At 69.2% G+C, this 54,850-nt stretch carries 58 protein-coding genes and 1 pseudogene (1 of these 59 cut by a window edge); 28 read left to right on the top strand and 31 right to left on the bottom strand.

Annotated features, from left to right (window positions below):
• The 11 genes from WAE60_RS00295 to WAE60_RS00245 all read left to right on the top strand — a co-directional run.
• A protein-coding gene (locus WAE60_RS00295; RefSeq protein WP_337684281.1) for a TonB-dependent receptor crosses the window boundary here: on the top strand, positions 1-465 show its 3' end. 2,622 nt of this gene lie to the left of the window's left edge; only the last 465 of its 3,087 coding nucleotides appear in the window; its start codon lies off the left edge, out of view; its stop codon occupies positions 463-465.
• Positions 466-536: 71 nt separating this feature from the next.
• Complete coding sequence (locus WAE60_RS00290) at positions 537-1,592, top strand: alginate lyase family protein (RefSeq protein ID WP_337684280.1); 1,056 nt, start codon at positions 537-539, stop codon at positions 1,590-1,592.
• Positions 1,593-1,731: 139 nt separating this feature from the next.
• Positions 1,732-2,310 carry an ANTAR domain-containing protein gene (locus WAE60_RS00285; RefSeq protein ID WP_029914933.1) on the top strand — a complete coding sequence of 193 codons (579 nt, stop codon included), beginning with the start codon at positions 1,732-1,734 and terminating at the stop codon, positions 2,308-2,310.
• Positions 2,307-3,452, top strand: a complete 1,146-nt coding sequence (locus tag WAE60_RS00280) for a CmpA/NrtA family ABC transporter substrate-binding protein (protein ID WP_337684279.1) — start codon at positions 2,307-2,309, stop codon at positions 3,450-3,452. Before WAE60_RS00285 ends, WAE60_RS00280 begins: the two co-directional genes overlap by 4 nt.
• Positions 3,453-3,705: 253 nt before the next feature.
• Positions 3,706-4,929, top strand: a complete 1,224-nt coding sequence (locus WAE60_RS00275; protein WP_337684277.1) for a nitrate/nitrite transporter — start codon at positions 3,706-3,708, stop codon at positions 4,927-4,929.
• Positions 4,930-4,942: 13 nt separating this feature from the next.
• Positions 4,943-7,411 carry a nitrite reductase large subunit NirB gene (gene nirB, locus WAE60_RS00270; protein ID WP_337684275.1) on the top strand — a complete coding sequence of 823 codons (2,469 nt, stop codon included), beginning with the start codon at positions 4,943-4,945 and terminating at the stop codon, positions 7,409-7,411.
• On the top strand, positions 7,408-7,752 hold the full coding sequence (gene nirD / locus WAE60_RS00265; RefSeq protein ID WP_029914925.1) for a nitrite reductase small subunit NirD: 345 nt from the start codon (positions 7,408-7,410) through the stop codon (positions 7,750-7,752). The genes nirB and nirD overlap by 4 nt, the downstream gene beginning before the upstream one ends.
• Positions 7,745-10,423 carry a molybdopterin-dependent oxidoreductase gene (locus WAE60_RS00260; protein WP_337684273.1) on the top strand — a complete coding sequence of 893 codons (2,679 nt, stop codon included), beginning with the start codon at positions 7,745-7,747 and terminating at the stop codon, positions 10,421-10,423. Before nirD ends, WAE60_RS00260 begins: the two co-directional genes overlap by 8 nt.
• Positions 10,416-11,171, top strand: coding sequence for a uroporphyrinogen-III C-methyltransferase (cobA, locus tag WAE60_RS00255; RefSeq protein ID WP_337684272.1), 756 nt, complete (start codon positions 10,416-10,418; stop codon positions 11,169-11,171). The genes WAE60_RS00260 and cobA overlap by 8 nt, the downstream gene beginning before the upstream one ends.
• Positions 11,172-11,312: 141 nt before the next feature.
• The gene (locus WAE60_RS00250; protein ID WP_337684271.1) at positions 11,313-12,602 is read left to right on the top strand and encodes a DUF5690 family protein; all 1,290 of its coding nucleotides are present in this window, start codon (positions 11,313-11,315) and stop codon (positions 12,600-12,602) included.
• A 76-nt stretch (positions 12,603-12,678) separates the two neighbouring features.
• On the top strand, positions 12,679-13,344 hold the full coding sequence (locus WAE60_RS00245; protein WP_337684270.1) for a hypothetical protein: 666 nt from the start codon (positions 12,679-12,681) through the stop codon (positions 13,342-13,344).
• Here WAE60_RS00245 and WAE60_RS00240 read toward each other — a convergent pair.
• From WAE60_RS00240 to WAE60_RS00200, 9 genes are all read right to left on the bottom strand, one after another.
• Positions 13,341-13,883, bottom strand: coding sequence for a DUF1697 domain-containing protein (locus WAE60_RS00240; RefSeq protein ID WP_337684268.1), 543 nt, complete (start codon positions 13,881-13,883; stop codon positions 13,341-13,343). The two genes, WAE60_RS00245 and WAE60_RS00240, sit on opposite strands and share 4 nt — an antisense overlap.
• A 61-nt stretch (positions 13,884-13,944) precedes the next feature.
• Complete coding sequence (gene metC, locus WAE60_RS00235; protein WP_337684547.1) at positions 13,945-15,108, bottom strand: cystathionine beta-lyase; 1,164 nt, start codon at positions 15,106-15,108, stop codon at positions 13,945-13,947.
• Positions 15,109-15,268: 160 nt separating this feature from the next.
• On the bottom strand, positions 15,269-15,445 hold the full coding sequence (locus tag WAE60_RS00230; protein ID WP_081916892.1) for a DUF1843 domain-containing protein: 177 nt from the start codon (positions 15,443-15,445) through the stop codon (positions 15,269-15,271).
• 27 nt (positions 15,446-15,472) lie between these two features.
• Complete coding sequence (sseA, locus tag WAE60_RS00225; RefSeq protein ID WP_337684266.1) at positions 15,473-16,339, bottom strand: 3-mercaptopyruvate sulfurtransferase; 867 nt, start codon at positions 16,337-16,339, stop codon at positions 15,473-15,475.
• 241 nt (positions 16,340-16,580) lie between these two features.
• Positions 16,581-17,153 carry a peptidoglycan recognition family protein gene (locus WAE60_RS00220; RefSeq protein ID WP_337684264.1) on the bottom strand — a complete coding sequence of 191 codons (573 nt, stop codon included), beginning with the start codon at positions 17,151-17,153 and terminating at the stop codon, positions 16,581-16,583.
• Positions 17,154-17,255: 102 nt separating this feature from the next.
• Positions 17,256-18,254: a cysteine synthase A gene (locus tag WAE60_RS00215; RefSeq protein WP_337684262.1), complete on the bottom strand. Its 999-nt coding sequence runs from the start codon at positions 18,252-18,254 to the stop codon at positions 17,256-17,258.
• A gap of 120 nt (positions 18,255-18,374) precedes the next feature.
• Complete coding sequence (locus WAE60_RS00210) at positions 18,375-18,656, bottom strand: hypothetical protein (protein WP_029914906.1); 282 nt, start codon at positions 18,654-18,656, stop codon at positions 18,375-18,377.
• A 68-nt stretch (positions 18,657-18,724) separates the two neighbouring features.
• A complete protein-coding gene (locus WAE60_RS00205) occupies positions 18,725-19,960 on the bottom strand; it encodes a cyclopropane-fatty-acyl-phospholipid synthase family protein (RefSeq protein ID WP_029914904.1) in 1,236 nt (411 codons plus the stop codon).
• Between the two features lie 67 nt (positions 19,961-20,027).
• Positions 20,028-21,485: a deoxyribodipyrimidine photo-lyase gene (locus WAE60_RS00200; protein ID WP_337684259.1), complete on the bottom strand. Its 1,458-nt coding sequence runs from the start codon at positions 21,483-21,485 to the stop codon at positions 20,028-20,030.
• Between the two features lie 62 nt (positions 21,486-21,547).
• Here WAE60_RS00200 and rfaD point away from each other — a divergent pair, with 62 nt between their 5' ends.
• The 4 genes from rfaD to WAE60_RS00180 all read left to right on the top strand — a co-directional run bounded on the left by rfaD (position 21,548) and on the right by WAE60_RS00180 (position 26,538).
• Positions 21,548-22,549, top strand: coding sequence for an ADP-glyceromanno-heptose 6-epimerase (rfaD, locus tag WAE60_RS00195; RefSeq protein ID WP_337684258.1), 1,002 nt, complete (start codon positions 21,548-21,550; stop codon positions 22,547-22,549).
• A gap of 102 nt (positions 22,550-22,651) precedes the next feature.
• Positions 22,652-24,139 (top strand): OB-fold domain-containing protein, encoded by a 1,488-nt coding sequence (locus WAE60_RS00190; protein ID WP_337684256.1) that lies wholly within the window; start codon positions 22,652-22,654, stop codon positions 24,137-24,139.
• A gap of 11 nt (positions 24,140-24,150) precedes the next feature.
• Positions 24,151-25,353, top strand: a complete 1,203-nt coding sequence (locus WAE60_RS00185) for an acetyl-CoA acetyltransferase (protein ID WP_337684254.1) — start codon at positions 24,151-24,153, stop codon at positions 25,351-25,353.
• A gap of 51 nt (positions 25,354-25,404) precedes the next feature.
• A complete protein-coding gene (locus WAE60_RS00180) occupies positions 25,405-26,538 on the top strand; it encodes a DUF3089 domain-containing protein (RefSeq protein ID WP_337684252.1) in 1,134 nt (377 codons plus the stop codon).
• A 151-nt stretch (positions 26,539-26,689) separates the two neighbouring features.
• Here the strand turns inward: WAE60_RS00180 and WAE60_RS00175 are convergent, their stop codons facing one another.
• From WAE60_RS00175 to tcyJ, 7 genes are all read right to left on the bottom strand, one after another.
• Positions 26,690-27,064 (bottom strand): DUF6285 domain-containing protein, encoded by a 375-nt coding sequence (locus tag WAE60_RS00175; protein WP_337684251.1) that lies wholly within the window; start codon positions 27,062-27,064, stop codon positions 26,690-26,692.
• Entirely contained in the window at positions 27,061-28,086 is a 1,026-nt protein-coding gene (locus WAE60_RS00170; protein ID WP_337684250.1) for a phosphotransferase family protein, read from the bottom strand. The genes WAE60_RS00175 and WAE60_RS00170 overlap by 4 nt, the downstream gene beginning before the upstream one ends.
• Positions 28,073-30,148, bottom strand: coding sequence for an ATP-dependent DNA helicase RecG (gene recG, locus WAE60_RS00165; protein WP_337684249.1), 2,076 nt, complete (start codon positions 30,146-30,148; stop codon positions 28,073-28,075). The genes WAE60_RS00170 and recG overlap by 14 nt, the downstream gene beginning before the upstream one ends.
• Before the next feature lie 147 nt (positions 30,149-30,295).
• Positions 30,296-30,598: a hypothetical protein gene (locus WAE60_RS00160; protein ID WP_029914888.1), complete on the bottom strand. Its 303-nt coding sequence runs from the start codon at positions 30,596-30,598 to the stop codon at positions 30,296-30,298.
• 62 nt (positions 30,599-30,660) lie between these two features.
• Positions 30,661-31,401, bottom strand: coding sequence for an amino acid ABC transporter ATP-binding protein (locus WAE60_RS00155; protein WP_337684246.1), 741 nt, complete (start codon positions 31,399-31,401; stop codon positions 30,661-30,663).
• A complete protein-coding gene (gene tcyL / locus WAE60_RS00150) occupies positions 31,398-32,054 on the bottom strand; it encodes a cystine ABC transporter permease (protein WP_029914883.1) in 657 nt (218 codons plus the stop codon). Before tcyL ends, WAE60_RS00155 begins: the two co-directional genes overlap by 4 nt.
• A 55-nt stretch (positions 32,055-32,109) precedes the next feature.
• A complete protein-coding gene (gene tcyJ / locus WAE60_RS00145; protein WP_337684243.1) occupies positions 32,110-32,919 on the bottom strand; it encodes a cystine ABC transporter substrate-binding protein in 810 nt (269 codons plus the stop codon).
• A 171-nt stretch (positions 32,920-33,090) separates the two neighbouring features.
• On the opposite strand from tcyJ, the gene WAE60_RS00140 reads away from it, so the two are divergent.
• The gene (locus WAE60_RS00140) at positions 33,091-34,272 is read left to right on the top strand and encodes a M48 family metallopeptidase (RefSeq protein WP_337684241.1); all 1,182 of its coding nucleotides are present in this window, start codon (positions 33,091-33,093) and stop codon (positions 34,270-34,272) included.
• 96 nt (positions 34,273-34,368) lie between these two features.
• Here WAE60_RS00140 and WAE60_RS00135 read toward each other — a convergent pair whose 3' ends face one another.
• The gene (locus tag WAE60_RS00135) at positions 34,369-35,484 is read right to left on the bottom strand and encodes a beta-ketoacyl-ACP synthase III (protein ID WP_029914878.1); all 1,116 of its coding nucleotides are present in this window, start codon (positions 35,482-35,484) and stop codon (positions 34,369-34,371) included.
• A gap of 312 nt (positions 35,485-35,796) precedes the next feature.
• Here WAE60_RS00135 and WAE60_RS00130 point away from each other — a divergent pair, with 312 nt between their 5' ends.
• Positions 35,797-36,342: a porin family protein gene (locus WAE60_RS00130; RefSeq protein WP_029914876.1), complete on the top strand. Its 546-nt coding sequence runs from the start codon at positions 35,797-35,799 to the stop codon at positions 36,340-36,342.
• Between the two features lie 76 nt (positions 36,343-36,418).
• On the opposite strand, the gene WAE60_RS00125 is transcribed toward WAE60_RS00130, so the two are convergent.
• A complete protein-coding gene (locus tag WAE60_RS00125) occupies positions 36,419-36,895 on the bottom strand; it encodes a DUF805 domain-containing protein (protein ID WP_337684238.1) in 477 nt (158 codons plus the stop codon).
• A 197-nt stretch (positions 36,896-37,092) separates the two neighbouring features.
• Between WAE60_RS00125 and WAE60_RS00120 the strand changes: the two genes are divergently transcribed.
• Complete coding sequence (locus tag WAE60_RS00120) at positions 37,093-37,461, top strand: hypothetical protein (protein WP_337684236.1); 369 nt, start codon at positions 37,093-37,095, stop codon at positions 37,459-37,461.
• On the top strand, positions 37,458-38,381 hold the full coding sequence (locus tag WAE60_RS00115; RefSeq protein ID WP_337684235.1) for a sterol desaturase family protein: 924 nt from the start codon (positions 37,458-37,460) through the stop codon (positions 38,379-38,381). The genes WAE60_RS00120 and WAE60_RS00115 overlap by 4 nt, the downstream gene beginning before the upstream one ends.
• 10 nt (positions 38,382-38,391) lie before the next feature.
• On the opposite strand, the gene WAE60_RS00110 is transcribed toward WAE60_RS00115, so the two are convergent.
• On the bottom strand, positions 38,392-39,066 hold the full coding sequence (locus tag WAE60_RS00110; RefSeq protein ID WP_337684233.1) for a phosphatase PAP2 family protein: 675 nt from the start codon (positions 39,064-39,066) through the stop codon (positions 38,392-38,394).
• A 46-nt stretch (positions 39,067-39,112) separates the two neighbouring features.
• Complete coding sequence (locus tag WAE60_RS00105; protein WP_337684232.1) at positions 39,113-39,925, bottom strand: LytTR family transcriptional regulator DNA-binding domain-containing protein; 813 nt, start codon at positions 39,923-39,925, stop codon at positions 39,113-39,115.
• A gap of 131 nt (positions 39,926-40,056) precedes the next feature.
• Between WAE60_RS00105 and WAE60_RS00100 the strand changes: the two genes are divergently transcribed.
• Positions 40,057-41,091 carry an alpha/beta fold hydrolase gene (locus WAE60_RS00100; protein WP_337684230.1) on the top strand — a complete coding sequence of 345 codons (1,035 nt, stop codon included), beginning with the start codon at positions 40,057-40,059 and terminating at the stop codon, positions 41,089-41,091.
• A gap of 16 nt (positions 41,092-41,107) precedes the next feature.
• Entirely contained in the window at positions 41,108-41,560 is a 453-nt protein-coding gene (locus tag WAE60_RS00095) for a DUF1801 domain-containing protein (RefSeq protein WP_337684229.1), read from the top strand.
• Positions 41,561-41,658: 98 nt separating this feature from the next.
• Here WAE60_RS00095 and WAE60_RS00090 read toward each other — a convergent pair whose 3' ends face one another.
• Complete coding sequence (locus WAE60_RS00090; RefSeq protein ID WP_337684227.1) at positions 41,659-42,309, bottom strand: hypothetical protein; 651 nt, start codon at positions 42,307-42,309, stop codon at positions 41,659-41,661.
• Between the two features lie 63 nt (positions 42,310-42,372).
• Here WAE60_RS00090 and WAE60_RS00085 point away from each other — a divergent pair, with 63 nt between their 5' ends.
• Positions 42,373-42,786: a hypothetical protein gene (locus tag WAE60_RS00085; protein WP_337684225.1), complete on the top strand. Its 414-nt coding sequence runs from the start codon at positions 42,373-42,375 to the stop codon at positions 42,784-42,786.
• A 144-nt stretch (positions 42,787-42,930) separates the two neighbouring features.
• On the opposite strand, the gene WAE60_RS00080 is transcribed toward WAE60_RS00085, so the two are convergent.
• The 3 genes from WAE60_RS00080 to WAE60_RS00070 are packed head-to-tail and all read right to left on the bottom strand — an operon-like array spanning position 42,931 to position 44,992.
• Positions 42,931-43,317, bottom strand: a complete 387-nt coding sequence (locus WAE60_RS00080) for a hypothetical protein (protein ID WP_337684224.1) — start codon at positions 43,315-43,317, stop codon at positions 42,931-42,933.
• A gap of 44 nt (positions 43,318-43,361) precedes the next feature.
• Positions 43,362-44,354, bottom strand: coding sequence for an NAD regulator (locus WAE60_RS00075; RefSeq protein WP_029914864.1), 993 nt, complete (start codon positions 44,352-44,354; stop codon positions 43,362-43,364).
• Positions 44,351-44,992, bottom strand: a complete 642-nt coding sequence (locus tag WAE60_RS00070) for an HD family hydrolase (protein WP_156035827.1) — start codon at positions 44,990-44,992, stop codon at positions 44,351-44,353. Before WAE60_RS00070 ends, WAE60_RS00075 begins: the two co-directional genes overlap by 4 nt.
• 152 nt (positions 44,993-45,144) lie before the next feature.
• On the opposite strand from WAE60_RS00070, the gene WAE60_RS00065 reads away from it, so the two are divergent.
• Together WAE60_RS00065 and WAE60_RS00060 are read left to right on the top strand one after the other, a co-directional pair.
• Positions 45,145-45,960: a universal stress protein gene (locus WAE60_RS00065; RefSeq protein ID WP_337684221.1), complete on the top strand. Its 816-nt coding sequence runs from the start codon at positions 45,145-45,147 to the stop codon at positions 45,958-45,960.
• A gap of 34 nt (positions 45,961-45,994) precedes the next feature.
• Entirely contained in the window at positions 45,995-46,366 is a 372-nt protein-coding gene (locus WAE60_RS00060; protein WP_337684220.1) for a hypothetical protein, read from the top strand.
• On the opposite strand, the gene WAE60_RS00055 is transcribed toward WAE60_RS00060, so the two are convergent.
• From WAE60_RS00055 to WAE60_RS00025, 7 genes are all read right to left on the bottom strand, one after another.
• On the bottom strand, positions 46,363-47,196 hold the full coding sequence (locus WAE60_RS00055) for a hypothetical protein (protein WP_337684219.1): 834 nt from the start codon (positions 47,194-47,196) through the stop codon (positions 46,363-46,365). The genes WAE60_RS00060 and WAE60_RS00055 overlap by 4 nt on opposite strands.
• 73 nt (positions 47,197-47,269) lie before the next feature.
• Positions 47,270-48,139, bottom strand: coding sequence for a MoxR family ATPase (locus tag WAE60_RS00050; RefSeq protein ID WP_029914858.1), 870 nt, complete (start codon positions 48,137-48,139; stop codon positions 47,270-47,272).
• Between the two features lie 100 nt (positions 48,140-48,239).
• On the bottom strand, positions 48,240-48,407 hold the full coding sequence (locus tag WAE60_RS00045; RefSeq protein ID WP_337684218.1) for a hypothetical protein: 168 nt from the start codon (positions 48,405-48,407) through the stop codon (positions 48,240-48,242).
• Between the two features lie 91 nt (positions 48,408-48,498).
• Positions 48,499-48,882 carry a primosomal protein gene (locus WAE60_RS00040; RefSeq protein WP_337684216.1) on the bottom strand — a complete coding sequence of 128 codons (384 nt, stop codon included), beginning with the start codon at positions 48,880-48,882 and terminating at the stop codon, positions 48,499-48,501.
• A gap of 105 nt (positions 48,883-48,987) precedes the next feature.
• A complete protein-coding gene (gene pseH / locus WAE60_RS00035) occupies positions 48,988-49,581 on the bottom strand; it encodes a UDP-4-amino-4,6-dideoxy-N-acetyl-beta-L-altrosamine N-acetyltransferase (RefSeq protein WP_337684215.1) in 594 nt (197 codons plus the stop codon).
• A complete protein-coding gene (locus tag WAE60_RS00030) occupies positions 49,578-50,297 on the bottom strand; it encodes a glycosyltransferase family protein (protein ID WP_029914855.1) in 720 nt (239 codons plus the stop codon). The genes pseH and WAE60_RS00030 overlap by 4 nt, the downstream gene beginning before the upstream one ends.
• Positions 50,298-50,391: 94 nt before the next feature.
• Positions 50,392-52,191 (bottom strand): tetratricopeptide repeat protein, encoded by a 1,800-nt coding sequence (locus WAE60_RS00025; RefSeq protein ID WP_337684213.1) that lies wholly within the window; start codon positions 52,189-52,191, stop codon positions 50,392-50,394.
• A 183-nt stretch (positions 52,192-52,374) separates the two neighbouring features.
• On the opposite strand from WAE60_RS00025, the gene flbT reads away from it, so the two are divergent.
• The 4 genes and pseudogenes from flbT to WAE60_RS00005 form a co-directional block, all read left to right on the top strand.
• Complete coding sequence (flbT, locus tag WAE60_RS00020; RefSeq protein ID WP_029914853.1) at positions 52,375-52,770, top strand: flagellar biosynthesis repressor FlbT; 396 nt, start codon at positions 52,375-52,377, stop codon at positions 52,768-52,770.
• The gene (gene flaF / locus WAE60_RS00015; protein ID WP_029914851.1) at positions 52,760-53,122 is read left to right on the top strand and encodes a flagellar biosynthesis regulator FlaF; all 363 of its coding nucleotides are present in this window, start codon (positions 52,760-52,762) and stop codon (positions 53,120-53,122) included. Before flbT ends, flaF begins: the two co-directional genes overlap by 11 nt.
• A gap of 333 nt (positions 53,123-53,455) precedes the next feature.
• Positions 53,456-54,274: a flagellin gene (locus WAE60_RS00010; protein WP_029914849.1), complete on the top strand. Its 819-nt coding sequence runs from the start codon at positions 53,456-53,458 to the stop codon at positions 54,272-54,274.
• A gap of 320 nt (positions 54,275-54,594) precedes the next feature.
• Positions 54,595-54,850 (top strand): annotated as a pseudogene (locus tag WAE60_RS00005) (flagellin); the annotation flags it as partial.

The following is a 54,850-nucleotide window of genomic DNA, read 5'->3' as shown; positions in this document are numbered from 1 at the left end:
CCGATGACCGTCACCGGCCTGGAGTTCAACATCCAGCAGAACTTCGACTTCCTGCCGGGCTTCTGGCGCAACTTCGGCGGCGCGTTCAACTACTCGTTCGTCAACATCGACGGCAAGGACACGGCGGGCAAGGACATCACCCTGCCCAGCGTGTCGAAGAACAACCTGAACGTCATCGGTTACTACGAGTCCGACAAGTTCGGCGTCCGCCTGGTCTACAACTGGCGTGACAAGTACGACCTGGCCGCCGGCAACTCGTTCGTCGGCGACGCCCGCACCGTCAAGGCGCGCAGCCAGCTGGACGCCTCGGCCTCGTACAACATCACCAAGGACCTGACGGTCTCGGTCGATGCGTTCAACCTGACCGACGCCACCCGGTCGGAGTACGAGAACGACCCGATGCTGCCGCGCCGGATCGACTACGACGGGCGCACCTATCAGGTGACGATGCGCGCCAAGTTCTAATCCCCTCCTGCAGGGCCGGGCGTGAAGCCCGGCCCTTTTTCTTTGAACCCAGTACTGAAGAGACGCGTGACATGAAGACCCTGCTGATGGGCGCGGCCGCCGCCTTGGCCCTCCTGGCTTCGCCCGCCCTGGCCGGCGACTACGCCATCCTCGGTCCCGACTATGCCAAGGGCGCCGCCCAGGCCCCGGCGGCCCAGGAGGTGATTTCCAAGGCCAAGGCCGCCCTCGACCGTCCGCCGGGCGCGATCCCCAAGCTGCACACCGAAGGCACCCTGCCGGGCAAGGGCATCCGCGAGATCAGCCTGAAGGCCAAGGAAGACCAGCCGATCGTGCTGAACCTGGCCCTGGCCTGGCGCCTGACCGGCGACCGCGCCTATCTCGACCAGGCCGGCCGCTATCTGGAGGCCTGGGCCGACATCTACGAGCCGTCGTTCAACCCGATCGACGAGACCGGCTTCGACACGCTGCTGATGGCCACCGACCTGACCGAGGCTGACCTGCCGGCCGCGACCCGCGCCAAGGTCGACAAGATGTGGCGGGGCATGGCCGTCGGCTATCTGGACGCGATGGACGCCAAGCCGAAGAACTTCAACACCAACTGGCAGAGCCACCGCGTCAAGCTGGCGACCATGGCCGCCTTCCAGACCGGCGACGCCAAGCTGATCGAGCGGGCGAGGGCGGCCTACCGCGCCCAGGTCTCGACCAACATCCAGCCCGACGGGTCGGTGTTCGACTTCCACGAGCGCGACGCCCTGCACTACGTCACCTACGACCTCGACCCGCTGATGATGGCGGCCTTGTCGGCCAAGGCGCACGGCGAGGACTGGCTGAACTGGAAGGCCGACAACGACGTCAGCCTGGCCTCGGCGCTGGACTGGCTGGTCCCGTACGCGCGCGGCCAGAAGACCCACATCGAGTTCGCCAACTCCAAGATCCAGTTCGACCGCGACCGCGCCGCCGCCGGCCAGAAGGAATACGCGCCCCACCCGTGGGACGTGTCGAACGCCGTGGGCACCTACGGCCTGGCCGCGCTGCTGGACCCGCGTTTCGGCGCGGTGCGCGACGAGGTGTCGGCCAAGACGGGCAAGAAGCCGGCGGCCTGGATCCGGCTACGCGGGGCACGGTGACGATCTGAAGGTCCGTCACGGCCTTCCGGCGCCGCTATTTCAGGCTAGGGTGCGCAAATTCCAGGCTGATAGAGCAACTGCGCCCGTGACGGACCTTCACCGCTCCCCCCCGTCGCCCGAGAGCCTTAGGGCGGAGGGCATGCGCGTCCTCGTCATCGATCCGGATCCCGCGCGCGCCGCCCTCGTGGCCGAGGGACTGGAGGGCGTGCAGCCGCTGGAGGTGCGTCGGGCGGCCACGTTCGACGAGCGCGAGGCCGCCGCCTTCGCGCCGGACGTGGTGGTGATCGCCGCCGACAGTCCCGACCGCGACACCCTGGAAAGCCTGCGCGAGGCCGGGCAGCACAATCCGCGCGCCGTGGTGATGTTCGTCGACCGCTCCGAACCGGGCCTGGCCGAGCAGGCCGTGCGGGCCGGGGTGGCCGCCTATGTGGTCGACGGCCTGGCGCCGGCGCGCGTCCGCTCGATCCTCGACGTGGCCATGAGCCGCTTCGCCCTGACCCAGCAGCTGCGCGGCGACCTGGCCAAGGCCAAGGCCGACCTGGAGTCGCGCAAGACCGTCGAGCGCGCCAAGGGCCTGCTGATGAAGGAGCGCGGCCTGGACGAGGACGGCGCCTATCGTCTGCTGCGCAAGCTGGCCATGGACCGCGGCAAGCCGATCGGCCAGGTCGCGGCCGACCTGCTGGCCTTCGCCGGCGTGCTGAAGGGCGACGCCTCATGAGCGGGCTGGCCGACCTGACGCTGGGCTTCATCCCCCTGACCGACTGCGCGTCGCTGGTGGTGGCCAAGGCGCGGGGCTTCTTCGCCGAGGAGGGGCTGGAGGTCACGCTCAGCCGCGAGGCGTCGTGGGCCACGATCCGCGACAAGGTGCTGGTCGGCGCCCTGGACGGCGCGCACATGCTCGCGCCCATGGCCCTGGCCGCCGGTCTCAACGATCCGCGGTCGGCGATGCTGGCGCCGCTGGCCCTGAACCAGAACGGCAGCGCGATCACGGTCTCGACGCGGCTGGGGGCCCAGTTGCGCCAGATCGACCCCGAGGGCATGGCCGCGCCCCTGATCACGGCCGCGCCCCTGGCCAAGCTGGTCGAACAGCGTCGCGCGCAGGACGCGCCGATCCTGACCTTCGCGATGGTCTTCCCGCAGTCGATGCACAACTACGCCCTGCGCTACTGGCTGGCCCAGGCGGGAATCGACCCAGACCGCGACGTGCGCCTGGTGGTCACGCCGCCGCCGCGCATGGTCGAGCATCTGCGCCTGGGCGAGATCGACGGCTTCTGCGTCGGCGCGCCGTGGAACGCCGTGGCCGTCGACGAGGGCCTGGGCGAGGTGCTGATCAAGGCCTCGCAGCTGTGGCCGGGCGGCCCGGACAAGGTGTTCGGTGTCACGGCCGGCTGGGCCGAGCGCCATGGCGACGAGCTGCGCGCCGCCCTTCGCGCCCTGATCCGCGCTGCGGCCTGGGCCGATGAGCCCGGCAACCACGCCGAACTGGTGGCCTTGTTGTCGCGACCCGACCATGTGGGCGTCGAGGCCGAGGTCGTGGCTCGGGCGCTGAAGTCCGAGATCGTCTTCCACCGCGACGCCGCCGGCCTGCCGCGTCGCGAGCATGCGCTGTGGTTCCTGTCCCAGATGGTCCGCTGGGGGCAGGTCCGGGCGGAGCTCGACCTCGACCAGGTCGCGGACGCGGTCTACCGGCCCGACCTTTTCCGCGAGGCGGCCCTGTCCCTGGGGCCGATCGTCGATCCCGCGATGGTGTTCGCCGACGCGGCCCCCGCCGGCGGGGGGCTGTTCGACGGCGCGTCGTTCGACCCGGCGAAAGCCTCAAGCTACGCGGCGGCTTTTCCGATCGGCCGAATGCGCCCCTAGCCGCGTTTTGCCCAAATTGTGGGCATTGTCGCTGCCTTCAAGTTAGGCAATCGCACGAAGATCGTACGAAGAGACCGTCGTTTGCACTGCACCGCAACATGGTGCGTGACTCCGTCAGCAGCCTGAAGTTCCACTGACATCAAGCCTTCGGACAACGGCGTTCGTGGCTGCCAGAGACGACCGCTCGGATGCGGTCACCCGCCCGGGGCGATGACGCCCCGCTCTCGCAGACACGCAACATCCGAGGCGCATCATGATCTCTCGTGATTTCCTGAAGGCCGGCCACACGCCGACCCTGTTCGCCGCGTTCCTGTATTTCGATCTCAGCTTCATGGTCTGGGTGATCCTGGGCCCGCTCGGCGTGGCCATCGCCAAGGAGTTCCACCTCGACCCCGCCCAGAAGGGCCTGATGGTCGCCATCCCGGTCCTAGCCGGCGCGGTGCTGCGGCTGGTCAACGGCGTGCTGGTCGACCGCATCGGTCCCAAGAAAACCGGCATGATCGGCCAGCTGATCGTGTTGGCCGGCCTGGTCGGGGCCTGGGCCCTGGGCATCCACGACTATCACCAGGTCCTGGCCCTGGGCCTGATCCTCGGCGTGGCCGGCGCCTCGTTCGCCGTCGCCCTGCCGCTGGCCTCGCGCTGGTATCCGCAGGAGCATCAGGGCCTGGCCCTGGGCATCGCCGGCGCCGGCAACAGCGGCACCGCCCTGGCGGCCCTGTTCGCGCCGATCCTCGCCAAGACCTTCGGCTGGCAGAACGTTATCGGCCTGGCCGCCATCCCGCTGGCCGTGGCCTTCGTGGTCTACATGCTGCTGGCCAAGGACGCGCCGGAACAGCCCGCGCCCAAGAAGCTGACCGAGTATCTCGACGTCCTGAAGGTTCCGGACGCCTGGTGGCTGATGCTGCTGTACGCCGTCACCTTCGGCGGCTTCGTGGGCCTGGCCTCGTCCCTGACCATCTACTTCAACGCCGAATACGGCCTGGACCCGGTGATCGCCGGCTTCTTCACCGCCGCCTGCGTGTTCGCCGGCTCGTTCATCCGCCCGGTCGGCGGGGCGCTGGCCGACCGCTTCGGCGGAGTGCGGACCCTGACCTTCGTCTTCGCCCTGGCCGCCGCCGGCCTGTCGGTCGCCAGCTTCCAGCTGCCCTCGGCCTGGGTCGCCCTGGCGGTGCTGATGTTCTCGATGCTGGCCCTGGGCGCCGGCAACGGCGCGGTGTTCCAGCTGGCGCCCCAGCGGTTCCGCAAGGAGATCGGCGTCATGACCGGCCTGATCGGCATGACGGGCGGCATCGGCGGCTTCTACCTGGCCTCGTCCCTGGGCATGGCCAAGAAGATGACCGGTTCCTACCAGGTCGGCTTGCTGGGCTTCGCGGCCCTGGCGGTGTTCGCCCTGGTCGCCCTGACCGGCCTGAAGGCCCGCTGGCGCGCGGTCTGGCCGACCCTGCACGGCGGCGACGCCCGTCCGATCCGCGTCTGACCTTCCTCTTCCAGTGAGCAGAACCATGACCAAGGAAAAGCTGGTCGTCATCGGCAACGGCATGGCCGGTTGCCGGGCGGTCGAGGAAGTCCTCAAGCGCGATCCCGACCGCTACGAGATCGCGATCTTCGGGACCGAGCCGCGGGTGAACTACAACCGCATCATGCTGTCGCCGGTGCTGGCGGGCGAGAAGAGCTTCGCCGACATCGTCATCAACGACGAGGCCTGGTACGCCGACAACGCCATCACCCTGCACGCCGGTCGCGCCGTCACGGCGGTCGACCTGGAAGGCCGCAAGGTGGTCGCCGAGGGCGGGCTCGAGGTCGCCTACGACAAGCTGATCCTGGCCACGGGGTCCGACCCGTTCCGCCTGCCGCTGCCGGGCATCGACCTGAAGGGCGTGGTCACCTTCCGCGACCTGGACGACGTCGAGGCCATGGTCGCCGCCTCCAATAGGCCCGGCGCCAGGGCCGTGGTGATCGGCGGCGGCCTGCTGGGCCTCGAAGCCGCCTACGGCCTGGCCCGGCGCGGCATGGCCGCCACGGTCGTCCACCTGATGGACGTGCTGATGGAACGCCAGCTGGACGAGAGCGCCGGCTTCCTGCTGCGCGAGGCCTTGGCCGAGCGCGGCGTCGAGACCGTGCTGGGCGCTCACTCGGAAGAGATCGTCGGAGCGGACGGCCAGGTCACCGGCCTGAAGCTGAAGGACGGCCGCACCCTGCCGTGCGATCTGCTGGTCATGGCCGTGGGCATCCGTCCGAATTCGACCCTGGCCCGCAACGCCGGCCTGGCGGTCAATCGCGGCGTGCTCGTCGACGACGCCATGCGCACCTCCGACCCGGCGGTGTTCGCCGTGGGCGAATGCGCCGAGCACCGGGGCAACTGCTACGGCCTGGTCGCGCCCATCTGGGACATGTGCCGCTCGCTGGCCGAGTCCATGACCGACGGGGAGGGGGCCTACGAGGGCTCGGTCCTGTCGACCCGGCTGAAGGTGTCGGGCGTCGACGTCTTCTCAGCCGGCAAGTTCTCGGGCGGCGAAGGCTGCGAGGACATCGTGTTCCGCGACGCCGGGCGCGGCGTCTACAAGCGCGTGGTCATCGAGGACGGCAAGGTGGCGGGGGCGGTGCTGTTCGGCGACGCCGCCGACGGCAACTGGTACTTCGACCTGATGCGGTCGGGCGCCAGCGTGACCGACATCCGCGAGACCCTGATCTTCGGCCAGGCCATCACGGAAGGGCTGTCCGGCCTGGACCCTAACGCCGCCGTTGCGGCCATGCCCGACACGCAGGAAATCTGCGGCTGCAACGGCGTCTGCAAGGGTGCGATCGTCGGCGCCATCACCGCCCAGGGCCTGACCACCCTGGACGACGTCAAGGCGGTGACCAAGGCCTCGGCCTCGTGCGGCTCGTGTACGCCGCTGGTCGAGCAGGTGCTGAAGCTGACCCTGGGCGACGGCTTCAAGGAGCAGACCGGCCCCAAGCCGATGTGCAAGTGCACGTCCAAGCCGCACTCCGACGTCCGCAAGGCGATCGTGGAGTGGGAGCTGAAGTCCATGCCGGCGGTCATGCAGGCCCTGGAATGGACCACGCCCGACGGCTGCGCCTCGTGCCGTCCGGCCCTGAACTACTACCTGCTGTGCGCCTGGCCGTCGGAGTATCGCGACGACAAGCAGTCGCGCTTCATCAACGAGCGGGTCCACGCCAACATCCAGAAGGACGGCACCTACAGCGTCGTTCCGCGGATGTGGGGCGGCATGACCACGCCCGACGAGCTGCGGGCCATCGCCGACGTGGCGGACAAGTTCGCCATCCCGGCGGTCAAGGTCACGGGCGGCCAGCGGATCGACCTGCTGGGCGTCAAGAAGGACGACCTGCCGGCCGTCTGGGCCGACCTGAACGCCGCGGGCATGGTCAGCGGCCACGCCTACGCCAAGGGCCTGCGCACGGTGAAGACCTGCGTCGGCAGCGACTGGTGCCGGTTCGGCACCCAAGACTCCACGGGGCTGGGCATCCGTCTGGAGAAGTTCCTCTGGGGCTCGTGGGCACCGGCCAAGGTCAAGCTGGCCGTGTCGGGCTGTCCGCGCAACTGCGCCGAGGCCACCTGCAAGGACTTCGGCGTGGTCTGCGTCGACAGCGGCTACGAGATCCACATCGGCGGCGCCGCCGGCCTGCACATCCAGGGCACCCAGGTGCTGACCCGGGTGGCGACCGAGGACGAGGCCGTCTGGGTCATCGCCGCAGCCATGCAACTGTACCGCGAGGAGGGCTGGTACCTGGAGCGGGTCTACAAGTGGATGGCGCGCGTGGGGCTGGAGAGCATCCAGGACAAGGTCACCGATCCGGACCAGCGCAAGGCCCTCTACGACCGCTTCGTGTTCTCGCAGCGCTTCGCCCGCCTCGATCCGTGGGCTGAGCGCGTGGCCGGCCGCCACACCGAGGAATTCACCCCCATGAGCCGCCGGATGGAGTTCGTCCCCGCATGAACGCGCACGTGAAAGTCCCGGTCTGGGTGGATGTCGGCGCGGTCACGGACGTGCCCCGCCGGGGCGCGCGCCGGGTGCCCAGCCCGCGCGGCGATATCGCCATCTTCCGCACCGGCGACGGCGAGGTGTTCGCCCTGATGGACGCCTGTCCGCACAAGGGCGGGCCGCTGAGCCAGGGCATCGTCCACGGCCGGGCGGTGACCTGCCCGCTGCACAGCTGGAACATCGACCTGGCCTCGGGCGAGGCCATGGGCGCCGACAAGGGCAAGGGCTGCACCCCCGTGGTGCCGCTGGAGGTCCGCGACGGCCGCCTGCTGCTGAGCCTCGACGTCCATGGCTGACGGATCGGCCGTCCCGAACGTCAAGACGACCTGCCCCTATTGCGGGGTGGGTTGCGGCGTCTCGGGCGCGGTCGCCCAGGAACGGGCCCTGTCGGTGTCGGGCGACAAGGCCCACCCGGCCAATCTCGGCCGCCTGTGCTCTAAGGGCACGGCGTTGGGGGCGACGGTGGGGCTGCAGGGCCGGCTGCTGGAGCCGACGATCAACGGCAAGTCGGCGAGTTGGAGCGACGCCACGGCCCTGGTCGCCAGGCGCTTCAAGGACACCATCGCCAGGCACGGCCCCGACAGCGTGGCCTTCTACGTCTCGGGCCAACTGCTGACCGAGGACTACTACGTCGCCAACAAGCTGATGAAGGGCTTCATCGGTTCGGGCAACATCGACACCAACAGCCGCCTGTGCATGGCCTCGGCCGTGGCGGCCCACAAGCAGGCCTTCGGCGCCGACCTGGTGCCCGGCTGCTACGAGGACCTGGACCTGGCCGACCTGGTGGTGTTCAGCGGCCACAACGCCGCCTGGACCCATCCGGTGCTGTTCCGGCGCATGGAGGCGGCGAGGGCGCGGGGCCAGAAGCACGTGGTCATCGATCCGCGCCGCACCGACACCGCCGAGGGCGCGGACCTGCACCTGGCGATCGCCCCGCAGAGCGACGTGCGTCTGTGGAACGGCCTACTGGCCCACCTGATCCGCATCGACGCCGTCGACCGCGACTACATCGCCGCTCACGTGAACGGTTTCGCGGAAGTCGTGGAAGCGCTTGAGGAATTGGACCAGTCGCCGGCCGCCGTCGCCACCGATTGCGGCGTGCCGGTCGAGGATGTGCTAACCTTCTTCGACCTGTTCGCGGCCCACGAGCGTACGGTCAGCCTGTTCTCGATGGGCGCCAATCAGTCGGCCCAGGGCACCGCCAAGGGGCTGTCGATCCTCAACGTCCACCTGGCCACTGGACGGATCGGAAAGCCGGGCGGTTGCCCGTTCTCGATCACCGGTCAGCCCAACGCCATGGGCGGGCGCGAGACCGGCGGCATGGCCAACACCCTGGCCGGCCACATGGACTTCGCCCCGGCCGACCGCGACCGCGTGGCCCGCTTCTGGGGCGCGCCCGACACAGCCCGCGCGCCGGGCCTGAAGGCCGTCGACATGTTCGAGGCCATCCACGCCGGCAAGATCAAGGCCGTCTGGGTGATGGCCACCAACCCCGCCGTCAGCCTGCCGGACGCCGGCCGGGTGCGCGAGGCGCTGGAGCGCTGTCCGTTCGTGGTGGTGTCCGACTGCGTGGAGACCGACACCACGGCCTTCGCCGACGTCAAGCTGCCGGCCCTGGCCTGGGGCGAGAAGGACGGCACGGTCACCAATTCCGAGCGCCGGATCTCGCGCCAGCGGGCCCTGTTCCCGGCGCCCGGCCAGGCCCGCGCCGACTGGCGGATCGTGGCCGACGTCGCCAAAGCCATGGGCTTCGACGGCTTCGGCTGGGCCAGCAACGCCAGCGTCTTCCGCGAATGGGCGCGCCTGACGGCCTATGAGAATACGGACCGCGTCCTGAACCTGTCTGGACTTTCGGCTTTGACGCCCGAGGCTTACGCCGAACTCCTGCCGATGCAGTGGCCGGTTGCGGCGGACGGGCAGGGCACGCCGCGGCTGTTCGTGAACGGCCGCTTCCAGACCCCTGACGGCCGCGCCCGCATGGTCCCGACCCGGCCGAAGGGGCCGGCCGACGCGGTCGACGCGGCCTATCCGATGTCGCTGAACACCGGCCGCATCCGCGACCAGTGGCACACCATGACCCGCACGGGCCTGGCGCCGGACCTGTGCCGCCACGCACCCGAGCCGTTCGTCGAGGTCCACCCCGCCGACGCCGAGGCCCTGGGGGTCAAGGACGGCGCCCTGGCGCGGGTGATCACGACGCGCGGGGAGGCCGTGGCCCTGGCCAAGGTCACCGACCGCCAGCGCCCCGGCGGCCTGTTCATGCCCATGCACTGGACCGACGCCTTCGCGCCGTCGGGCCGCACCAACCCCCTGGTCGCACCGAACCTGGACCCCACGTCCGGCCAGCCGGAGTTCAAGCATACCCCCGCCCGGATCCGCGCCTATCGCGAGACCTGGAAGGGTTTCTTCCTCACGCGGGACAGCCTGTCTCTACCCCCCGGGCTGGACCTCGTCTGGCGGCGTATCCCCCACGACGCCTGCCAGCAACACGAGTTCGCCGGCCGAGGCGACGAGGTCGAGCGCGCCGCCTTGCGCAAGGTCCTCGCCAAGGGCCTGACCGGCGAACTCGTGACCTATGAGGACGCCGCCACCGGCGCGCGGCGCGACGCGTGGGTGCAGGACGGCCGGCTGACGGCGGTGCTGTACGTCACCCTGACCGGCCGCCTGCCGCCGCGCGACTGGCTGGCCGAGCTGTTCGCCGAGCCGGTGCTGGGCGCGCAGGCCCGCTCGGCCCTGCTGTTCGGCCGCCCGCCGGGCGCGCCGGCCGACAAGGGGCCGCTGGTCTGCGCTTGCCTGAAGGTGGGCGCCAAGGCCGTGCAGGCCGCCATCGCCGCCGGGGCCGCCAGCCCCGACGCCGTCGGCGCCGCCACGGGGGCGGGGACCAACTGCGGGTCCTGCCGTCCCGAAATCGCCCGGATGATCGCCGCTTCCGCCTCCGTCTCCAGCAAGGAGCCCGTCCATGTCTAGCGCTCAAGTCCTGCTCGTCGGCGCCGGTCCCGGCCCGGTCGACCTGATGACCCTGCGGGCTGTCCGGGCCGTCGAGGGCGCCCAGGCGCTGCTCTACGACGCCCTGATCAGCGAGGAGGCCATCGCCCTGGCGCCGCCCGGCTGCGTGCGCATCCAGACGGGAAAGCGGGCCGGCAAGCCCAGCATGCACCAGGATGAGATCAACCGCCTGATGCTCCGCCTGGCGCGCAAGGGCCTGCGGGTGGTGCGACTGAAGGGCGGCGATCCTTCGGTGTTCGGCCGGGTGGGCGAGGAGTCGGCCTTCCTGCGCGAGCACGGGGTGTCGGTCGAGGTGGTGCCCGGCGTCACCGCCGCCTGCGCCGCCGCCGCCCAGTTCGGCTTTCCGCTGACCCATCGCGGCGAGGCCCGGCGGGTGGTGTTCACCACGGCCCGGCTGGAGGCCGGCGCACTGAGCGGCGACTGGAGCGCGGCCGGCGATCCCGAGGCGACCCTGGCGGTCTATATGGGCGGCGAGATGGCCGGCGCCCTCTGCGAGCGGATGGTCGCCGCCGGCCGTGCGCCCGGCACGCCCGCCGTGGCGGTCGAGCAGGCGGGCGGGGCGGACGCCCGCATCACCCACGGCACGCTGGCGACCCTCGGCGATCGCCTGGACGGCCAGGGCGGTCCGGTGGTCATCGTGGTCGGTGAAGTGGCGGCCCAGGCGCTGGGCGCGGTGGCGGACGAGGCGCTTGTGGCGCGAACGGCCTGATGCCGCCGGGGACATGCCCTTGCGGCGTGTCCCCAAAACCTGGCTCCGTGGATGCGGATGGGGACACGCCCAAGGGCATGTCCCCGGCAGCGCCCCCGGCCGGGCTTGACGGATCGCCCCATTCCACCCGCCCATGAGCTCATGGGGACCACGACACCGACTCAAAGCCCGATCGCCCGCGCCCTGGCCAAGGCGCCGCCGTGGGCCTTCGCCCTCTACGGCGGGCTGGCGGCCTTCGCGGCCTATTTCTCGATGTTTGCCTATCGCAAGCCGTTCACGGCCGCGCATTACGAGCACATGGCCGGCTGGCCGCTGGCCATCGACTTCAAGGTCGCCCTGGTGATCGCCCAGGTCGCCGGCTACGCGGTGTCCAAGATCATCGGCATCAAGGTGATCTCGGAGATGCGGCCCGAGCGGCGCTGGATCGCCATCCTGGCGCTGATCGGCGTGGCCGAGCTGTCGCTGCTGGGCCTGGGCGGCGGCCCGGCGGCGATCGGCCCGCTGGCCCTGTTCGTCAACGGCCTGTGCCTGGGGATGATCTGGGGCCTGGTGTTCGGCTTCGTCGAGGGGCGGCGGCTGTCGGAGGTGCTGGGGGCCATGCTGTGCGCCAGCTTCATCCTGGCCTCGGGCGTGGTGAAATCGGTGGGCAAGAGCCTGCTGCTGCAGGGCGTCGACGAGCGCTGGATGCCCGCCATGGCCGGGCTGTTGTTCACCCCGCTGCTGCTGCTGGCCGTGGCGGCCCTGACCCAGCTGCCGCCGCCGTCGCCGGCCGACGAGGCCGCCCGGGTGCGCCGCGCGCCCATGGACGCCAAGGCCCGCGCCGCCATGTTCGCCGCCCATGCCCCGGCCCTGGCCCTGCTGGTGGCGGTCTATGTGGTGCTGACGGCCCTGCGCGACTTCCGCGACAACTTCGCCGCCGAGATCTGGGCCGAGCTGGGTTTCAAGAACGCCGCGGCGATCTTCTCGCTGTCCGAAATCCCGGTGGCGGCCATCGTGCTGGTGGGCTTAGGCGTGCTCAGTCTGGTGCGCGACAACCGCCGGGCGGTCGGCTTCAACTTCGCCTTCGTGGCCCTGGGCTTCGCCCTGCTGGGCCTGGCGACCCTGGGCTGGCGCCTGGGCCTGATCGGCCCCGTGGCCTGGATGATCGCGACGGGGGCGGGCGTCTACATGGCCTACACGCCCTTCAACGGCATGCTGTTCGACCGGCTGATCGCCGCGACGGGGCAGGTGGGGACGGCCGGCTTCCTGATCTATGTCGCCGACTCCTGCGGCTATGTCGGCAGCGTCTCCCTGCTGCTGACCCGCTATTTCGCGCACCTGGACCTGGCCTGGAGCGGGTTCCTGGCCAATGCGGCCTACGGGACCTGCGTGTTCGGCCTGATCGGCACGGCGGCGGCCTGGCGGCTGCTGAGGTTGCCCAAGCCCGGCTGACGGTTCGCTCCTGGATTGTGCTGCGGCCCGAGTTCGCGCAAGCTTCGCCTTTCGCAACGCCGCCGCCGGAGCCGCCATGTCCACGATCCAGGAAATCCAGATCGCCGTCGACCCCACCACCCTGGCCGCTCTCAAGGACCTGGGCTACGCGCTCTATGCGCTGCGGGCGATCGACACCAACAACGCCGGGGCCAAGGCGCTGGTCTGGGCGGCGGTCGGGGACTTCCTGAGCCAGACCACGCTCGCGATCCCATCGACCTTGCAGGCCCATGTGACGACAAGCGGAAGCGTGATCGACGTATCGGTCGGCGCCGACGTGGTGCTGGGCGACGTGTTCACCTACGTCGCCGGCGGCCCGCCCACGGTGACGCCGGGTGGCAATCCCCGCGGCGTGACCGTGCTCAACGGCACGACCGACCCGTTGACGGCGGGTCTCGGCGCGGGACCGACCACGCCGTTCGTGTCGGCGCCGCTCTACGGCCTGGGCGGCGACATCTTCGCGCCGAAGGACAGCTTCCTGGTCACGTTCTCGACCGCCGGCCTCGGCCCCGGCGCCGTGCTCAACACCTCGAGTTCGCAAAGCCTGTTGATCGACATGACCGGCCAGGCTCAGGTCGCCGTCAGCTTCGACATCAACAAGGGCTGGAACTACGGCGGGGCGAGCTGGGGGCGGACCGTGCCGGCGGGCGCGAACCTGCAGAAGACGCTGATCACGACCATGCCGATGGCCAAGCGGGCCTAGCCGTCCAGCATCGCCTCCAGGGCCAGGACGGTGGTCCAGTTCCGGCCGGTGATCCGCGCGCCCAGGGTCTTCTCGACCAGGCTGTTGGTCAGTTTCGAGCCGCCGACGCCGTCGGGATAGACGGCGTAGAGCTGGCGGCTTTCGGCCCGCACCTGCTCGCGGCCGCGGATGGCCGCGCGCAGGGCGCCGACGGCCTTCTTGTCCGGGGCGTCCTTCAGGAACAGGGTCATCAGCCAGCCCGGGTCCTGGGCGGCGAACTCGGGGAACGGGTTGGCGGCGACCAGGGCGCGCCAGGCGTCGGCGGTGCGGACATAGACGTCGGTGCGCAGCGAGAAGCGGTCCATCAGCGCGGTCTCGATCTGGGTCTGCAACTCGGCGCCCGTCTGTCCGCCGCTGGCGAACACCAGGTCGCCGACCTTGGGACCGGTGCGCGCGTCCGCATGGCCCAGCTCGGTCAGCAGGGCGGTCAGCTCCTCGGCCGCGACCTGGCGGTTTCCGGCGGCGTTGACGCCGCGCAGCAGGGCGATGTGGACGGTCATGGGCGGGCCTTTCGAACGAGGCGGTTCTCTAGACCTTCCGGGCCGCGCCGTCGCGATGGATTTACGCCTTGGCCAGCGCTTCGAAGCCGCGTTCGAGGTCGGCCTTGAGGTCGGCGATGCTTTCCAGGCCCACGTGAAGGCGCAGCAGCGGCCCTTCCAGGTTCACCGGCACGGTGCGGTTCTTCAGCTGCGGGTCGCAGTGGATGGCCAGGCTCTCGTAGCCGCCCCACGAGAAGCCCAGGCCGAACAGGTCCAGGGCGTCGAGGAAGGCGTGGACGGCCTTCTGCGAGCAGGGGCTCAGCACCACGCCGAACAGGCCGCAGGCGCCGGTGAAGTCGCGCTTCCACAGGGCGTGGCCCGGATCGGTCTCCAGGGCCGGGTGCAGCACGCGCGACACCTCGGGCCGGTCCTGCAGCCAGCGGGCGATCTTCAGACCGGCGGCTTCGTGGGCGGGGAGGCGGGTGGTCAGGGTCCGCAGGCCGCGCAGCACGGTGTAGGCGTCGTCGGGCGACACCGACCAGCCGATGTCCCACATGGCGTCGCCCAGCTGGTTGCCGATCACGTTGTCGGCGGTGGCGGCGCTGCCCATGAACACGTCCGAGTGGCCGCCGACATACTTGGTCAGGGCCTGGACGCTGATGGTCACCCCGTGGGCCAGGGGCTTGAAGTAGAAGCCGGCCGCCCAGGTGTTGTCGATCAGGGTCAGGACGCCCCGGGCGTTGGCGGCGGCGGCGATGGCCGGGATGTCCTGCATCTCGAAGGTCAGCGAGCCGGGGGCCTCCAGCAGGATCATCCGGGTGGCCGGCCCGCACAGGGCCATCAGGGCGTCGGGCGACAGGGCGGGGTCGTAGTAGGTGGTCTTGACGCCGAAGCGGGTCAGGACGCGGTCGCAGAACCGGCGGGTGGGCTTGTAGGCGCTGTCGACCACCAGGATCTCGTCGCCGGCCTTCAGCAGGGCCAGCATCACGCCGGTGATCGCCGCCAGGCCCGAGGGGTACAGGGTCACGTCCGGCGAGCCCTCCAGCTCGGCCAGGGCCAGCTGCAGGTTGGCGGGTGAGGACAGGCCGGTGATGCCGTAGGTCAGCTGGTCGTCGTCGTACAGCGACGCGGCGTTGGGCATCAGCACCGTCGAGCCGCGCTGGACCGGCGGATTGACCGTGCGGGCCAGCACCGTGCCCTCCCTGGGCGGCGCGCCTCGACGGATCAGGCGGGTTTCTTCATCCAGGGGCATGGGCGGACTCGGGCTGAACTCGGGCGACGACGAAGCCCTTGTCGTTTACGGCGCGGGGGCGAACCCGTTCAAGGTGGGAAATCTGCAGGGGACTGGAGATCGGCTGGACCGCTCCGCCGGAGCCTGTGCGCCGGCCTGCGGGTTCCCGGCGACCTCAGCCTTCATGCTCTTCCAGCTTGGAGATCTCGACCCTGAGCAGTTGGACCATGGTGGCGACATCTCCGTACGTCGCCAGATGCTGTTCGGCCACGGCCAAGACCGCCTTGAGGCGGGGGAGGTCACCCTTCCTGATCGCGTCGATCACGCCCTGGTGGGAGTACTGGCTGCTCATGGGCTTTTTCCTTGTGCGGGGCGTCGCCTAGACTTGGACCGGTGCGGCCGCGCCCGTCGCCACCGGCACGTCCTCGCGGCCGCCCCATTCCGTCCACGACCCGTCGTAGACCGCCGCTCGGGGCTTGCCGAGCCGCGCCAGGGCCAGGGAGACGGCGGCGGCGGTGATGCCCGAGCCGCAGGTGGTGACGATCGGCTTGTCGATGTCGACCCCGGCGGCCTTGAACACCTCGGCCAGGCGATCGGCGGGCAGCATGGTCCCGTCCGACGCCAGGATGGCCGACAAGGGCACGTTGCGCGAGCCGGGGATGTGGCCGCCGCGCAGGCCGGCGCGGGGTTCAGGGTCGCGGCCCTCGAAGCGGCCGGCGGCGCGGGCGTCGATCACCTGCTCGCGGCGGGTGTCGAGATTGGCCTTCATCTGGTCGATCGAGCGGACGATGTCGGCCTGGTAGCGCGGGGTGAAATGGCGCTCCTGCGGGCTGACGGCGAGGTCGTCGACCGGGCGGCCCTCGGCGATCCACTTGGGCAGGCCGCCGTCCAGCACCACCACGTCCTCGTGGCCCATGGCTCGGAATTCCCACCAGACGCGGGCGGCGGGCAGGATGCCGCTGGTGTCGTAGACGACGATCCGCGAGCCGTCGCCCAGGCCCAGCTTCTTGACCCGCGAGGCGAACTTGATGGGCGAGGGCAGCATGTGCGGCAGGGGCGAGGTCTCGTCCGAGATCTCGTCGATGTCGAAGAACACCGCGCCCGGGATGTGGGCCTGCTCGTACTCGGCCTTGGGATCGCGTTTCGCGGCCGGCATGTGCCACGAGCCGTCGACCACGCGCACGTCCGGCGCATCGAGGTGCGCGGCCAGCCAGGCGGTCGAGACGAGGGGATCGGCGTGGGTCATGAGGATAAGCCTTTCGGGGTCCGACTCGCCCCTTCGAGAAGGCGGGCAAGATCACGCGATCGGCGGTGAGGGGCAAGCGATTGGGCCTGCATTTCCACGCTCCCCCTGACCCGCTCATCCCGGCGAATGCCGGGGCCCAGATCCTATGGCTGTGCGGATGACTGGAGGGGCGTGGAGGCCATGGCGTCCGCCACGCCGCTATTCCATCTGGGTCCCGGCATTCGCCGGGATCAGCGGAACCTTACGGATGCGCCTCGCTGAGGCTGTGCTCCTTGGCCTCTTCCTCCATCTTGTCCTGGACCCGCTGGATGACCTCCAGCTTCTTGACGTTCTTGCCCGGGCAGGCGTGGGTCGTTTTGGGGTCCTCGCGGTGCAGGCGCATGGTGTTCGGGTCCAGGCCCAGCACGGCCGACAGGGTGGCCATGGCCGCCACGACGTTATCGCGCACCAGGGCGCCGCGGCCGGTGTCGAAGGCGTCCTTGTCGAAATCGCCCAGCATCTCGATGCCCAGGGCCACGCTGTTCCAGCTGGGCGAGTGGACGCCGGACGTGGTCAGGGGCGTGAAGACCCAAATCTGCTTGTCGTCGACGAACAGGTGCGGTCCCGCGCTCCATTTCTGATTGTCGCGGTAATAAGCCTCGAGGTTCTTGATGTGCTGCTCGGTCAGGCCCTGCGGGCGCTGATCCAGCGACGGCACGCCGGTGTTGTGCAACACGATGAAATTAGGTCGCCAGGTCGACCACTTCAGGCCTTCGCAATAGGTCTCGAACCCTTCCGGCGAGAAGCTCTTGCCGACGATACCCTTCCAAGCCATCAGGCCCTCCCGGTGCGACTTCCCTCGATCCTGCACCGGATGGTTGAATTCCGCAACTTCTCGGTCAGCGTGATGCCCATTACCCGTATGCCGAGCTTGGCCTTACATCCAGGGCGGAGTCGGCAGGCCTTTCTCGGCCAGGAAGGCGGGATTGAAGAGCTTGCTCTGGTAGCGCGAGCCGTGGTCGCAGAGCACGGTCACGATGGTGTGGCCGGGGCCCATGGCCCGGGCCATGCGCACGGCGCCGGCCACGTTGATGCCGGTCGAACCGCCCAGGCACAGGCCTTCGTGCTGCACCAGGTCGAAGACCTGCTCCAGCATCTCCTCGTCGCTGACGCGGAAGGGATAGTCGATCGCCAGGCCTTCCAGGTTGGCGGTGATCCGGCCCTGTCCGATGCCCTCGCTGATCGAATTGCCCTCGGCCTTCAGCTCGCCGTCGGCGTACCAGCTGTACAGCGACGCGCCGTGTGGGTCGGCCAGGCCGATCTTCACCGAGGGCTTGCGGGCCCGCAGGGCGGCGGCGACGCCGGCCAGGGTGCCGCCCGAGCCGATGGCGCAGATGAAGCCGTCGACCTTGCCGTCGGTCTGTTCGAAGATCTCCGGCCCCGTGGTGTCGAAATGGGCCTGTCGGTTGGCGACGTTGTCGAACTGGTTGGCCCAGATCGCGCCGTTCGGCTCGGTCTTCGCCAGCTCCTCGGCCAGGCGGCCGGAGTAGCGGACATAGTTGTCGGGGTTGGAGTAGGGGACGGCGTCCACCTCGACCAACTCGGCGCCCAGCAGGCGGATGGCGTCCTTCTTCTCCTGGCTTTGGGTGCGGGGAATGACGATCGTGGTCTTGTAGCCCAGGGCCGAAGCGACCATCGCCAGGCCGATGCCGGTGTTGCCGGCCGTGCCCTCGACGATCCGGCCGCCGGGCCGCAACAGGCCTTTGGCCTCGGCGTCGCGGATGATGCCCAGGGCCGCGCGGTCCTTGACCGATTGGCCGGGGTTCATGAACTCGGCCTTGCCGAGAATCTCGCAGCCGGTGGCGTCGCTGGCGCGGTTGAGGCGGATCAGGGGCGTGTCGCCGATAGCGTCCAGGACGCTGGTCTTTACGGTCATCTCTTCGGTCCGGCCGGTCGTAAGGTCGGTAGGGTAGATCGTGATGCGCGCCCGGTAAGCAAGGCCAGTTTTCCTGAAGGCGACCCTCGTGGACGCTTCTGGGCCCGTTTCAGCGCAGGTTCAATCCAGGCGCTGGGTGACGATCACGTTCAGCAGGGCCAGGGCGCCGTTGACCGTCGCCGCCGCGCACCAGGCGCCGTGCAGGCCCTCCACCTCGACCAGGTGGTTCTCGATGGCGTCAACCATGATGCCCTCGGCCACGGGGAACGAGGCGTCGCCCAGCAGTTGCTCGTCCTCCAGCTCCTTGCACCAGGCGGCGACCGCGTCCGTCGGCGTGTCGGCCTCGAACTGGGTGATGTAGGTGCCGCCGTGGAAATCGAGGACCAGGGTGTAGAGGTTCATCGGGCCGACCTCGGACGCGCGCTCGCGCGGGGATGCAGGTCAAAGGTCGGCACGACGGCCGGCCTTCGCTAGACCCTGGCGAGACCCAGCTGGATCACATTGGTGCGTTCCGTGCGGAAACCGGCCTCGCAATAGCTGAGATAGAACCGCCACAGCCGGCGGAACCGCTCGTCGAAACCCAGGCCCTTGATGTCCTCCCAGGCCGCCTCGAACCGCGTGGCCCATTCGGCCAGGGTGTCGGCGTAGTTCTGGCCGAAGCGGGTGACGCCGGTCCACGACAGGCCCGCGGCGTCGGTCTCCTGCTTCAGCCGCGCCTCGCTGGGCAGCATGCCGCCCGGGAAGACGTAGCGCTGGATGAAGTCGGTGCGGCTGCGATAGCGGGCGAACAGCTCGTCGCGGATGGTGATGATCTGCAGGCCGGCCCGGCCGCCCGGCGACAGGACCTCGCGGATCTTGCCGAAATAGGTGGGCCAGTACTCCTCGCCCACGGCCTCGAACATCTCGATCGAGGCGACGCTGTCGAACTGGCCCTGGACGTCGCGGTAGTCGATCAGCCGTATGTCGGCCTTCTCGGCCAGGCCCTGGTCGAACAGGCGCTTCCTGGCGAAGTCGTGCTGGGCCTGCGAGATGGTGACCCCGGTCACCTTGGCGCCCACCTCCTTGGCCGCGAACTCGGCGAAGCCGCCCCAGCCGCAGCCGATCTCCAGCACGTGCTGGCCGGGCCTGAGATCGATCGAGCGGGCCAGGGCCGCGTACTTGGCGTGCTGGGCCTGGTGCAGCGGCTGGCTGGGCGCTTCGTACAAGGCCGACGAATAGGTCATCGTCGGGTCCAGCCACCGCGAATAGAAGCTGTTGCCCAGGTCGTAGTGGGCGTGGATGTTCTTGCGCGAGCCTGCCCGGTCGTTGCGATGGAACAGGTGGTAGAGCTTGTTGACCGCGAGCATGACCGGATTGCCGCGCACGAGGGCGGTCAGCCGGTCGAAGTTCAGCGAGAAGGCCTCCAGCACCGCCGACAGATCGGGCGTGTCCCACTCGCCGGCCATATAGCCCTCGGCGAAGCCGATGCCGCCGGCGGCCAGGACCCGGCGGATGAAGCGATAGTCGTGGATGCGAACCACCGCGTCCGGCCCCGGCGCCTTGCCGACGATGCGCATCGGCTTTCCGGAGGGCAGGACGAAGGTCAGGTTGCCGGCCGCCCAGTTCTCCACGGCGAGGCGGAGGGCGGTGCGGAAGGCGGCCGGGGCGCGACGCAGTTCCGGGTCGCGGGCCGTGGCCGGCCAGGTCGAAGGCAGGATATCGGTCATCGACGGTCCCATCCCAAACTTGATGACGAAAGTAAGAACTCTCGGGACCGACCTGTAAATGGGGTTACTACCTGGCCGCGTGGAGCGCCTGATCTCCCCTGAGGCCGCGATAGGCCTCGAGCGCGCGTTCGCGCGCCGCCGAATGCCCCACGATCGGTTCCCCATAGAGACGCTTGGCCGCGCCGTTCAGTTGCGCCGCGGCCTTCCAGGGCTCGTGGATCGTCGCATCAGGCAGGCCGGCCAGTTCCGGGATCCAGCGGCGGACATAGGTCCCGGCGGGGTCGAACTTCTGGCCCTGGGCGATCGGATTGAAGATCCGGAAATACGGTGCGGCGTCGGCCCCGCCGCCGGCCACCCACTGCCAGTTGCCGACATTGTTGGCCAGGTCGGCGTCGACAAGCGTGTCCCAGAACCAGGCCTCGCCCCGGCGCCAGTCGACCAGCAGGTGCTTGACCAGGAACGAGGCGGCGATCATCCGCACGCGGTTGTGCATGAAGCCGGTGGCCCACAGCTCGCGCATGCCGGCGTCGACGATCGGATAGCCGGTCTCGCCCCGCGTCCAGGCCTCGAAGCCGGCGTGGTCGCTCACCCAGGGAAAGGCGTCGAACTCGGGCCGGAAGCTGGTCTTCGGCAGGTCGGGATGGTGGAACAGGATCGCGTGGTTGAACTCCCGCCAGCCGATCTCGGACAGGAACTTCTCGATCTGGCCGGCGGGGGCGTCGCCCGCCTCGACGGCGTTGCGGGCGGCGACCCAGACCTGGCGCGGGCCGATCTCGCCGAAATGCAGGTGTGGCGACAGGCGCGAGGTGGCCTCGACGCCCGGCAGATCGCGCTTGCGCTGGTAGTCGTCGACCGGGCCCGACAGGAAGTCGTCCAGCCGCTCCCGCGCGCCGGCCTCGCCGGGCGTCCACAGGTCGAAGCCCTTGGACCAGTCGGGCCTCGTCGGATGCAGCTTCCAGCCCGCCAGCGCCTCGGTGCGCGGCCAGTGCTCGGGCGCGGCCAGGGCCTTGGGCGCGGGCTCGACATGGACCTGGTGCAGATGCTCCCGCGCCGCGCGCCAGTAGGGCGTGAACACCTTGTAGGGCTGGCCGGCGCCGTTCCTCACCGTCCAGGGCTCGTTCAGCAGGCCGGCGTCGAAGCTTTCGCAGGCGACGCCTTCGTCCTTCAGCCAGGCCTTGATGTCGGTGTCGCGGTCGATCGCTGCGGCGTCGTAGAGGCGGTTCCAGACCACGGCCGCGGGCCGGGCGTGGGCGACGACCTCCGCCAGCACCTCGCGCGCCGGGCCGCGCCGCAGGATCAGGCGCGAGCCGATCGCCTCCAGCGCGTCGGCCAGGGCGGCCAGCGACTTGTCGAGCCACCACAGGGACGCCCCGCCCATCGGTCGCACGCCGGGCGTCTGGTCCAGGATGTAGAGCGGGATCACCGGCCGGCCGGGCGCCGCCGCGGCGGCGAGGGCGGGGTTGTCGGCCAGGCGCAGGTCGTTGCGCAGCCAGACGATGACAGGGCCGTCCCGATCGATCCGCACGTTCACTCCGACGCCCAGTCCAACACCTTGTTCCTGTCGCCCCCTGTGCCATAACGCGGATCATGTCCAGACGCGTCATCCTCGTCACCGGCGGCGCCGGGTTCATCGGCTCCAACATCGTCGCCAAGCTGTGCGAGGACGACAGCCTCGACGTCGTGGTCTGCGACTGGCTGGGCGAGGCCGCCGAGAACAAGTGGAAGAACCTGGCCAAGTCGCCGATCGCCGACTTCGTTCCGCCCGAGGACCTGTTCGAGTGGCTGGCCGAGCGCGGCGACGAGGTCGAGCTGGTCATCCACATGGGCGCGATCTCGTCGACCACCGAGCCGGACGCCGACCTGATCGTGGAATCCAACTTCGTGCTGTCGCGCGACCTGTGGCGCTGGTGCGCCCAGCACAAGCGGCGGCTGATCTACGCTTCTTCGGCGGCGACTTACGGCGACGGCCAGCAGGGCTTCGACGGCAAGGACGACATCGAAAGCCTCAAGGCCCTGCGGCCGCTGAACGCCTACGGCTGGTCCAAGGCCCTGTTCGACATCTACGCCGTCCGCGAAGCCGCCCGCGGCCATGCGCCGGCCCAGTGGGTGGGGCTGAAGTTCTTCAACGTCTACGGGCCCAACGAGCAGCACAAGGGCGGCATGAAGTCGGTCGTCTGCCAAATCTGGCCGCAGGTGGCCGAAGGGCAGGGCGTGAAGCTCTTCAAGTCGCACCACCCCGACTACGAAGACGGCGGCCAGCTGCGCGACTTCGTCTATGTGCGCGACGTGGCCGACGTGGTCGCCTGGCTGGCCAAGAGCCCGCACGTCAACGGCGTCTACAACCTGGGTTCGGGCAAGGCCCGTTCGTTCAAGGCCCTGGCCGAGGCGACGTTCCGGGCGATCGGCCGCGAGCCCGACATCGACTATTTCGACATGCCCGAAGTGCTGCGCGGCAAGTACCAGTACTTCACGGAGGCCGACATGAGCCGCCTGCGCGCCGCCGGCTACAACGCGGCGATGACCTCGCTGGAGGACGGCGTCGAGGACTATGTGGCCGGGTTCCTGAACACCGACGATCCCTATCGCTGATCGGCGCGCGCCTGACGTCAGGTCACACTTGCCGACCCCTTCCGCGAGCGTAAGCTAACCGCTGATAAGTCGCCGAAACGGGCGATGGTCAGGGAGTGGAACATGGTCGGCATCGCCGCCTGGGGCGCCTATGCGCCGCGTCTTCGGCTCAGCCGCAAGGCGGTCACCGAGGCCAACGCCTGGGTCGCGCCGAACCTGCGGGCCAAGGCCAAGGGTGAGCGGTCCATGGCCAACTGGGACGAGGACGCCCTGACCATGGCGGTCGAGGCGGCCCGCGACGCCCTGGGGCCGGACGACGACCGCTCGGCCGTCGACGCCCTCTATTTCGCTTCGACCACGGCGCCGTTCGTCGATCGCCAGAACGCCGGCATCGTCGCCGCCGCCCTGACCCTGGAGACGTCGATCGCTTCGGCCGACGTCACCGGCTCGCAGCGCTGCGGCCTCTCGGCCCTGGGCCAGGCCCTGGCGGCAGTGAAGGGCGGGGCGGCCCGGCGCGCCCTGGTGGCGACCGGCGAGCACCGGCGGGCCCGGGCGGCCTCGACCCAGGAGCTGGACAACGGCGACGGCGCGGCGGCCTTCGTGATCGACGCCGAGGGCGGCGTCGCCGAGTTCCTGGGCCAGGGCAGCGTCACCGACGACTTCGTCGACCACTTCCGGGGCGCCGACAGCGACTTCGACTACGGCTGGGAGGAGCGCTGGATCCGCAACGAGGGCATCGTCAAGCTGGTCCCGCCGGCCATCCGGCGGGCGCTGGAGGTTTCGGGCCTAAGCGCTTCCGACGTCTCGCATTTCTGCTTCCCGTCGACGTTCTCGGGCATGGCCACCAGCCTGGCCAAGACGATCGGGATCGCCCCCGAGGCGGTGCGCGACAACCTGGCCCTGACCTTGGGCGAGGCCGGCTGCGCCCACGGCCCGCTGATGCTGGCCCATGCCCTGGAGCAGGCCAAGCCGGGCGAGGTGATCCTGGTCGCCCAGTTCGGCCAGGGCGCCGAGGCCCTGGTGTTCCGCGTCGGCGACGGCGTCGGGAACAACCGCCCGGCGCGCGGCGTCGCGGGCTCGCTGGCCGATCGAAAAGACGAGACCAACTATCTGAAATTCCTGACCTTCAACGGCCTGGTCGAATGGGACAAGGGCATGCGGGCCGAGAAGGACAACAAGACGGCCCTGACCACCCTCTACCGCAACCAGGACATGATCCTGGGCCTGGTCGGCGGCCGCTGCCGCGAGACCGGCGTGGTCCAGTTCCCGCGCACCCGCATCTCGGTGGCGCCCAACAATCCCGGCGTCGACACCCAGGAGCCGTACCGCTTCGCCGAGCGCAAGGCGTCGGTCCTCAGCTATTCGGCCGACTACCTGACCTTCTCCATGAGCCCGCCCAACCACTACGGCATGATCGTCTTTGAGGGCGGCGGGCGGATCATGATGGACATCACCGACGTCGAGCCCGGCGAGGTCGACAGCGGCCTGCCGGTCAAGATGGTGTTCCGCATCAAGGACGTCGACGAGAAGCGGGGCTTCGTCCGCTACTTCTGGAAGGCCGCCCCCGACCGCGCGGCCATGGCCAAGAACACCGCCCTGGCGGCGGAATAGGGAGCATCACCATGGCCAAGGGCATCCGCGACAAGGTCGCCATCCTGGGGATGGGCTGCAGCAAGTTCGGCGAGCGTTGGGACGCCGGGCCCGACGACCTGATGGTCGAGGCCTATGTCGAGGCGATGCAGGACGCCGGCATCGAGCCCAGTCAGCTGGACGCGGCCTGGTTCTCGACCCACATCGACGAGCTCGGGACCGGCAAGGGCGGCACGCCGCTGTCGATCGCCCTGCGACTGCCCAACATCGCCGTCACCCGGGTGGAGAACTTCTGCGCCTCGGGCTCGGAAGCTTTCCGGGGCGCGGTCTACGCCGTGGCGGCGGGGGCGGCCGACATCGCCATCGCCGTGGGCGTGGAGAAGCTGAAGGACACCGGCTACGGCGGCCTGCCGGTCGGCAATCCCGGCACGCTGGCGCCGCAGGTCATCCCCAACGGCTCGGCGCCCGGCAACTTCGCCCAGCTGGCCAGCGCTTACCGCGCCAAGCACGGGGTCTCGCGCGAGGACCTCAAGCGGGCCATCGCCCACGTCTCGGTCAAGAGCCACGCCAACGGCGCCAAGAACCGCAAGGCCCACCTGCAGAAGGCGGTGACGGTGGAGCAGGTGCTGAACGCCCCGATGATCGCCGAGCCGCTGGGCCTGTTCGACTGCTGCGGCGTGTCGGACGGGGCGGCCGCCGCCATCGTCACCACGCCCGAGATCGCGCGGTCGCTGGGCAAGCGCGACCTGGTCACGGTCAAGGCCCTGCAGCTGTCGGTCTCCAACGGCTACGAGAGCCAGTACAACGGCTGGGACGGCAGCCACTTCCACACCGCCCGCATCGCCGCCGGCAAGGCCTATCGCGAGGCCGGCATCGAGCGCCCGCGCGAGCAGATCTCGATGATGGAGGTGCACGACTGCTTCTCGATCACCGAGCTGGTGACCATGGAGGACCTGTTCATCTCGCCCGAGGGCCAGGGCTGGCGCGACGTGCTGGACGGCTTCTACGACGCCGACGGCGGCCTACCGTGCCAGATCGACGGCGGGCTGAAATGCTTCGGCCACCCGATCGGGGCCTCGGGCCTGCGCATGCTCTACGAGATGTACCTGCAGCTGCAGGGACGGGCCGGCGAGCGCCAGCTGAAGGACCCGGTGTTCGGCATGACCCACAATCTGGGCGGCGCGCCGGCCAGCAACGTCTGCTCTGTGGCGATCATCGGACAGGAAGGCGCGTAAGGGGTTCCGCGCCGGCTCGCGCCTTGGCCCGGCTTCGTGTAACGAGGGGCCATGGCCGAGCGGTTCAAGGGTTTCAAGCGTTGGATCTTCGCGGGGACGGTCCTGTTCCTGGCGATGGTCGTGTCGGCGGCGTTCTACTGGCGCTACGACATCCTGCGCACCACCCTCGACCCCAAGATCCCCTTCCAGACCTACGACCCGCCGCCGGCCCCGAACTACGCCAAGCCCGACGCCTGGGCCCTGCGGCCGCAGCGTGACGCGGCGGCCCGCGTGACGGCCGACGTCTTCTTCGTCCATCCCACCAGCTATGACGGCGGCCGCGACTGGAACGCGCCGTTCGACCAGGTCAAGGCCGAGCGCGACCTGTCCCGGGTGATGCTGCCCAACTACGCCGCGCCGTTCGCGCGGGTCGGGCGGATCTTCGCGCCGCACTATCGCCAAGCCAGCCTCTACACCTTCCTGACCCTGCGCGACGACGCCCGCGACGCCCGGCGCTTCGCCTATGACGATGTCCGCGACGCCTTCCGCTACTACCTGGAGCACGACAACGGCGGACGACCGCTGGTGCTGGTCGGGGTGGAGCAGGGCGGGGTCCTGGCCGATCGCCTGCTGAAGGAGGAGATCGTCCCCGATGCGGCGCTGCGCGAGCGCCTGGCCGGGGTCTATCTGATCGAGACCGTGGTGCCGGCCGACACCTTCGGGCCCGACGCGCCCGCGCCGGCCTGCGCCGGTCGCAATCAAGCCGGTTGCGTGGTCGCCTGGGCGTCGCTGACCGACGGCGATTTCCAGCGCGCCCAGGAGCTGTCCAACCGCTCGCTGGTCTGGAACCGGGACGGCGAACTGGTCACGATCGACGGCCGGGCGCCGCTGTGCGTCAATCCGCTGCTGGGCGCCCGCAACGAGATCCGCGCCCCGGCCAAGCTGAACCTGGGCGCGGCCAACGCCACGGGGCTGGAGTGGGGCTCGCGTCCGGCCCTGCTGAAGCGCCAGGTCTGGGCGCAGTGCGAGAACGGCCTGCTGCACACGGGCCGGCCCAAGTCGACCTCTCTGCGCGATAGCGGGTCCTGGACCGACCGGCGCAAGGTCGACGGCTTCAACCTGTTCTGGGCCGACATCGAGGCCGACGCCCTGGCGCGCGTGGCGGCGCTGAAGGCGCGGACCGCGACGGCGACCGTCCCTCAATAGTCATCCCCCAAATCCGCTCATCCCGGCGAATGCCGGGACCCAGATCCTGTGGCGGTGTGGATGACTGGACGAGCTCCGAGTTCCTGGCGTCAGCCTCAAAGCCATTCCATCTGGGTCCCGGCATTCGCCGGGATGAGCGGTGGAGGGATTCTCAACGGGGCGCGCTTTCAGATCGCAGCGCCGCCAAACCCCAGTAGCTTGGCTGGTCGATCGCGACCTGGTCCAGGGCGCCGGCCTTCAGATGGGCCAGCACGGCCGGGTCCAGCGGCGCCAGGCGGCCGTCGCGCAGCCGGGCGCAGAGCTCGGCGTTCAGGGTCTCGAAGTCGCCGTCCCGTTCCAGCAGGGCGCGCAGCCGTTCCACCGCCGCCGCCTCGGCCGCCGGTCCAAGGGCCGCTTCGCGTTCGAGGGTGGCGCGGGCGTTGTCGGCGACCCGGGCGATGAAGGCGGCGCGGGCGTCGCCGGGCGGGCCCGCCTCGACGCCGGCCAAGGCCTCGGTCAGTTCGGCGGCGGTCGGGTGGGTGATCATGCGGCCTGCTCCATCAGCAGCACCAGGTCGATCTCGGTCTCGCTGGCCCGACGGCCGATCATCGCCCGTTCGATCGAGCGGTCGGCGCCGCTGGCGAAGCTGGCGTACATCATCAGGCACATGACGCCCCATTTCAGCGAGCCCAGGGCCTGCCAGAACAACAGCCGGTCCAGCGACACCGGCTCGCCCTCGGCCGCGGCGTGGCCGTCCAGCAGCTCCTGGTAGTCGCCGAAGCCGCCCACCGGTCGTCGCCATTCACCGAACCGCCAGGAATTGACGCAAATCCAGCCCAGGTCCTCGGCCGGGTCGCCCAGGTGGGCCAGCTCCCAGTCCAGCACCCCCACCAGGCCCCCTTTGGGGGACGGGGCGGGCGAGATCATCAGGTTGCCGTTCCGGAAGTCGCCGTGCACCAGCACCGGACGCTGCAGCGGCGGCGGGGCGCGCTCCTCCAGCCAGCGGAAGGCCGCCTCGAACACCGGCCGCCGGGCGCCGGACTGGCGGTAGACGGTCTCGTAGCGCGCCAGTTCGCTGGCGGCGTCCGACACGTTCAGGGGCGGCAGGCCGTCCAGGGGCGTGGCGTGGATCGTCGCCAGCACCTCGCCGCAGCGCCGGGCCAGGCCAGGACGGACGGCGGCGAAGGCCTCGTCGCGCACGATCCGCTTGCCCAGGGTCTCGCCCGACAGCCGGCGCATGACGTAGGCCTCGCCCAGACCGTCGGCGGGCTGGCAGACGCGGACGACTTCAGGCACGGGCGCGCCGCGCGGGCCGATGGCGGCCTGCAGGGCGGCCTCGGTCGACAGGGGCAGGGCGGCGGCGCTCATCGCCCCGCCCGGCGGCCGCCGGCGCAGGATCAAGGGTGTGCCGTCGTCGAGGTCGAAGGTCCAGGTCTCCTGGCTGGCCCCGCCCGACAGCCGGCGGACATTCAGCGCCGCCGTCGCGGCGGTGGACAGGCGCGGGGCCAGGGCGGAAAGGGCGGCGGAGACGTCCATGTCGCCAGCCTCCCTCGCTTCACCCAGCGTCATTCAAGGGGGAGGCGGCCTTCCAGTCGAACAGCTCCTGCAGGGTCCGCACCGCCTGGCCGCGCGGGCTGGTCAGGTCGGGGTCGCGGGCCAGGATCAGCCGGGCGTCGTCGGCCGCCGCGGCGATCAGGTCGCGATGGGCGACAGGGTCGGCCAGGCGGTAGGCGGGGAAGCCGCTCTGCTTGAGGCCCAGCGGATCGCCGCCGCCGCGCAGCTCCAGGTCCTTCTCGGCGATCTCGAAGCCGTCGTCGGAGCGACGCAGGATGTCCAGCCGCTGCTGGGCGGTCTCCGACAGCGGCGGGTCGTAGAGCAGCACGCACGAGCTCTCGCGCGCCCCGCGCCCCACGCGCCCGCGCAGCTGGTGCAGTTGGGCCAGGCCGAAGCGGTCGGCGTGCTCGATGACCATGATGCTGGCGTTGGGCACGTTGACCCCGACCTCGACCACGGTGGTGGCGACCAGGACGCTGACCTCGCCGTCGACGAAGGCCTGCATCACCGCGTCCTTCTCGGCGGCCGGCATCTGGCCGTGGACCAGGCCGACGCTGGGGCCGATCGCCTGGCGCAGGGAGGCGGCGCGCATCTCGGCGTCGCGCAGGTCGATCTTTTCGGACTCAGACACCAGCGGGCAGATCCAGAAAGCCTGGGCGCCGGCTTCCGAGGCGGCCTTCAGCCGGGCGATGATCTCGGGGATGCGCGGCGTCGGGACGGCGCGGGTGGCGACCGGCGTGCGGCCCGGCGGCTTCTCGTCGATGCGCGAGACGTCCAGGTCGCCGAACACCGTCAGCTCCAGGGTGCGCGGGATCGGGGTGGCCGACATGGCCACCAGATGGGCGCCGGTCCCCTTGTCCTGCAGGCGCTTCCTCTCATTGACGCCGAAGCGATGCTGCTCGTCGATGATGGTCAGGCCCAGGGCGTGGAAGGCGACGTCGTCCTGGAACAGGGCGTGGGTGCCCACGGCCACGGCGGCCGAGCCGTCGGCCAGCTTGGCCAGCTTCGAGGCCCGGACCGAGCCCTTGTCGCGGCCGGTCAGCAGGATCACCGCCAGGCCTTGGGCCTCCAGCGGCGGGGCCAGGGTCTCGTAGTGCTGGCGGGCCAGGATCTCGGTCGGGGCCATCAGGGCCGATTGCAGGCCGCTGGAAGCGGCGTCGGCCATGGCCAGCATGGCCACCACCGTCTTGCCCGAGCCGACGTCGCCCTGCAGCAGCCGGGCCATGCGCTCGCCGCTGACCATGTCGCCGCGCACCTCCGACAGCGCCCGGATCTGGGCGCCGGTCAGCTTGAAGGGCAGGGCCTTCTCGACGGCGTCGGACAGGTCGCCGGCGACGATGCGCGGGGCGGGGTGCGAGCGCTTGCCGGCCTTGCGCTGGGCCAGGGCCAGCTGGTGGGCCAGCAATTCGTCGAAGGCCAGTCGGCGGCGGGCGACCGACATCGGGGACAGGTCGATTTCGGCCTGCGGGTTGTGGACCAGGGCCAGGGCCTCGCGCCAGCCCGGGAAGCCGCTCTTGGCCAGCCAGGCCGGGTCCTGCCACTCGGGCAGGGCGGCGGCGCGCTCCAGGGCCTCCTGGGCGAACTTGCGGAAGGTGCGCGAGGGCAGGCCGGCCGTGGCCGGATAGACCGGCTCGACGGCCGGGATCTCGCCGGCCTTCTCCGCGTCCAGCAGATAGTCCGGATGGGCGATCTGGATCTCGGATCCGAAGCGCTCGACCTTGCCGCTGACGGCCCGCTTGGCGCCGACGGGATGCTGGCGCTCCAGGTGAGGGCCGTGGCCCTTGAACCAGGTCAGGGTGACGAAACCGTGCTCGTCCCAGGTCCGGACCCGCCAGGGCTGGCCCGAGCGCTGCGGCGGCAGGTGGGCGTCGATGGTGACCAGGAAGGTCTGGACCTGGCCGTCCACGGCGCGGTCGCTGGTGGTCACCGTCCGGCGGATCAGGCCCTGGGGCGTCGTAAACAGCACGTCGCGCACGATCGGCCCCGCCAGGCGCTCGACCAGCGGCGCGACGCGCGGCCCCACGCCCTTCAGCGTGGAGACCGGCGTGAACAGCGGAAAGAGAATCTCGGGGCGCATGCTGACGCCACCATAGCGAAGCCTGCGCCGGATGTGGACGCCGCCGATGTTCTCTTTTCGTACCTGATTGCGAAAGGAAGCTCGACCGTACGAGGTCGGACGGATCCCGGGGCGACGATTCTGTCAGCCGTGGGATCCTGGAAGGGCCTATTCGCCCTTGTTCATGACCGGCCGGACGGCCGCCACGATGTCCTGCAGCTCATCCGAGCGCGAGGCGCCCGAGACGTTCAGGCGGGTGTAGAGATACTCGGCCTTGTGCTTCAGCGAGGCCTCGGGGAAGCGGTTGCCGGCCCCGTGCAGGTTGTTGGCCTCGCCCGCGTAGACGACAGTCCCCGCCGCATCGACGAAGACGAAATTGCCGGCGATGGTCGTCCGGGGATCGCGATCCTCGGCCAGCTTGTAACGGTAGACAGCGCCCGAAGCGCCTTGCAGATCGATATAGGGTTTCACAGGACCTCGCCTCACAGCACACGGCGTCGGCGGAGAGGAGGTGAGGGGCGCCGGAGGCCAAATTATGACCTTAGGCCGCTCACCTTGCTGAGGAATCGCCGCGTGCGCTCTTCCTTAGGCGAACCGAGCACGGCGGCGGAAGGGCCTTGTTCAATAATAACGCCGTCATCCATGAAGAGCGTCCGATCGGCCACATCGCGGGCGAAGTCCATCTGGTGGGTCACGATGACCATGGTGCGCTTCTCGGCGGCCAGGTCGCGGATCACCGTCAGCACCTCGCCGACCAGTTCCGGATCGAGCGCCGAGGTCGGTTCGTCGAAGAGGATGACCTCCGGGTCCATGGCCAGGGCGCGGGCGATGGCGCAGCGCTGCTGCTGGCCGCCGGACAGCTCGCGCGGATAGGCGTCGACCCGGTGGGCCAGGCCCACCTTGGTCAGCAGGGCGCGGGCCTTGTCGTGGGCTTCGCCCGGCTTGACGCCACGCACCACGATCAGGCCCTCGGCCACGTTCTGCAGGGCCGTGCGGTGCGGGAAGAGGTTGAAGCTCTGGAAGACGAAGCCGACCCGGCCCTTCAGGGCGCGGGCCAGCGGCGGCTTGGATCCAGCTGTGACGCCGGCCACGGTCAGGGTCCCGCCGTCGATGACCTCCAGCCCCGCCAGGCAGCGCAGCAGGGTGCTCTTGCCCGAGCCGCTGGGGCCGATGACCGCGACGGTCTCGCCGGGCGTCACCGTCAGGTCGACGCCGTTCACGACGGTGGTCGCGCCGAAGCGCTTGACCAGGCCCTTGGCGTCGATGGCGCTCATCTGCGGCCCTCCGCGCGGCGTTCCAGACGGGTCTGGCCCAGGGCCAGCAGGCTGGACAGGACCCAGTAGACGGCGGCGGCCGCCAGATACATGGCGAAAATCTCGTAGGTGCGGGCGGTGATCAGCTGGGCCTGGCGGAACAGCTCGGGCACCTGGATCGTGGCGGCCAGGGAGGTGTCCTTGACCAGGCTGATGAAGCTGTTGGACAGGGGCGCGACGGCGGTGCGGGCGGCCTGGGGCAGGATTACCCGGCGCAGGGTCTGGCCGCGGCTCATGCCCAGCACGCTGGCGGCCTCCCACTGGCCCTTGTCGACGGCGGCGATGGCGCTGCGCAGGATCTCGCCGGCATAGGCGCCGATGTTGATCGAGAAGCCGATCCCGGCCGCCAGCAGCGGCGGCAGCTCGATCCCCAGCTGCGGTAGGCCGTAATAGATCAGGAACAGTTGGACCAGCAGCGGCGTGCCCCGGATCGCCGAGACATAGACCGCCGCCGGCCAACGCAGCAGGGGGCTGCGCGACAGCCGCATCAGGGCCAGGCCGAAGCCGATCACCAGGCCCACCCCCATGCCGATCACGCTGAGCAGCACGGTGTAGACCGCGCCCTTCAGCAGCAGCGGCGCGGACTGGGCGACGAGGTCGAGGGCGGGATTCATCGAGCGGAGGCCGGGGACACGGACAGGGACATGGCCCCGATCCTAGCGCGGGATATCACTTCGTCACGTCCTGCCCGAACCACTTGATCGAGATGGCCGCCAGCTGACCGTTGGCGCGCAGGGCGTCGATGGCCTGGTCGATCGTCACCTTCATCGCCGGATCGCGCAGCATGGCCACGCCCATGCCCTGGCTGGCGAACGGCGGGCCCGAGGCCTCGAAGTCGGGCGTGGTCTTGACGAAGTCGGCGGCCACCAGCCGGTCGTTGAGCACGGCGTCGATGCGGCCGGCCTTCAGGTCCTGGTACTTGGTGGGGTCGTCGTCATAGGTGCGGACGACGGCCTTGGGAGCATTGGCCCGCAGCCAGGTCTCGTAGTTGGTGCCCAGGCCCACGCCCACCTTCTTGCCGGCCAGGTCGGCGGGGGCGGCGATGCCGGTCTGGCCCTTGCGGACGATGATCTGGATGCCCGAGACCGTGTAGGGCCGCGAGAAGTCGTACTTGGCCGCCCGCTCGGGGGTAATGGTGATCTGGTTGATCACCACGTCGATGCGCTTGGATTCCAGCGCGCCCAGCAGGCCGGCGAACGGCGAGGGGTGGAACTCGGCCTTGACGCCCATCTGGGCGGCCAGGGCCTTGGCGAAGTCGACCTCGAAGCCGGCCAACTGGCCGTCCTTGTCCTGGAAGTTGAACGGCGGATAGGTGCCTTCCAGCCCGACGCGCAGGACCTTGGTCGATTCGACGCGCTTGAGGCCGGTCTCGGTCACGTCGCCGGTCTTGCCCCCGCAGGCGGCCAGGGCGCCGAGGCCGAGCGCGACGGCGCCCACGCCCAGGGCGGTCAGGAATTCACGACGAGCGGGGAATCGCATGCGAAGCCTCGAAAGACGAAAGTCAGGCGCGCATTTCTATACGCCCCACGCGCCGCCGCCAGAGGCAAGCGTCGCCGGGAGCGCGCCGGACCCAACCTGACCGAGATTTAACCTGACGGCCGGCCCGCGGTCTGGCTTCCTGCGAGGCTGCGTAGTTCATCGGGGAATTCCATGGTCCTGTTCGATCCGGCCGCCGCGACCGCCGCCTATCTGGCGCAGCTGCCGCCCGAGGCCCACGCCAAGGCCACGGCCTACACCCAGGGCGGCCACTGGCTGCTGTTGTGGGGCTTCCTGGTTTCGGTGCTGGTGTCTTTCCTGATCGTGCGCAGCGGCGTGCTGGTGGGCCTGCGCCGCCGGATGGAGCGCCGCAAGCCGCGGCCTGTCCTGGTCAGCCTGGCGGTCGGCGTCGTCTACCTGCTGATCGACGGCGTCCTGAGCCTGCCTTGGTCGGCCTACGCCGGCTGGTGGCGGCAGAAGCAGTACGGCCTGACCAGCCAGGCGTTCGGCGGCTGGCTGGGCGAGAGCGCCATCAGCCTGGCGATCAGCGCCGTGGCGTTCGGCCTGTTCCTGATGGCGCTGTACGCCCTGATCCGCAGGGCGCCGCGCACCTGGTGGCTTTGGAGCGGCGGGCTGACGGCCGTTTTCATCACCATCCTGATGGTGCTGTCGCCGATCTATATCGAGCCGATCTTCAACCACTACACGCCCGCGCCGGCCGGCCCCGTGCGCGACCAGGTGGTGGCCATGGCCAAGGCCAACGGCATCCCGGCCGACAAGATCTTCGTCTACAACGGCTCCAAGCAGTCCAACGCCTACACCGCCAACGTCTCGGGCCTGTTCGGCTCGGCGCGGGTGGCGATGAGCGACACCATGTTCAAGCAGGGCGCGGACCTAGCCGAGGTGCGCGGCGTGGTCGGCCACGAGATGGGCCACTACGCCCACTACCATTCGCTGTGGATCGCCGGGGTGATGAGCCTGCTGGCCATCGTGTCGTTCTTCCTGGTCGACCGCCTGTTCGCGCCGGTCTGCGCCCTGCTGGGCGGCGACACGATCAAGGGCCTGGCCGATCCGGCGGGCCTGCCGGTGCTGAGCGTGATCCTGGCGGTGCTGTCGCTGCTGGGCACGCCGGTGACCAACAGCCTGATCCGCATCGCCGAAAGCGACGCCGACCACTACAGCCTGGAGCATTTCAACGAGCCGGACGGCCTGTCCAAGGCCCTGGTCAAGACCATCGAATACCGCGCGGCCACGCCCAGCCGGCTGGAGGAGGTGCTGTTCTACGACCACCCGGCCGTGGGCGCCCGCATCCGCCGGGCCATGGACTGGAAGGCGGCCCATCCGAAGGCGGAATAGGCGAAATAGGGCCGGGGACATGCGCTAGCGCGTGTCCCCAGTCCTCAAGCGCCGCGCCTGGAGTTGGGGACACGCACAAGCGCATGTCCCCAGCCGCTACCGCTTGCGAACGAACACCGTGCCCGCCGAATAGCCCGCGCCGAAGCTGCAGATCAGGCCGGTGTCGCCCGGCTTGAAGTCGTCGTTGGCGGTGTGGAAGGCGATGATCGAGCCGGCCGAGCTGGTGTTGGCGTAGGTGTCCAGGATGATCACGTTCTCGCCGGGGGCGGGATCGCGGCCCAGCACCTTGCGGCCGATCATCTCGTTCATGTTGATGTTGGCCTGGTGCAGCCACAGGCGCTTTAGCCCCGTCGGCTCCACGCCGATGTCGCCGGCGTGTTCGACGATCATCTCGCTGACCATCGGCACCACCTCGCGGAACACCTTGCGGCCTTCCTGCACGAACAGCTTGTCCCGCGCGCCGATCCCTTCCGGGGCCGCGCGGTTCAGGAAGCCGAAGTTGTTGCGGATGTTGTTGGAGAACTGGGTCTTCAGCCGCGTGCCCAGGATCTCCCAGCCGCCCTCGGCCTGGCTTTCCTCTTCCAGGATCACGGCCGTGGCCACGTCGCCGAAGATGAAGTGGCTGTCGCGGTCGGTGAAGTTCAGGTGGCCCGAGCAGATCTCGGGATTGACCATCAGCACGGCCTTGGCGCTGCCGGTGGCGATGAAGTCGGCGGCGGTCTTGATGCCGAAGGTGGCCGACGAGCAGGCGACGTTCATGTCGAAGGCGAAGCCCTCGATGCCCAGGGCTTGCTGCACCTCGATGGCCATGGCCGGATAGGCGCGCTGCATGTTCGAGGCGGCGCAGATCACCGCGCCGATCTCCGAGGCCGGCTTGCCCCAGCGGGCGATGGCCTGCTTGGCGGCCTCGACGGCCATCTCGGCCAGGATCGAGATCTCCTCGTTCGGACGCTCGGGCAGGATCGGGCGCATGACCTCGGGATCGACGATCCCGGTCTTGTCCATCACGAAGCGCGACTTGATGCCCGAGGCCTTCTCGATGAACTCGGGCGAGGAGGGCAGCAGGGCCGTGACCTCGCCGGCGGCGATGGCCTCGGCGTTGGCGGCGTTGAAGCGCTCGACATAGGTGTTGAAGGTTTCGACCAGCTCGGTGTTCGAAACGCTGAACGGCGGGGTGTACAGCCCCGTGGCGACGATGACGGCTTTAGGCAAGGCGGCGATCCCGGTGACGTTGGCGAGCCTCCGCCAAGATTAAGGGGGGCACGCCTTTCGGTTCTTGCCCGATCAATAGCACGCTTGGCGCAGCCGTCACGTTTCCCCGCGCGGCAGGAAGGTCACACCTCTCCGCTTTCGGGCCGGGAAGGGGAACGATTCCAAGCCGCCACAATCGCCACGGACGTGTCGCGATCGACACGCAATGGCCCCAAACGGGCTCGCCAGGGTCCAATGGCGGCCCAACGGCAAGGCTATCCCTGAGACCGTCGAGGCGCTCCCCCAGCCTCGCCAGTACCAAGGAGTACAACAATGAAGACTCTCATGTCGGCGGCCGTGCTGGCCGCTCCCGTGGTCGCGATCTCGCTCGCCTCGATGCCCGCCCTGGCCCAGGCCCAGGACACCGGGGTCTACGGCACGCTCGGCTACGCCGGGTCCCGCGCCGAGGGCGCCGACACCGGCGCCGTCCAGGGCCGCCTGGGCGCCAAGCTGACTCCGCACTTCGGCGTCGAGGGCGAACTGTCCGGCGGCGTCAAGGACGACAACATCGACCAGGCCGGCGTCCGCTCCAGCATCGAACAGACCCACCAGGCCGCGGTCTACGGCGTGGGCTTCCTGCCGGTGACCCCGCAGATCGACCTGATCGGCCGCGTCGGCTACGGCAACAGCCAGTTCAAGCAGACCGTGGCCGGGGTCGAGAACAAGTTCGACGCCGACAGCGTCAACTACGGCGTCGGCGCCCAGTACAAGTTCGACGACAAGAACGGCGTCCGCGTCGACTACACCCGTCAGCAGTACCGCGACGACGACGCGGCCGACGCCAACGTGGTGTCGGTGGGCTACGCCCGGAAGTTCTAGGCGCCAGGCCCCCTGAAACGAAGAACGCGCGCCTCGATCCCGGGGCGCGCGTTCTGATTCCGACATAGGCTCGCGGTCAGACCGCCGGCGGCTCCGCGCCGGGCGCGTAGTGATGGTGATGCACGGTCGGTCCGGCGCCGTAAGGCAGGCGGCCTTTCGGGTCCTCGCCGTAGCGGTTGGGACCGGGCGTGCCGTCCATCAGGTGGAAGACCAGCAGGATGATCCCGCCCACGCCGGGGATCAGGCCCAGCAGAACCATCCAGCCCGACTGGTCGATGTCGTGCAGCCGGCGGACATGGACCGCCAGGGTGGGGATGATCAGGGCCAGCGCGCCCGCCATGGCGACCAGGATCCAGACGACGAAGGCGGCTCCAACGCCGTCCTGGCCCTGGCTCTTGTTCGCCTCCGCACCCGCGACCACCAACGTCACGGTGACGATGGTGAAGGCCACGGCGACCAGGACATGGAACAGGAAGAAGAGCCAATATTCCGTCCGTCGCGAACGCCCTTCGAAATCGGCGTACCGGCGCAACGGCTCAAACATCAACGACATCGTTTTCCCCCAAGAGGCTCGGCTCGGCGAGCGCTGAACAACCCTGGCGGTACCGTAGGGCGGCGCAAGCCTCAGCGTAAAGACGCTTTTCGACCGACGCGCGTCGCCATGCCTCGGCGGAGCGGCTTGACGCCGGCGCCCTGAAGCGTGACGCTGGCGTCAAGTTTGGGAGGAAGCGTCGCTTGGACAAGGCGCTGTTGATTCAGTTGGTGGGCTCGGCCGTGGCCGTCAGCCTGCTGGTCGCCATCGCGGCCTGGGCGCGGATTTCGCGCCCGACCCCGCCGCTCGACGCCGAGGGCGCCCGGGCCCTGCTGGCCGTGGAGTTCCCCGACGACCGCGTCGACGCCCTATGGATCGCCGCCGACGGCGCGGGTCTGGTGGCGCGGTCGGGCGAGCGGGCCCTGGTTGCCTGGCGCAAGGGCGACGGCTACGTGGCCCGCGACCTGGCCTGGAGCGCCGCCCTGGCCGCCCGGCCCGACAAGGGCTTCCTCCGCCTCAAGACCGCCGACGGCGCCCCGCGCCTGGCCCTGAAGGACGGCGCCTGGCCGCCGCGGGAGTTCGCATGAAAACCTTCGACCCCGTGCAGCTTGCTATTCCTTTTTTCGTCCTGGCCGTCATCCTGGAGATCGTCCTGGCGCGCCTCGGCAAGGCGAACGCCCGCTACGAGGCCAAGGACACCGCCATGTCCCTGACCATGGGCCTGGGAAGCAGCATCGCCGGCGCGATCCTGGGCGGAGCGATCTTCGCCGCCACCATCTGGGTCTGGCAGCACCGGATCTTCACGATCCCGATGACCGCCGTCTGGGCCTGGGTGATCCTCTTCTTCGCCGAGGACCTGACCTACTACTGGTTCCACCGCATCGCCCACGAGCGGCGGTTCTGGTGGGCCAGCCACGTCAACCACCACACCTCTACCCACTACAACCTGTCGACCGCCCTGCGGCAGACCTGGACGGGCGGCGTCGTGGGCACGTGGCTGCTGTGGCTGCCGCTGTCGTTCCTGGGCTTCCCGCCGGCCATGGTGGCCATCCAGAAGGGGATCAGCCTGATCTACCAGTTCTGGATCCACACAGAGGCGATCAAGAAGATGCCGCGCTGGTTCGAGGCGGTGTTCAACACGCCCTCGCACCACCGGGTGCATCACGCGCGCAACGCCCGCTACCTGGACGCCAACTACGCCGGCATCCTGATCATCTGGGACCGGATGTTCGGCACCTTCATCCCCGAGGTCGACGAGGAGCCGTGCCGCTACGGCACGGTCAAGAACCTGGCCAGCTTCAACCTGCTGACCAACGTCTTCCACGAGTTCATCGGCATCGCCAAGGACGTGGCCGCCCACCCGCGCCACGCCCTGGGCTATGTCTTCGGCCCGCCGGGCTGGAGCCACGACGGTTCGCGCGACACCTCCCACACCCTGAAGGCCAAGTGGCGGGCGCGGCTGGAGCGGGACGGGAAGGCGACGCCGGAGACGCACGCGGCCGAGTAGGGCGGTCGGCCTAGCGTCGCTCGCGCCCCACCAGCCAGCAGGTCGCCGCCCAGGCCGAGCCGGCGGCCCAGCCGCCCAGCACGTCGTTGGTCCAGTGGACGCCGAGGAACACCCGGCTGAATCCCACGGCGGCGGCCGTCGTCGCGCCCACGGCCAGGCCGTAGGCGCGCAACGCCGTGCCCTTGGCCCCCTGGGCGAACAGGATGCCCAGCGACAGGAAGGTCGCGGCCGACAGCAGGGCGTGGCCGCTGGGGAAGCTTTCGTTGACCGCCTCGGCGGCGCGGTACCCGGCCGGCGGCCGGCTGCGCTTGAACAGGTTCTTCAGCCCCTCGCTCAGCACCAGGGCCCCGGCGAACACCCCGGCCGTCAGCAAGGCTTCGCGGCGCTTGCCGGCGAGGGCCAGGCCACCGGCCGTCACGGCGGTCAGTCCGGCCAGTACGGTGATCCCGCCCAGGGCGCTGGCCTCGGTCAGGCCCTCCTTGAGCCATTTTGGCCCGACCGGCTCGGATGGATCGCCGTCGCGCCGCAGCGCCTTGAGGATCTTCCAGTCTGACGCCTGGCCGTCGGCCTCGTTCTGGTCGTCGGCGACGTCCTGGAAGACCGCCAGGGCTGCGCCCAGGCCGAGCAGGGCGGCCAGGGCGAAGGTCTCGGTGTGGGGATTCAGGGCGTGGCGCGCGCGGTGCATCCGGCTTGAATGTGCGCGGGAGGCGCGGCGTTCCTTCGGCGAGTGCTCACGACCGCTCCAGCGGCCATCCCCGGGCGATCAGCGCCTTGACCCGGTCGCGCGCGACGGGCGCGGGCAGGCCGCCCGGCAGGAGAAGCCAGAAGCGCCGCCCGCGACGCTCGCACCGCTCGACCGCCGACCGCGCCACCCACCACGACCGGTGGACCTGGGCGCCGTCCAGCCCTTCGACCGCGGCGACCGCGTCGGCCATCCGCATCAGCAGCAGGGTCTGGCCGCCCTGGGCGTGGACCCGTACATAGTGGTCCTCCATCGACAGGGCGAAGATCGCTCCGTGGCCGGGCGGCAGGCGCCGGGCGAGGGCCGGTTTCACCTCGGCCGCCGGCGTCGCCGACTGTCCGGAGGCGCGCCCGCGCGTCCGGTCCTGGCCTGCTCGCGCCAGCCAGAGGGCCAGGACCACGAAGGCGGTGACGACCAGCACCTGGACATAGGCGTCGAGGAAATCGGCGAGCGACGGGGGCGGTCGCGTGAGGTCCGGATGCGGACCGAGCCACCAGACCAGGGCGGTCACCGGCGCGGCGGCCACGACCGACGCCGCCGCCCAGGCCGGGCCCTCGGGCAGTTTCCAGCGCCGTGCGACGGCGCCGGCCAGGGCCAGACACGGCCGCACGATCGCATAGCGCAGGGCCATGATCCGCAGCCAGTACAGGGTCCGCGCCGGCCAGTCGCGGTACGGGACCGCGCCGAACGGCCCCATGGCCACGACGATCGCGGCGCAGACCAGCATCACGATCGCCTCGCGAAGATGCTCGCGCCGGAACGCCCGGCGACCGATCGGCGAAGCGCCAAAGGGAATCGTCATGGACCAGGCCATTACACGAAGGCGGCGGTCCGTTTCACGAATTCCCGCTTGAGGCGGCCCCGGCCGAGCCCGATCCCTGGCTGGCCGCGGCGGTCGCCCGGCGCTTTCCCGCATCGGAGTTCCAGCCTTTCATGCGTCAGTTCCCGACGGCCTTCGCCCTGTCTTTCCTCGCGCTCTGCCTGTTGGGTCCGCGCGACGCCCTGGCCGGCGCCTGGCGCGAGACGCCGGTCACGATCAAGGCCCACGACGGGGTCGTGCTGGCGGGGTCGGTGCTGTCGCCCGAGGGGCGGGCGGACGCGCCCGGCGTGGTGATCCTGGCGGGTTCGGGCGGCAACGGACGGGACGGTAGGATCCAGGGTTTCCCCGCCTATCGCGTGATCGCCGAGCGGTTGGCGGTCGACGGCGTGGCGGTGATGATCACCGACCGACGGGGCGTCGGCGGGTCCGGCGGGCGCTGGCGCGGCGAGACCATCGAGGGGCGGGCCCAGGACGCCGTCCTGATGCTCCGCCGCCTGGCCCAGGATCCGGCGGTGGACCCGCGCAGGATCGGCGTGCTGGGGCACAGCCAGGGCGGATGGGTGGCGACCGAGGCGGCGGCCCAGGCGCCCGACGCGGTAGCCTTCGTCGTGCTGATGGCGGGACCGGGCCAGTCGGTGCTGGACCAGGTGGTCACCGACCAGACCAACCAGTGGCGGCTGGCCGGCCGGAGCCGGGCCGGCGTCGCCGTCAACGGCCTGGTCCTGCGGGCGGGGCTTTCGACCGTGCGGCTGCTGCCGACCCGTTGCGGGATCGCCGCGCTGGAGACGCTTTGCGGCGTGATCCACTATTCGCCGGCCGCGGCCCTGCCGACGGTCCGGGCGCCGGTGCTGGCCCTGTTCGGCGCGCGCGACAGCCTCGTGCCGTCCCGACCGAACGCCGGCCTGCTGAGCCGGGGCCTGCGCGAGGCCGATCTGACCGTCCGGACGTTCGACGAGGCCAACCACCAGTTCTGGAAGGCGGGCACGGGCGCCACGGCCGAATATCCCGCCCTGACCCCGGGCTACGTGCCGGGTTTCCTGGACACGATCAGCGATTGGGTCCTGGCGCCGCCGCCGAGGGGCGAGGAAAAACGGCGGCTCGTGTCGGCTCCGGACCCGTCCGATCGTCATCCAGAGGAGCGAGATTGAACAGGGAGGCTCCGGCATGGACGTGCGCGGGCAGATCGACGGCTATATCGACGACCAGCCGCCGGCGAAGCGCGAGGAGTTGCGCGACTTGCATCGGCGCATCCTGGCCCTCTCGCCCGACGCCCACCTGTGGTTCCTGGACGGCCGGAACGCGGACGGCAAGATCGTCTCCAACCCGAACATCGGCTACGGCGCGCAGACGCTCGCCTATGCGGACGGAGATACGAGGGAATTCTATAAGCTCGGCCTGAGCGCCAACACGTCCGGCCTATCGGTTTACGTTATGGGCCTGAAGGACAAGGCCTATCTCTCGCAGACCTATGGCGCGCGCCTCGGCAAGGCCAAGGTCACCGGGTACTGCATCAGCTTCAGATCGGTGAGGGATGTGGACCTCGGCGTGCTGGAGGAGGTGATCGCTGACGCGCTGAGTTTGAAGCAGGTGGGCGCGGGAAACCCCATCTTCCTTTAAGGGAGGCTCGCAGCGAAGCCGTATGTGGCGACACTTCGTTTCACAGCACTAGACACTTGCTATGGCGTTCCGGCAGTTTGGATAACTACCCGGTCCAACTAGTCTGGTACTGGCGCAAGCTCCTCTATCCGCAGAGAGAACGCTTTAGAAGCCGACTGCAGGTCTTCGCCAGCCTTGGGTATGAGTATGCGAAGTCCGCCGACCGTCTCAGGACCCGCGTATTGGCAAATTCGAGTAGCGACCTCGACGGCGTTTTGGGCTTCGTAGATCAGCGCGGGATCGCGGGGCGCCGCCGACAATAGCGAGAGCAAGGTGTCTCTGACGCTTTCCGCTAGAGGGCGAAATTCCAATCTGCGCGATACATAGGCTGCGTCTCTTTCCGGCCATTGTTGAAGTTGTACCTGTTCGGCGAAAATCTTGTCCTGAAATCGCATCATAACAGCCCCTGTGACGTAGCCGAAAGCTCGGACATGCTCTTCTCGCTCCAGCCGTGTCGCCTGGGTTCGTTCGATGGCGACGCGCTCCGCTTCCCGCGCTCGTTCCAGAGCGGCCTCATCGCGCAAACGACGGGCATCTGCTTCTGCCTGATTGGCGCGCTTCTGTTCATGAAGGAAGAAGCTGATCGCCACGCCCAAAGCGACAATCGATATGACGCTTTGCATCACCGAGAGAAAGCCAGTGTTGGCTTCAGCCCACGGATACCAGACACCCCACCACGTCCAGCGCCACGGTTCTGACGGACAGTTCATTAGGTTGCCCCGGTTTAAGGCCAAGCTCATAACATGGAGGAACAGTGGGAGGGCGCAGGCAAGATGCAGATATTCAGCCAGTGTTCGCCCATGGCCGCCACGCCCTGGTTGGTGAGCTACGCGCCGGTGTTTAGCGCTGGCACGGTCGCCGTCGTCGGGCTTGTCACCGGATACATCACGCTTCAACAGTGGCTGACCGCCCGCGCGAAATTGCGTCTGGATCTATATGATCGGCGTTGGCGAATTTACGAAGCCTGCACTCTGCTTGTCCAAGCCGTCCCACTGGCAAACCCTCAGCAACACGACCAAGCGTTTTACGAGGCCAAAACGAGCGCCACTTTCCTGTTCGATGCGCGGGTTGTGGAGTATATGAACATACTACCTGCGTCGGTTGCCGAGCAATCCAGGCGGATGCACCGTAATCAAGAGGTCGCAACGCCCGATGACCTGTCGTCGTTCTTCGACGGAGTCGGGTGAGAAGTAGATAAGCTGTCCGAGATTCAAGCGCTCTTCGCACCATATCTCCGGTTCGAGACTGTACGCGACGGATTCTACCGGCTGCCGAAGATTGGACTTCTGAAGCGCGCGCCTCGACGATAGGCCATCATTTTCCGCAACGCCTCAGACGCAGAGATCGCTCCAGCTCTGGTTCAGGGCGTCGCTGCCGTCGGTCTCTTCCAGCTTCAGGTCGCCTTGCGACCAGACGAAGCGCTCGGGGCCGTCGAAGCCGTCCTGCTCCTGGACGATGTCGACCTCGCCGCAGACGGAGGGGATTTCGCCGTCCCAGTGGACGAAGGTCTTGCCGAAGTCGACGCCCTGGGCCTCAGGGAAACGGTCGGCGACGGCGATCCGGGCGCCTTGGACGGCCTCGGCGTCGTCGGTGCGGTGATCGACGGCCTCGGCCTGGGTGTCGCGCAGGACATAGGCGGCCAGGCCCGCGCCCAGGCCGGCCAGCACGGCGACGGCCGCGCCGCCGGCGATCAGGTGTGTGCGGGAGAGGTTCGCCATGCCGGTCAGCCTAGCGTTGAAGGGCCAGGAGGCAAATGCGACGCCTAGTCCCGCAGCAACGGAAGCGACAACCCCATGGCCGGCCGCGCCGTCAGGATCTCGCGGCGGAAGCGGAACAGCTCGGCGGGGCGACCGCCGGTGTCGGCGTCCTGGCGGCCCAGGCCCTCGACCAGGTCCTCGCGCTCGACCACGCGGCGGAAGTTCTGCTTGTGCAGCGGCACCCCGGCGATGGCCTCGACCGTGCGCTGCAGGGCCGACAGGGTGAACTCGGTCGGCATCAGCTCGAACACCACCGGGCGGTACTTGATCTTGCCCCGGATGCGCGAGAGGCCGGTGGCCAGGATGCGGCGGTGATCCGAGATCATCGGCTCGCCCAGGGCGGCCGACAGGGCGGCGGGCTCGGCCGGATCGTGGCCCTCGGCCCGGGCCCGGTCGCGGGCGGCCTCTGGGGCAAGGCCCGCCTCGTAGAGCAGCTCGTAGCGCTCCAGGACCCGTTCCTCGTTCCACGGCGCGCCGTCCAGGGCGAAGGCCAGGCGGGCGCGCGACCACTTGCCGGCGTCCTCGCCCGCCCAGCGGCGCAGGGCCGGGGCGATGGCCTCGTCCAGCAGGGCGGGGCGGCCGTGGCGCCAGTCCTCCCAGGGGAAGAAGGCCGACCAGGGCGCCCAGGCGGTGTCGGGGACCTGGGTCTCGACGGCCGTCGGGGTCAGGCCCAGATAGCCGACCGAGACGATCCGGGCCGCCCCGGCTCCCATTTCGGCGCGCGGCGCGTCGCGGCCCTCGTCGCCGAAGGTGTAGAGCTGCTCGACATAGCCCAGCTGGAACCGGGTCTGCTCGGTGACGAAGGCCCGCAGGCCCAGCTCGAAGGTGCGGTGGCCGGCCGGGTCGAACGGGCCGAACGGCAGGCCGGGCAGGGGGCTGGCCACGTCGGTGACGGCGTCGTGCGGCCGCACGGTCAGGACCACGGCCTCGCCGTCGCGGATCGCCACCACGACCGCCGACAGGCCGATGACGACCGATGTCGATCCGCCCCCGGTCATTCGGTCTCGAACGCCATGCCGGGGGCGCTTTCGAAGCCGGCGGCGCGCGACAGCACGTGGAAGCGCTGGACGTAGCGGGCCTGGGCCTCGAACGGCGGCAGGGGCAGGATCTTCAGATCGTAGCCGGCCGGCGGCGGGCCGAAGATGGCCAGGGACTCGGCGTGCTCGAACCCGGCCAGCTGGGTGGCTTCGAAGAAGGCGCAGGCGCGGTCGGCCTGCTTGATCAGCTTCTTGATCGCGGCCGGGACCTTGGGCGGCAGGCCGAAGCGGATGTGGATGGCGTCCTCCAGCCGGGCCTCGAAATCCTTGTAGCCGATGCCCAGCGCCGCCTTGAACGGGCTGATCATGTCGCCGATCACATATTCGGAGGCGTCGTGCAGCAGGGCGGCCAGGCGCCATTTCGGCTCGAGGTCGGGCTTGATATGGGCGGCGATCTCCTCGACCACCACGCTGTGCTGGGCCACCGAGAAGCCGTGTTCGCCGGTGGTCTGGCCGTTCCAGCGCGCCACCCGGGCCAGGCCGTGGGCGATGTCCTCGATCTCGATGTCCATCGGCGAGGGGTCCAGCAGGTCGAGCCTACGGCCCGACAGCATGCGCTGCCACGCCCGGGGCGGAGTTTTATGCAGCCCTTTGGCCACGAGATCGTTCCTTACGGTGAAGGTGCAGGCCTTACACAGTCTGGCCCCACTCTAGCTGGGTTGGCCCATCGGTTGACAAAGATCAATGAGGGCCGGGCCGTTGTCTGTGGAAATGCCTCACCGTGTGAATGCTTAGACCCGGGAGATCGATCATGAGCTGGGCGAGAATCATGGCGCCGCTGGCCGGAGCCGCCGCCGACCGGGGCGTCCTGGAAGCGGCCAAGACGCTGGCCGAGGGTTTCGACGCCGAGCTGGCCTGCGTCCATGCGCCGGCCGACATGGCCGATCTGATGCCCTGGATGGGCGAGGGTTTCATGGGCGGCGTGCAGGTCACGGCGCTGGAGAGCCTGAAGGAAGCCGCCGTCGAGGGCCATCACGCCGTCGACAAGCTGGTGGCCGAGCTGGGCTACGCCCGCGCCACCGCGATCAGCCTGGAATCGCCCGTCTGGGCCGGCCTGGCCGCGGAGGGCCGCTTGTCGGACGTGATCGTGTTCGACAGCGCCGCCGCGCGCGGCAAGGGGCCGCTGGCGGAGTCGTTCCAGCAGATGATCGCCGACGAGCAGCGCCCCGTGGTCGTGGCCCGGCCGGGCCTGAAGGTCGGCGGCACGGTGCTGGTGGCCTGGGACGGCGGCAAGGAGGCCAGCCGCGCCATGCGCACCGCGCTGCCGCTGCTGCAGAAGGCCGCCAAGGTCGTGGTGGCCGGGGCGCCGGGCGCCTCGTCGCGCAATTTCGAGCTGGAGCGCCTGGTCGCGTTCCTGGCGGCCCGAGGCGTCAAGGCCGAGCCCAAGGTGCTGGAGGGCTCGGGCGGCGACGCCTCGGCCCTGCTGCTGGGCGCGGCCAAGGACGTGAGCGCCGATTTCCTGGTGGCGGGCGCCTTCGGCCACCCGCGCCTGCAGGAGTTCATCTTCGGCGGCACCACCCGGAGCCTGCTGAACAGCGACGGACCTTCGCTGTTCCTGTCGCACTAGAGCTTTGTTCCAGAAGAAGAAGGAGGGCGTTCAAATGTCCCTGTCACGCATCGTCATGCGCCTGGCCCGCAATCCCGGCACCAAGTTCGCGGGAGGCGACGACCACCGGGGCTACGCCCTGACCGCGCCGCTGACCGAGGACGGCCACCTGGACGCCGCGGCCTACGCCAAGGCCAAGGACGAGTGCGTGGTCCGCCGCTTCGCCCCCGACGAGGACGCCGCCGACGGCCGCCTGAACCGACGCGGCGAGCGCTGGTTCTTCGACTATGACGAGGGCGAGGACCTGGACGACGAGCCCGTCCACCGCCTGGGCCAGCATCGCTTCGCCCTGGGCGAATACGTCACCGTCACCGACGACGACGGCCGGCCGCTGACCTACAAGGTCATGGAGGTGACGCCGATCTAGCCGCCGACGTTGTGGCGGACCAGGGTCTTCATGTCCTCGAAGATGTCGTGGTCGCTGCCGTCGCGGCCCTTGGCCTTGACCACGGCCACGGCAAGCGGGCCGCCCTTGGGGCCGCGGGCCTCGTAGCCGACGACGCGGTAGCCGCTGACGGCCTTGTCGCTGGCCAGGATCAAGGTGGCGCGCACGCCGTCGCCGCCCCGCCGCTGGCGGATCTGGGCACCGTCGTTGGTGGCGTGGATCTCGGTGTCGCCCTCGTCCTCGTTGGTGGACTGGACGCTGACGTTGGAATTGCCGCCGCTGGTCCGCTCGGTCACCCGCTTGGTGCTGTCGCCGTCGCGGATCGTGACGTTCTTGGCGACCTTGACCTCGGCGGTGTCGTCGTTGGCGTTGATCGTCAGGCCGCCGATCTTGATGTCGGCGCCCTTGTCGTGGGCGTCGATCTTGATCCCGGGCAGGCTGATCTTGGCGCTGTCGCCACGGGCCTTGCCGCCGGGCGGCGGGGGAGGCGGCGCCTTGACCGCCGGCATCAGGGTCTTCAGGTCGGCCTCGATCGGCGCCAGGGCGGCCTCGGCGTCGCCGCCGTTCAGCGCCACCAGGCTCAGCGTGACCTCGGCGTTCTGGCCGCTGTAGAGGCAGGTCTGGCCGTCGGCCGCGGCGCTGACGCGGGTCAGCTCGCCCTGCTTGTCCGGGCAGTCCAGCCGGCTGATCGCCCGCAGCGGCTCGCGCTTGCCGGGCGTCCTGTGGTCGCCATGGCTGACCTCGACCTTGGGCGAGCAGGCGCCGGCGAGAACGACCAGGCTCGCGGCGGCCAGCAGCGTCAGGTGTCGCATAAAAGGAATCTCCCGTTCGACGCGAACGTGGTCCGGCGGCGCTCGGAAATCCAATGAAATCGCGGTAACGGCCCTATTGTCCGGGCCGCGCTCCCGAACCCTCGCGGCGGGCCAGGAAGGCCAGGCGCTCGAACAGGTGGACGTCCTGCTCGTTCTTCAGCAGAGCGCCGTGCAGCGGCGGGATCAGCTTGGTCGGGTCCTTCTCGCGCAGGGTGGACTCGTCGATGTCCTCGACCAGCAGTAGCTTCAGCCAGTCCAGCAGCTCCGAGGTCGACGGCTTCTTCTTCAGGCCCGGCACCTTGCGCATGTCGTAGAAGATCCGCAGGGCCTCGGCGACCAGCTTCTGCTTGATGCCCGGGAAGTGCACGTCGACGATGGCCTGCATCGTCGCCTCCTCGGGGAAGCGGATGTAGTGGAAGAAGCAGCGCCGCAGGAAGGCGTCGGGCAGCTCCTTCTCGTTATTCGAGGTGATGATGATGATCGGCCGGACCTTGGCGGCGATCGTCTCGTCGGTCTCGTAGACGTAGAACTCGTTGCGATCCAGTTCCTGCAGCAGGTCGTTGGGGAACTCGATGTCGGCCTTGTCGATCTCGTCGATCAGCAGGACGGGGCGGACCGGGGCCTCGAAGGCCTCCCAGAGCTTGCCCTTCTTGATGTAGTTGCGGACGTCCTTGACCCGCTCGTCGCCCAGCTGGCTGTCGCGCAGGCGGGTCACCGCGTCATATTCGTAGAGGCCCTGCTGGGCCTTGGTCGTGGACTTGATGTGCCAGGTCAGCAGCGGCGCGTTCATCGCCTTGGCCACTTCGTAGGCCAGCACGGTCTTGCCGGTGCCGGGTTCGCCCTTGATCAGCAGGGGACGTTCCAGCGCCACGGCGGCGTTGACGGCGACCTTCAGGTCGTCGGTGGCGACGTAATCGGCGGTGCCTTCGAAGCGCGAGCTCATACGGTTTCCTGACGGCGGCTCCAGCGAACCGCCTCGAACAGTTGTTCAAATCAGGACTAACCTACAGACCAACGGTCGGCCGGATCAAGCCGGCTTGTGGTCAGGCTCCGTCGCGCGGTTTCAGCAGTTCGGGCGGCGGCTTGCGGTGCCGGCGGGCGACCGAAGGCGGATCGCTGGCCGGGAAGCTGTCCTCCAGCCCTTCCTCCAACTGGTCCTCGAGATATTCGCTCTGGTCGTCGTTTTCGGATTCGGGCGCGGCGTCGGACATGGCGGCTCTCCTCTCGCCCCGTGAATCTAGGCGCTGAGGAACAACGCTTCAACGCCGGCCCGACCGTCTTGAACGTCTCAGCTCCGACGTCTCAGCTTTCTTGGGCGTAGCCGAGCGACTCGATGTCGTCCTCGGCCAGCTCGGTCGATTCGAAGTCGGCGGCGCTGTCGTCGTCGTCCGAGATCGAGTCCTCGACGTCCTCGTCGTCGCCGGCGATGGCGCTGAGCGGCTCGCGCTCGACGTCCAGGCCCTCGTCGTCGCGTTCGCGTTCCAGATCGTCGTCGATCTCGTCGGCGTCCTCGTCGTCGAAGTCATCGTCTTGTTCGTCCTCGTCGCCATCGCCGTCGGCCTGGGTGACGTCGTAGACGTCGTCCAGTTCGTCGAAATTGGCGATGTCGTCGCCGTCCTCGGTCAGATTGGTCTCGTCCAGGACCTCGGCGCCGTCCTGGTCGTCATAGTCGGTGTCGGTGGGCATGGCGGGCTCCCTGAAACCAGAAGGGCGAGGGCGACGCCCCCGCGGTCCCGGATTCAACCCGTCGTCCGTGACGATTGTTCCGTCGGTCGCGCTGGGCGAAGGCCCTCATGCGAAGGGAAGCGCGTAGCCCTTGTCCAGCAGGCGCCGGGCCATCTCCTCGCGCCGGGCCGGCCAGTCCTGGGCCAGCAGGCCCAGCCCCACCACGTCGGCCGGCGCGCCGTCCTTGATCACATGATGGCGGAACAGCGCCTCGCGCTGGAAGCCGTAGCGCTCGTGCAGCTTCCAGACGCTCTCGTTGGACAGCAGCACCTCGCACCACAGCTTGTCGAAGCCCAGGGGACCAAAGACGTACTCGATCATCCAGAACTCGATATACGACCCCACGCCCAGCCCGCGCACCGACGGGCTGGCCAGGTAGTAGGCCCAGGCGCAGCGGCGGTTCCTGGCGTCGATGTCGGCCAGGTTGGCCAGGCCCACGGGTTCGCCGTCCACCTCGATCACCCAGTATCGGCGGCGGGCGTCGCTCGCCATGCCGTCGAACCAGCGGTCGTGCTCGGCCTGGCCGATCTTGTGGTCGGTGTACATGTAGGCCGCGACCTCGGGACTGTTGCGCCAGTCCAGCAGCCTCTGACGATCGCCTTCGGTCACGTCGCGCAGGACGACGGCGTGGGACGGGGCGTCCGAGGCTCCAGTGGTCATACGCGGCGATCTCCCCCCAGGGCGGCCAGGTCCGGCCGGCCCCGCACGAAGGCCCGGACGTCGTCCGACGTGAAGGTCGGATTGGCGGCGTAGAGTCCATCGTACACCGCGCGGACGAAGTCCAGGTCGTCGGGCCGGTCCACCGTCCAGCGCACGTCGCCCTCGTCGGCGGCCTGTTCGAGCCCCTCGATCTTGAAGCGGTTGGGGTGGCGGTAGAGGAAGGGGGTGACGTGCTCGTGGTCGTAGGGGTCGCTCGTCTCGTCGGCGGCGATCTTCAGGGCCACGGATTCGAAGACCTCGACGTCCAGCCCCTTGGGGAAGCTGCGCCGGGCGGGGGTGTTGGAGGTGTAGTCGGCGCCGGAGCGCTCGTGCAGGGCCAGGGTCTGGTCGATCAGGTCGGGGTCGGCCAGGGGGCAATCGGCGGTGAGGCGCACCACCGTGCGGGTCGGACCGAAGGTTTCGATCGCGCCGATATAGCGGGCCAGCACGTCGTCCAGCGATCCGCGGAACACCTCGACGCCGGCGGCGATCAGGCAGACGGCCAGCGGATCGTCGCTGGCCTGGTCGGAGGTGGCCACCACGATCCGCTGCAGTCGCGTGGCGCGCTTGAGGCGCTCGATCTGCCGCAGGATCATCGGCTTGCCGGCCAGATCGGCCAACACCTTGCCGGGAAGCCGCGTCGACGACATGCGAGCTTGGAGGATGGCGAGCGGCAAGGGCGTACTCAAGGTTAGGTCCGGAACTTCAAGCCCGAACTCCGGCGTTCGTCTACCGCCGAAATGCGGTGGCCTCGTGGCGAAGCCTTTTCCGTCAAGCGGCCGGAAAGCGCTCGCGCAGGGCGGCGCCGACCTCGCGCATGGTCGGGTTCCAGTCGTTGAAGTCCGGCGTGATGAAGCAGCGCGTCCGCGGGTACCAGGGCCAGGTCTGGGCGCCCAGCCGGGTCCAGGACGCCGCGCCGGTCAGCATCCAGATCGGCGCGCCGCAGGCGCCGCCGAGGTTGGTGGTGGCGTTGGAAAAGCCGACGATCAGGTCCATCGCGCAGCAGAGGGCGGCGACGTCGTCGAGGTCCTGCTTCAGGTCGATGCCCGGCGGCTGCCAGATGTCGACGCCGAACTCGGCCTTGGCCAGGGCGATCTCCTCGCTGCAGTCGCCATACTGCAGGTTCACGAAGGTGACCCCCGGAACCTCCAGGATCGGCCGCCACAGCAGGAAGGGCGAGAACTGGCGGGCCCGTTCGCCGTTCAGCTTCAGGCTCTTCCACAGCAGGCCGACCTTGGGGCCCTTGGGGGCGCTCTCCTCGAGGACCCGCCGCCAGTGCGCGACCCGCGCCGGATCGGCCGTCAGGAAGCTGGGACGGGTCGGGAAGGCGGCCAGGCTGGGCCGGAACACCTCAAGCAGGTCGGCCATCGGGGCCCAGAAGTCGACGCCGCTCCAGTCCTCGATCTCGGGCGCGCCGCGATAGACCCGGCCCTCATAGGCGACGGTCTTGTGCGGGAAGACGGCGGCGTTCGGGAACGAGCGCTGGAACAACGAGACCAGCCGACGCTCGACCGCCAGGGTCAGCTTGCCGTCGGGCCCGAGCGCCTCGACCACGTCGGGCAGCATGTTGGCGAACATCACCTCGTCGCCCAGGCCCTGCTCGGCGCAGATCATCAGCGACTTGCCGGCCAGGTCCATGCCTGGGCTCCAGCGCGGGGCGTCGATGGTGAAGCGCGGGGCGTCGCTCAGGTCCTTCGAGAGCCGGGCCTTGTAGGCGCTCCAGCCTTCCCCGACCCGGCCCAGGGACAGCAGGGTGGTGGCCCGGCCGAACTGCATCGTCGCCAAGTCCTCGGCGGATTCGGCGAAGGCGATCGCCCGGTCGCAGTCGGCCAGCGAGCCCTCGACGTCGCCCAGATCGAGCTTGGCGTAGGCGCGGTTGTGGTAGGCCTTGCCGAAGCGCGGGGCCAGCCGCAGCGTCTCGTCGAAGAAGGTCAGGGCCGTCTTGCCGTCGCCCTGGCTGCACAGGATGGTGCCCAGGGTGTTCCACAGCAGCGGCTGTTCGGGATTGTCGTTGATGGCCGGGCGCAGGACCTCGATGGCTTCCTCGCAGCGATTGAGGTCGCGCAGGGCGCAGGCCAGGTTGTTGACGCCCTCCAGGTCGCCGGGGCGGGCCTGGACGTAGTGGGCGAAGAACTTCACGGCGATTTCCGGCATGTTCAGGCGGAAGGCCAGGCGGCCCAGGTCGCCGGCGACGCCATCGTGGTTGGGCAGCAGCTTCAGCGCCGCCTCGTAGCAGTGCATCGAGCCGGCGAAATCGCCGATCTTCTCGCGGGCGATGCCCAGCACGTGCCAGGCCACGCCCAGCTTGTCGTCGAACTCCAGGGCCTTGAGCGCCAGCTTCTCGCCCTTGGCGAAGTCGCCGCTGTGCATGGCGCGCAGCGAGCGCTCCAGCTGCCGCGAGGCCTCCCGGTTGCGGACCTCGTGGACCTGGCGATCCAGCCGCTCCAGGGCCTCGGCCGAGGCGGCGTCGCCGGTCGCGGTCTGGAAGCCAAGGTTAACGGCCTGGGCGACGGATTCCTGGGCGACGGCCAGCGCGGCGGCCGAGATCTGGGTGTCGCGACTGCGGGACATCTATTGAAGGCCTTGGCGGTTGGAGAGAGTCATCCTCTGGGTCAGTATGTTTAATTGTATCCTAAGCTGCGTCTCCCGGTCGCAGGCTTGGCAAGGGGACGTTAACCGCCTCCGCCTAGCTTCTGCTCCGAACCGCTATTCCGGCGGATGGGGCGACACGGCAATGCAAGAGGGAGCGGCCTTGTGCCATTGAAGCTGTCGCTGAAACCCGGCGAGAAATTCGTGCTGAACGGCGCGGTCGTCCAGAACGGCGACCGTCGCGGCGTGCTGGTCCTCCAGAACAAGGCCTCCGTGCTGCGTGAGAAGGACATCATGCAGCCCGACGAAGCCACGACGCCGGCGCGCCGGATCTATTTCCCGGTCATGATGATGTACCTGGACGAGGCCGGCGCCGAGCGCCAGTACGAGGAATTCGCCACCCGCCTGACCGAATTCATGGGCGTGGTGCGCAATCCCGACGTGCTGGGCGACTGCATCGCCATCTCCAAGCACGTGATGGCCCGCGAGTACTACAAGGCGCTCATGCTGAGCCGGAAGCTAATCGAGTACGAAGATCAGAGGTTGGGGCATGTCTCTTAGGGCCTATCAACAGACGGCGACGCGGACCGAAAACCCGCGCGAGATGGAATACCGTCTGTTCGGTCAGGTGACGCGCGCCCTCATGGCCGCGTCCGAAGCGCCGGCGGACGACATCGCCACGCGCATCGACGCGCTCGACTGGAACCGGCGCGTGTGGTCGGCCCTGGCGACCGACTGCGCGCTGCCGGAGAACACCCTGCCGGTGCAGCTGCGCGCCAGCATCATCTCGCTCAGCCTCTGGGTCGGCCGCCACTCCAGCGCCATCATGCGCAAGGAGGAGGATTTCGAGCCGCTGATCGAGATCAACCGCATGATCATGCAGGGCCTGGCCGGCCGTTCCGACGGGGCCTGATCCCGGCCCGTCTCCGGCGGGCCAGCTTGAATTGAGCCGTCATGGCGAGGCGGGCGTCGGTTTCGGCGCCCGCCTTTTCAATGCGCGGACGACCGGGCAGGGGGGGGGGGGGCGACGGCAAACCTTTCCGGTAAAAGCTGCCGCCCGGCTGTTTCTGCAGGCGATCGTCGGCGTCGCGGCGAACGCGGTATTCCAGAAATCCATTTGAAAACAGCGACTTAACAAGTCTCTCCGCGCGGCGCCGATTGGCCCGCCGCTTGCGATGGTTCCCGCGGGCAAAACGCCCGACCGGCAAAACGCCGGGGCAATCCTCCCAAAATGGCGAGAAACACCATGCTGAACTCGATCAACACCAATGCCGGCGCCATGATCGCGCTGCAAAACCTGAACGCCACCAACTCGGAGCTCCAAAACACTCAGCAACGCATCAACACCGGCAAGAAGATCTCCAACGCCAAGGACAACGGCGCGATCTGGTCGATGGCCAAGATGCAAAGCGCGACGTCGAGCTCGCTGAACGCCGTGAAGGATTCCCTCCAGCGCGGTCAGTCCACGATCGATGTCGGCCTTGCCGCTGGCGACACCATCACCGACCTGCTCGGCAAGATGAAGGAAAAGGCCCTGGCCGCCTCCGACACCTCGCTGAACACCGCCTCGTTCAACGCCCTGGTCTCGGACTTCACCTCGCTGCGTGACCAGATCACCAAGGCTGTCACCAACGCCAAGTTCAACGGCGTCAGCCTCGTCGACGGCACCACCACCAAGCTGCAGTTCCTCAGCAACTCGGACGGTGTCGCCTACACGGTGAGCGCCAAGACTCTGTCGCTGAAGGGCCTGGGTCTGACCACGACCTCGACCTTCACGACCGCCGCCGCGGCCAAGACCATGATCGACACGATCACCAAGTCGATGACCACGGCGACGAACAAGCTGGCGAGCCTGGGCACCAGCTCGACCGGTCTGGACATGCACCTGACCTTCACGGGTAAGCTGCAGGACAGCCTGGACTCGGGCGTGGGCAACCTGGTCGATGCGGACCTGGCCAAGGAAAGCGCGAAGCTGCAGTCGCTGCAGACGAAGCAGCAACTGGGCGTTCAAGCCCTGTCGATCGCCAATCAGACGCCTCAGTCGATCCTGTCGCTCTTCAAGTGATCGGCGACTAGGCTCCAAGAAGCGATCAAAGCCGGACGGTCTACGGACCGTCCGGCATTTCTTTTTCCACGGACCGGCGTTCGTCGAATTGTCCGAAGCCAACCTAAAATTGCCCGGCATATTTTGCCGAGGCGATATGTCGCCCGGCAGTTATTGCCCATCAAAATCACAGTAAACAAAACTATAACTTTGCAATTTCAAGCTGTTGGCAATTTCTGCCTACTGGGCAGTTTTGGCCCGATCATTGCTTCCTAGTTCGATGAGCAAAAAGCTCCCGGCAGTCAAAATGACGTCGGAACCCTTGAATAGGAACTGTTGCGATGCCGCTGAATAGCATCAACACGAACGCCGGCGCGATGATCGCCCTGCAAAACCTGAACGCCACCAACAGCGAGCTTCAGGTCACGCAACAACGCATCAACACCGGCAAGAAGGTCGGTACCGCCAAGGACAATGGCGCTATCTGGGCCATGGCCAAGAACCAGTCGGCCACTTCCAGCTCGCTGAACGCCGTGAAGGACTCGCTGCAACGCGGCCAGTCGACCATCGACGTGGCCCTCGCGGCCGGCGACACCA

It is taken from the genome of Caulobacter sp. CCG-8 (genome assembly GCF_037402475.1).
GTDB lineage: Bacteria > Pseudomonadota > Alphaproteobacteria > Caulobacterales > Caulobacteraceae > Caulobacter.
Note: the sequence above shows the minus strand (reverse complement) of the source record. Positions and strands in the feature narration are given on the sequence as shown.

Excerpts from the sequence above, each read along its gene's own strand:
- WAE60_RS00090 (WP_337684227.1), bottom strand. The coding sequence starts at position 42,309 with ATGAACTGTCCGTCAGAACCGTGGCGCTGGACGTGGTGGGGTGTCTGG.
- tcyJ (WP_337684243.1), bottom strand. The coding sequence starts at position 32,919 with ATGCGATTCCCCGCTCGTCGTGAATTCCTGACCGCCCTGGGCGTGGGC.
- WAE60_RS00290 (WP_337684280.1), top strand. The coding sequence starts at position 537 with ATGAAGACCCTGCTGATGGGCGCGGCCGCCGCCTTGGCCCTCCTGGCT.
- WAE60_RS00250 (WP_337684271.1), top strand. The coding sequence starts at position 11,313 with ATGGGGACCACGACACCGACTCAAAGCCCGATCGCCCGCGCCCTGGCC.
- WAE60_RS00065 (WP_337684221.1), top strand. The coding sequence starts at position 45,145 with ATGAGCTGGGCGAGAATCATGGCGCCGCTGGCCGGAGCCGCCGCCGAC.
- WAE60_RS00040 (WP_337684216.1), bottom strand. The coding sequence starts at position 48,882 with ATGCCCACCGACACCGACTATGACGACCAGGACGGCGCCGAGGTCCTG.
- WAE60_RS00175 (WP_337684251.1), bottom strand. The coding sequence starts at position 27,064 with ATGATCACCCACCCGACCGCCGCCGAACTGACCGAGGCCTTGGCCGGC.
- rfaD (WP_337684258.1), top strand. The coding sequence starts at position 21,548 with ATGTCCAGACGCGTCATCCTCGTCACCGGCGGCGCCGGGTTCATCGGC.
- WAE60_RS00260 (WP_337684273.1), top strand. The coding sequence starts at position 7,745 with ATGGCTGACGGATCGGCCGTCCCGAACGTCAAGACGACCTGCCCCTAT.
- WAE60_RS00125 (WP_337684238.1), bottom strand. The coding sequence starts at position 36,895 with ATGTCGTTGATGTTTGAGCCGTTGCGCCGGTACGCCGATTTCGAAGGG.
- recG (WP_337684249.1), bottom strand. The coding sequence starts at position 30,148 with ATGCGCCCCGAGATTCTCTTTCCGCTGTTCACGCCGGTCTCCACGCTG.
- WAE60_RS00045 (WP_337684218.1), bottom strand. The coding sequence starts at position 48,407 with ATGTCCGACGCCGCGCCCGAATCCGAAAACGACGACCAGAGCGAATAT.
- WAE60_RS00275 (WP_337684277.1), top strand. The coding sequence starts at position 3,706 with ATGATCTCTCGTGATTTCCTGAAGGCCGGCCACACGCCGACCCTGTTC.
- WAE60_RS00190 (WP_337684256.1), top strand. The coding sequence starts at position 22,652 with ATGGTCGGCATCGCCGCCTGGGGCGCCTATGCGCCGCGTCTTCGGCTC.
- WAE60_RS00215 (WP_337684262.1), bottom strand. The coding sequence starts at position 18,254 with ATGACCGTAAAGACCAGCGTCCTGGACGCTATCGGCGACACGCCCCTG.
- flaF (WP_029914851.1), top strand. The coding sequence starts at position 52,760 with ATGTCTCTTAGGGCCTATCAACAGACGGCGACGCGGACCGAAAACCCG.
- WAE60_RS00085 (WP_337684225.1), top strand. The coding sequence starts at position 42,373 with ATGCAGATATTCAGCCAGTGTTCGCCCATGGCCGCCACGCCCTGGTTG.
- nirD (WP_029914925.1), top strand. The coding sequence starts at position 7,408 with ATGAACGCGCACGTGAAAGTCCCGGTCTGGGTGGATGTCGGCGCGGTC.
- WAE60_RS00285 (WP_029914933.1), top strand. The coding sequence starts at position 1,732 with ATGCGCGTCCTCGTCATCGATCCGGATCCCGCGCGCGCCGCCCTCGTG.
- WAE60_RS00240 (WP_337684268.1), bottom strand. The coding sequence starts at position 13,883 with ATGACCGTCCACATCGCCCTGCTGCGCGGCGTCAACGCCGCCGGAAAC.
- WAE60_RS00110 (WP_337684233.1), bottom strand. The coding sequence starts at position 39,066 with ATGCACCGCGCGCGCCACGCCCTGAATCCCCACACCGAGACCTTCGCC.
- WAE60_RS00155 (WP_337684246.1), bottom strand. The coding sequence starts at position 31,401 with ATGAGCGCCATCGACGCCAAGGGCCTGGTCAAGCGCTTCGGCGCGACC.
- tcyL (WP_029914883.1), bottom strand. The coding sequence starts at position 32,054 with ATGAATCCCGCCCTCGACCTCGTCGCCCAGTCCGCGCCGCTGCTGCTG.
- pseH (WP_337684215.1), bottom strand. The coding sequence starts at position 49,581 with ATGACCACTGGAGCCTCGGACGCCCCGTCCCACGCCGTCGTCCTGCGC.
- WAE60_RS00010 (WP_029914849.1), top strand. The coding sequence starts at position 53,456 with ATGCTGAACTCGATCAACACCAATGCCGGCGCCATGATCGCGCTGCAA.
- WAE60_RS00230 (WP_081916892.1), bottom strand. The coding sequence starts at position 15,445 with ATGAGCAGCCAGTACTCCCACCAGGGCGTGATCGACGCGATCAGGAAG.
- cobA (WP_337684272.1), top strand. The coding sequence starts at position 10,416 with ATGTCTAGCGCTCAAGTCCTGCTCGTCGGCGCCGGTCCCGGCCCGGTC.
- WAE60_RS00105 (WP_337684232.1), bottom strand. The coding sequence starts at position 39,925 with ATGACGATTCCCTTTGGCGCTTCGCCGATCGGTCGCCGGGCGTTCCGG.
- WAE60_RS00025 (WP_337684213.1), bottom strand. The coding sequence starts at position 52,191 with ATGTCCCGCAGTCGCGACACCCAGATCTCGGCCGCCGCGCTGGCCGTC.
- WAE60_RS00205 (WP_029914904.1), bottom strand. The coding sequence starts at position 19,960 with ATGACCGATATCCTGCCTTCGACCTGGCCGGCCACGGCCCGCGACCCG.
- WAE60_RS00080 (WP_337684224.1), bottom strand. The coding sequence starts at position 43,317 with ATGGCGAACCTCTCCCGCACACACCTGATCGCCGGCGGCGCGGCCGTC.
- WAE60_RS00220 (WP_337684264.1), bottom strand. The coding sequence starts at position 17,153 with ATGGCTTGGAAGGGTATCGTCGGCAAGAGCTTCTCGCCGGAAGGGTTC.
- sseA (WP_337684266.1), bottom strand. The coding sequence starts at position 16,339 with ATGACCCACGCCGATCCCCTCGTCTCGACCGCCTGGCTGGCCGCGCAC.
- WAE60_RS00210 (WP_029914906.1), bottom strand. The coding sequence starts at position 18,656 with ATGAACCTCTACACCCTGGTCCTCGATTTCCACGGCGGCACCTACATC.
- WAE60_RS00170 (WP_337684250.1), bottom strand. The coding sequence starts at position 28,086 with ATGACGCTGGGTGAAGCGAGGGAGGCTGGCGACATGGACGTCTCCGCC.
- WAE60_RS00075 (WP_029914864.1), bottom strand. The coding sequence starts at position 44,354 with ATGACCGGGGGCGGATCGACATCGGTCGTCATCGGCCTGTCGGCGGTC.
- WAE60_RS00115 (WP_337684235.1), top strand. The coding sequence starts at position 37,458 with ATGAAAACCTTCGACCCCGTGCAGCTTGCTATTCCTTTTTTCGTCCTG.
- WAE60_RS00055 (WP_337684219.1), bottom strand. The coding sequence starts at position 47,196 with ATGCGACACCTGACGCTGCTGGCCGCCGCGAGCCTGGTCGTTCTCGCC.
- WAE60_RS00130 (WP_029914876.1), top strand. The coding sequence starts at position 35,797 with ATGAAGACTCTCATGTCGGCGGCCGTGCTGGCCGCTCCCGTGGTCGCG.
- WAE60_RS00245 (WP_337684270.1), top strand. The coding sequence starts at position 12,679 with ATGTCCACGATCCAGGAAATCCAGATCGCCGTCGACCCCACCACCCTG.
- WAE60_RS00100 (WP_337684230.1), top strand. The coding sequence starts at position 40,057 with ATGCGTCAGTTCCCGACGGCCTTCGCCCTGTCTTTCCTCGCGCTCTGC.
- WAE60_RS00140 (WP_337684241.1), top strand. The coding sequence starts at position 33,091 with ATGGTCCTGTTCGATCCGGCCGCCGCGACCGCCGCCTATCTGGCGCAG.
- WAE60_RS00280 (WP_337684279.1), top strand. The coding sequence starts at position 2,307 with ATGAGCGGGCTGGCCGACCTGACGCTGGGCTTCATCCCCCTGACCGAC.
- WAE60_RS00060 (WP_337684220.1), top strand. The coding sequence starts at position 45,995 with ATGTCCCTGTCACGCATCGTCATGCGCCTGGCCCGCAATCCCGGCACC.
- WAE60_RS00095 (WP_337684229.1), top strand. The coding sequence starts at position 41,108 with ATGGACGTGCGCGGGCAGATCGACGGCTATATCGACGACCAGCCGCCG.
- WAE60_RS00050 (WP_029914858.1), bottom strand. The coding sequence starts at position 48,139 with ATGAGCTCGCGCTTCGAAGGCACCGCCGATTACGTCGCCACCGACGAC.
- WAE60_RS00180 (WP_337684252.1), top strand. The coding sequence starts at position 25,405 with ATGGCCGAGCGGTTCAAGGGTTTCAAGCGTTGGATCTTCGCGGGGACG.
- WAE60_RS00185 (WP_337684254.1), top strand. The coding sequence starts at position 24,151 with ATGGCCAAGGGCATCCGCGACAAGGTCGCCATCCTGGGGATGGGCTGC.